58 protein-coding genes and 10 pseudogenes (2 of these 68 running past the window's edge) are annotated in these 55087 nt (G+C 68.8%); 32 read left to right on the top strand and 36 right to left on the bottom strand.

Translation table 11 applies throughout. The features are described 5' to 3' along the window. The 3 genes from OG490_RS35830 to OG490_RS35820 all read left to right on the top strand — a co-directional run. Positions 1-2, top strand: a 2-nt sliver of a protein-coding gene (locus OG490_RS35830; protein WP_330300444.1) for a hypothetical protein. It extends 472 nt beyond the left edge of the window; a 2-nt sliver of its 474-nt coding sequence is all that appears in the window; its start codon lies off the left edge, out of view; the stop codon is cut by the window's left edge — 2 of its three bases fall inside, at positions 1-2. 95 nt (positions 3-97) lie between these two features. After that, positions 98-964, top strand: a complete 867-nt coding sequence (locus OG490_RS35825) for an SDR family oxidoreductase (protein WP_330300443.1) — start codon at positions 98-100, stop codon at positions 962-964. A gap of 225 nt (positions 965-1189) precedes the next feature. Further along, complete coding sequence (locus OG490_RS35820; protein ID WP_330300442.1) at positions 1190-1543, top strand: hypothetical protein; 354 nt, start codon at positions 1190-1192, stop codon at positions 1541-1543. Between the two features lie 314 nt (positions 1544-1857). Here OG490_RS35820 and OG490_RS35815 read toward each other — a convergent pair whose 3' ends face one another. Then, a complete protein-coding gene (locus OG490_RS35815) occupies positions 1858-2316 on the bottom strand; it encodes a MarR family winged helix-turn-helix transcriptional regulator (RefSeq protein WP_330300441.1) in 459 nt (152 codons plus the stop codon). Positions 2317-2656: 340 nt separating this feature from the next. Here OG490_RS35815 and OG490_RS35810 point away from each other — a divergent pair, with 340 nt between their 5' ends. The 4 genes from OG490_RS35810 (at position 2657) to OG490_RS35795 (ending at position 7075) form a co-directional block, all read left to right on the top strand. Beyond that, a complete protein-coding gene (locus OG490_RS35810; RefSeq protein ID WP_330300440.1) occupies positions 2657-3160 on the top strand; it encodes a hypothetical protein in 504 nt (167 codons plus the stop codon). Between the two features lie 287 nt (positions 3161-3447). Next, positions 3448-4317 (top strand): hypothetical protein, encoded by an 870-nt coding sequence (locus tag OG490_RS35805; RefSeq protein ID WP_330300439.1) that lies wholly within the window; start codon positions 3448-3450, stop codon positions 4315-4317. 58 nt (positions 4318-4375) lie between these two features. Then, positions 4376-4600 carry a hypothetical protein gene (locus OG490_RS35800; protein ID WP_330300438.1) on the top strand — a complete coding sequence of 75 codons (225 nt, stop codon included), beginning with the start codon at positions 4376-4378 and terminating at the stop codon, positions 4598-4600. A 369-nt stretch (positions 4601-4969) separates the two neighbouring features. Continuing rightward, complete coding sequence (locus tag OG490_RS35795) at positions 4970-7075, top strand: SpoIIE family protein phosphatase (RefSeq protein WP_330300437.1); 2106 nt, start codon at positions 4970-4972, stop codon at positions 7073-7075. Here the strand turns inward: OG490_RS35795 and OG490_RS35790 are convergent, their stop codons facing one another. Continuing rightward, positions 7076-8581, bottom strand: a complete 1506-nt coding sequence (locus OG490_RS35790; protein WP_330300436.1) for a sialidase family protein — start codon at positions 8579-8581, stop codon at positions 7076-7078. 1084 nt (positions 8582-9665) lie between these two features. Continuing rightward, positions 9666-9941: a hypothetical protein gene (locus OG490_RS35785; RefSeq protein ID WP_330300435.1), complete on the bottom strand. Its 276-nt coding sequence runs from the start codon at positions 9939-9941 to the stop codon at positions 9666-9668. A gap of 409 nt (positions 9942-10350) precedes the next feature. On the opposite strand from OG490_RS35785, the gene OG490_RS35780 reads away from it, so the two are divergent. Next, positions 10351-10575, top strand: coding sequence for a hypothetical protein (locus OG490_RS35780; protein ID WP_330300434.1), 225 nt, complete (start codon positions 10351-10353; stop codon positions 10573-10575). 72 nt (positions 10576-10647) lie between these two features. Here the strand turns inward: OG490_RS35780 and OG490_RS35775 are convergent, their stop codons facing one another. Continuing rightward, on the bottom strand, positions 10648-11178 hold the full coding sequence (locus OG490_RS35775) for a hypothetical protein (RefSeq protein WP_330300433.1): 531 nt from the start codon (positions 11176-11178) through the stop codon (positions 10648-10650). A 287-nt stretch (positions 11179-11465) separates the two neighbouring features. Between OG490_RS35775 and OG490_RS35770 the strand changes: the two genes are divergently transcribed. Continuing rightward, on the top strand, positions 11466-11936 hold the full coding sequence (locus OG490_RS35770; protein WP_330300432.1) for a hypothetical protein: 471 nt from the start codon (positions 11466-11468) through the stop codon (positions 11934-11936). 103 nt (positions 11937-12039) lie between these two features. Here the strand turns inward: OG490_RS35770 and OG490_RS35765 are convergent, their stop codons facing one another. Next, the gene (locus OG490_RS35765; protein ID WP_330300431.1) at positions 12040-13512 is read right to left on the bottom strand and encodes a hypothetical protein; all 1473 of its coding nucleotides are present in this window, start codon (positions 13510-13512) and stop codon (positions 12040-12042) included. 566 nt (positions 13513-14078) lie between these two features. Here OG490_RS35765 and OG490_RS35760 point away from each other — a divergent pair. Both OG490_RS35760 and OG490_RS35755 read left to right on the top strand, forming a co-directional pair. After that, complete coding sequence (locus OG490_RS35760; protein WP_330300430.1) at positions 14079-15197, top strand: NADAR family protein; 1119 nt, start codon at positions 14079-14081, stop codon at positions 15195-15197. Positions 15198-15320: 123 nt separating this feature from the next. Further along, positions 15321-16316 carry a hypothetical protein gene (locus OG490_RS35755; RefSeq protein WP_330300429.1) on the top strand — a complete coding sequence of 332 codons (996 nt, stop codon included), beginning with the start codon at positions 15321-15323 and terminating at the stop codon, positions 16314-16316. A 15-nt stretch (positions 16317-16331) separates the two neighbouring features. On the opposite strand, the pseudogene OG490_RS35750 reads toward OG490_RS35755, so the two are convergent. After that, positions 16332-17263 (bottom strand): annotated as a pseudogene (locus tag OG490_RS35750) (IS5 family transposase). Between the two features lie 126 nt (positions 17264-17389). Continuing rightward, positions 17390-18187, bottom strand: a complete 798-nt coding sequence (locus OG490_RS35745; RefSeq protein ID WP_330300428.1) for a hypothetical protein — start codon at positions 18185-18187, stop codon at positions 17390-17392. 255 nt (positions 18188-18442) lie between these two features. On the opposite strand from OG490_RS35745, the gene OG490_RS35740 reads away from it, so the two are divergent. Further along, positions 18443-19516 (top strand): IS110 family transposase, encoded by a 1074-nt coding sequence (locus OG490_RS35740; RefSeq protein ID WP_330300427.1) that lies wholly within the window; start codon positions 18443-18445, stop codon positions 19514-19516. Between the two features lie 10 nt (positions 19517-19526). Here the strand turns inward: OG490_RS35740 and OG490_RS35735 are convergent, their stop codons facing one another. The 3 genes from OG490_RS35735 to OG490_RS35725 all read right to left on the bottom strand — a co-directional run bounded on the left by OG490_RS35735 (position 19527) and on the right by OG490_RS35725 (position 20782). Further along, positions 19527-20036 (bottom strand): SMI1/KNR4 family protein, encoded by a 510-nt coding sequence (locus tag OG490_RS35735; protein ID WP_330300426.1) that lies wholly within the window; start codon positions 20034-20036, stop codon positions 19527-19529. Between the two features lie 156 nt (positions 20037-20192). After that, positions 20193-20285 (bottom strand): type I-E CRISPR-associated protein Cas6/Cse3/CasE, encoded by a 93-nt coding sequence (locus OG490_RS35730; RefSeq protein WP_330301182.1) that lies wholly within the window; start codon positions 20283-20285, stop codon positions 20193-20195. A 317-nt stretch (positions 20286-20602) separates the two neighbouring features. Continuing rightward, positions 20603-20782 carry a hypothetical protein gene (locus tag OG490_RS35725; protein ID WP_330300425.1) on the bottom strand — a complete coding sequence of 60 codons (180 nt, stop codon included), beginning with the start codon at positions 20780-20782 and terminating at the stop codon, positions 20603-20605. A 233-nt stretch (positions 20783-21015) separates the two neighbouring features. On the opposite strand from OG490_RS35725, the gene OG490_RS35720 reads away from it, so the two are divergent. Continuing rightward, the gene (locus OG490_RS35720; protein WP_330300424.1) at positions 21016-21351 is read left to right on the top strand and encodes a hypothetical protein; all 336 of its coding nucleotides are present in this window, start codon (positions 21016-21018) and stop codon (positions 21349-21351) included. On the opposite strand, the pseudogene OG490_RS35715 reads toward OG490_RS35720, so the two are convergent. Both OG490_RS35715 and OG490_RS35710 read right to left on the bottom strand, forming a co-directional pair. Further along, positions 21329-22147, bottom strand: a pseudogene (locus OG490_RS35715) (sigma-70 family RNA polymerase sigma factor); the annotation flags it as partial. The gene OG490_RS35720 and the pseudogene OG490_RS35715 sit on opposite strands and share 23 nt — an antisense overlap. Then, the gene (locus OG490_RS35710) at positions 22144-22659 is read right to left on the bottom strand and encodes an RNA polymerase sigma factor (protein ID WP_330300423.1); all 516 of its coding nucleotides are present in this window, start codon (positions 22657-22659) and stop codon (positions 22144-22146) included. The gene OG490_RS35710 and the pseudogene OG490_RS35715, both read right to left, overlap by 4 nt. Before the next feature lie 402 nt (positions 22660-23061). Between OG490_RS35710 and OG490_RS35705 the strand changes: the two genes are divergently transcribed. From OG490_RS35705 to OG490_RS35695, 3 genes are all read left to right on the top strand, one after another. Continuing rightward, complete coding sequence (locus OG490_RS35705) at positions 23062-24453, top strand: Fic family protein (protein WP_330300422.1); 1392 nt, start codon at positions 23062-23064, stop codon at positions 24451-24453. A 94-nt stretch (positions 24454-24547) separates the two neighbouring features. Further along, a complete protein-coding gene (locus tag OG490_RS35700; protein ID WP_330300421.1) occupies positions 24548-24838 on the top strand; it encodes a hypothetical protein in 291 nt (96 codons plus the stop codon). Between the two features lie 305 nt (positions 24839-25143). Continuing rightward, the gene (locus OG490_RS35695) at positions 25144-25377 is read left to right on the top strand and encodes a hypothetical protein (protein ID WP_330300420.1); all 234 of its coding nucleotides are present in this window, start codon (positions 25144-25146) and stop codon (positions 25375-25377) included. A 90-nt stretch (positions 25378-25467) separates the two neighbouring features. Here the strand turns inward: OG490_RS35695 and OG490_RS35690 are convergent, their stop codons facing one another. Further along, positions 25468-25848, bottom strand: coding sequence for a DUF6355 family natural product biosynthesis protein (locus OG490_RS35690; RefSeq protein ID WP_330300419.1), 381 nt, complete (start codon positions 25846-25848; stop codon positions 25468-25470). 291 nt (positions 25849-26139) lie between these two features. Here OG490_RS35690 and OG490_RS35685 point away from each other — a divergent pair, with 291 nt between their 5' ends. Continuing rightward, on the top strand, positions 26140-26901 hold the full coding sequence (locus tag OG490_RS35685) for a TIGR04222 domain-containing membrane protein (RefSeq protein ID WP_330300418.1): 762 nt from the start codon (positions 26140-26142) through the stop codon (positions 26899-26901). 53 nt (positions 26902-26954) lie between these two features. On the opposite strand, the gene OG490_RS35680 is transcribed toward OG490_RS35685, so the two are convergent. After that, the gene (locus OG490_RS35680) at positions 26955-27293 is read right to left on the bottom strand and encodes a hypothetical protein (protein WP_330300417.1); all 339 of its coding nucleotides are present in this window, start codon (positions 27291-27293) and stop codon (positions 26955-26957) included. 82 nt (positions 27294-27375) lie between these two features. On the opposite strand from OG490_RS35680, the gene OG490_RS35675 reads away from it, so the two are divergent. Then, positions 27376-27723 carry an ABC transporter permease gene (locus OG490_RS35675; protein WP_330300416.1) on the top strand — a complete coding sequence of 116 codons (348 nt, stop codon included), beginning with the start codon at positions 27376-27378 and terminating at the stop codon, positions 27721-27723. A gap of 239 nt (positions 27724-27962) precedes the next feature. Continuing rightward, positions 27963-29477, top strand: coding sequence for a hypothetical protein (locus tag OG490_RS35670; protein ID WP_330300415.1), 1515 nt, complete (start codon positions 27963-27965; stop codon positions 29475-29477). A 196-nt stretch (positions 29478-29673) separates the two neighbouring features. On the opposite strand, the gene OG490_RS35665 is transcribed toward OG490_RS35670, so the two are convergent. From OG490_RS35665 to OG490_RS35650, 5 genes and pseudogenes are all read right to left on the bottom strand, one after another. Further along, positions 29674-29865, bottom strand: coding sequence for a hypothetical protein (locus OG490_RS35665; protein ID WP_330300414.1), 192 nt, complete (start codon positions 29863-29865; stop codon positions 29674-29676). A gap of 334 nt (positions 29866-30199) precedes the next feature. After that, positions 30200-30460: pseudogene (locus tag OG490_RS39295) on the bottom strand (transposase); the annotation flags it as partial. 32 nt (positions 30461-30492) lie between these two features. Then, complete coding sequence (locus OG490_RS35660; protein ID WP_330300413.1) at positions 30493-31080, bottom strand: SMI1/KNR4 family protein; 588 nt, start codon at positions 31078-31080, stop codon at positions 30493-30495. A gap of 43 nt (positions 31081-31123) precedes the next feature. Continuing rightward, complete coding sequence (locus OG490_RS35655; RefSeq protein WP_330300412.1) at positions 31124-31771, bottom strand: transposase; 648 nt, start codon at positions 31769-31771, stop codon at positions 31124-31126. 247 nt (positions 31772-32018) lie between these two features. Further along, positions 32019-32612: pseudogene (locus tag OG490_RS35650) on the bottom strand (ISL3 family transposase); the annotation flags it as partial. 347 nt (positions 32613-32959) lie between these two features. Here OG490_RS35650 and OG490_RS35645 point away from each other — a divergent pair. Further along, complete coding sequence (locus tag OG490_RS35645; RefSeq protein ID WP_330300411.1) at positions 32960-33328, top strand: hypothetical protein; 369 nt, start codon at positions 32960-32962, stop codon at positions 33326-33328. 111 nt (positions 33329-33439) lie between these two features. Here the strand turns inward: OG490_RS35645 and OG490_RS35640 are convergent, their stop codons facing one another. Beyond that, a complete protein-coding gene (locus tag OG490_RS35640; protein WP_330300410.1) occupies positions 33440-33799 on the bottom strand; it encodes a hypothetical protein in 360 nt (119 codons plus the stop codon). A gap of 757 nt (positions 33800-34556) precedes the next feature. Here OG490_RS35640 and OG490_RS35635 point away from each other — a divergent pair. The 3 genes from OG490_RS35635 (at position 34557) to OG490_RS35625 (ending at position 36430) form a co-directional block, all read left to right on the top strand. Continuing rightward, the gene (locus OG490_RS35635) at positions 34557-35045 is read left to right on the top strand and encodes a hypothetical protein (RefSeq protein ID WP_330300409.1); all 489 of its coding nucleotides are present in this window, start codon (positions 34557-34559) and stop codon (positions 35043-35045) included. 97 nt (positions 35046-35142) lie between these two features. Then, a protein-coding gene (locus OG490_RS35630; RefSeq protein ID WP_330300408.1) for an IS5 family transposase occupies positions 35143-35963 on the top strand; the annotation gives its coding sequence in 2 pieces (ribosomal slippage) (positions 35143-35482 and positions 35482-35963; 822 coding nt in all). 29 nt (positions 35964-35992) lie between these two features. Beyond that, positions 35993-36430: an NUDIX hydrolase gene (locus OG490_RS35625; RefSeq protein ID WP_330300407.1), complete on the top strand. Its 438-nt coding sequence runs from the start codon at positions 35993-35995 to the stop codon at positions 36428-36430. 357 nt (positions 36431-36787) lie between these two features. Here the strand turns inward: OG490_RS35625 and OG490_RS35620 are convergent. The 4 genes and pseudogenes from OG490_RS35620 to OG490_RS35605 all read right to left on the bottom strand — a co-directional run bounded on the left by OG490_RS35620 (position 36788) and on the right by OG490_RS35605 (position 40283). Continuing rightward, a pseudogene (locus OG490_RS35620) lies at positions 36788-37421 on the bottom strand (nucleotidyl transferase AbiEii/AbiGii toxin family protein). Between the two features lie 40 nt (positions 37422-37461). Beyond that, positions 37462-37830, bottom strand: coding sequence for a hypothetical protein (locus OG490_RS35615; RefSeq protein WP_330300406.1), 369 nt, complete (start codon positions 37828-37830; stop codon positions 37462-37464). 618 nt (positions 37831-38448) lie between these two features. Then, positions 38449-39960, bottom strand: a complete 1512-nt coding sequence (locus OG490_RS35610) for an aKG-HExxH-type peptide beta-hydroxylase (RefSeq protein WP_330300405.1) — start codon at positions 39958-39960, stop codon at positions 38449-38451. A 143-nt stretch (positions 39961-40103) separates the two neighbouring features. Continuing rightward, positions 40104-40283: a hypothetical protein gene (locus OG490_RS35605; RefSeq protein ID WP_330300404.1), complete on the bottom strand. Its 180-nt coding sequence runs from the start codon at positions 40281-40283 to the stop codon at positions 40104-40106. A 646-nt stretch (positions 40284-40929) separates the two neighbouring features. Between OG490_RS35605 and OG490_RS35600 the strand changes: the two genes are divergently transcribed. From OG490_RS35600 to OG490_RS35585, 4 genes and pseudogenes are all read left to right on the top strand, one after another. Continuing rightward, on the top strand, positions 40930-41505 hold the full coding sequence (locus tag OG490_RS35600) for a TetR/AcrR family transcriptional regulator (RefSeq protein WP_330300403.1): 576 nt from the start codon (positions 40930-40932) through the stop codon (positions 41503-41505). A gap of 279 nt (positions 41506-41784) precedes the next feature. Further along, positions 41785-42117 carry a hypothetical protein gene (locus OG490_RS35595; protein ID WP_330300402.1) on the top strand — a complete coding sequence of 111 codons (333 nt, stop codon included), beginning with the start codon at positions 41785-41787 and terminating at the stop codon, positions 42115-42117. An 88-nt stretch (positions 42118-42205) separates the two neighbouring features. Beyond that, positions 42206-43393: an NAD-dependent epimerase/dehydratase family protein gene (locus OG490_RS35590; protein WP_330300401.1), complete on the top strand. Its 1188-nt coding sequence runs from the start codon at positions 42206-42208 to the stop codon at positions 43391-43393. Between the two features lie 182 nt (positions 43394-43575). Beyond that, a pseudogene (locus tag OG490_RS35585) lies at positions 43576-43827 on the top strand (SLATT domain-containing protein); the annotation flags it as partial. A gap of 322 nt (positions 43828-44149) precedes the next feature. On the opposite strand, the pseudogene OG490_RS35580 reads toward OG490_RS35585, so the two are convergent. Further along, positions 44150-44479: pseudogene (locus OG490_RS35580) on the bottom strand (flavoprotein); the annotation flags it as partial. Then, positions 44476-44718: pseudogene (locus OG490_RS35575) on the bottom strand (helix-turn-helix domain-containing protein); the annotation flags it as partial. The pseudogenes OG490_RS35575 and OG490_RS35580, both read right to left, overlap by 4 nt. A 391-nt stretch (positions 44719-45109) precedes the next feature. Here OG490_RS35575 and OG490_RS35570 point away from each other — a divergent pair. After that, positions 45110-45883: a glycosyltransferase family 2 protein gene (locus OG490_RS35570; RefSeq protein ID WP_330300400.1), complete on the top strand. Its 774-nt coding sequence runs from the start codon at positions 45110-45112 to the stop codon at positions 45881-45883. Positions 45884-46013: 130 nt separating this feature from the next. Here the strand turns inward: OG490_RS35570 and OG490_RS35565 are convergent, their stop codons facing one another. Beyond that, entirely contained in the window at positions 46014-46436 is a 423-nt protein-coding gene (locus OG490_RS35565; protein ID WP_330300399.1) for a DUF2716 domain-containing protein, read from the bottom strand. Positions 46437-46530: 94 nt separating this feature from the next. On the opposite strand from OG490_RS35565, the gene OG490_RS35560 reads away from it, so the two are divergent. From OG490_RS35560 to OG490_RS35550, 4 genes and pseudogenes are all read left to right on the top strand, one after another. Further along, a complete protein-coding gene (locus OG490_RS35560) occupies positions 46531-47109 on the top strand; it encodes a suppressor of fused domain protein (RefSeq protein ID WP_330300398.1) in 579 nt (192 codons plus the stop codon). Positions 47110-47417: 308 nt separating this feature from the next. Next, a pseudogene (locus OG490_RS39290) lies at positions 47418-47648 on the top strand (recombinase family protein); the annotation flags it as partial. 46 nt (positions 47649-47694) lie between these two features. Beyond that, positions 47695-47835, top strand: coding sequence for a helix-turn-helix domain-containing protein (locus tag OG490_RS35555; protein WP_330300397.1), 141 nt, complete (start codon positions 47695-47697; stop codon positions 47833-47835). 377 nt (positions 47836-48212) lie between these two features. Next, positions 48213-48743, top strand: coding sequence for a hypothetical protein (locus tag OG490_RS35550; RefSeq protein WP_330300396.1), 531 nt, complete (start codon positions 48213-48215; stop codon positions 48741-48743). Between the two features lie 96 nt (positions 48744-48839). Here OG490_RS35550 and OG490_RS35545 read toward each other — a convergent pair whose 3' ends face one another. From OG490_RS35545 to OG490_RS35505, 9 genes and pseudogenes are all read right to left on the bottom strand, one after another. Further along, a complete protein-coding gene (locus OG490_RS35545; RefSeq protein ID WP_330300395.1) occupies positions 48840-49154 on the bottom strand; it encodes a hypothetical protein in 315 nt (104 codons plus the stop codon). A 103-nt stretch (positions 49155-49257) separates the two neighbouring features. Further along, positions 49258-49644, bottom strand: coding sequence for a hypothetical protein (locus tag OG490_RS35540; RefSeq protein ID WP_330300394.1), 387 nt, complete (start codon positions 49642-49644; stop codon positions 49258-49260). Positions 49645-50432: 788 nt separating this feature from the next. After that, positions 50433-50681 carry a hypothetical protein gene (locus OG490_RS35535; protein ID WP_330300393.1) on the bottom strand — a complete coding sequence of 83 codons (249 nt, stop codon included), beginning with the start codon at positions 50679-50681 and terminating at the stop codon, positions 50433-50435. A 16-nt stretch (positions 50682-50697) separates the two neighbouring features. Continuing rightward, positions 50698-51028: pseudogene (locus tag OG490_RS35530) on the bottom strand (helix-turn-helix domain-containing protein). After that, positions 51025-52020 (bottom strand): tyrosine-type recombinase/integrase, encoded by a 996-nt coding sequence (locus OG490_RS35525; protein ID WP_330300392.1) that lies wholly within the window; start codon positions 52018-52020, stop codon positions 51025-51027. Before OG490_RS35525 ends, OG490_RS35530 begins: the two are co-directional and overlap by 4 nt. A gap of 635 nt (positions 52021-52655) precedes the next feature. Further along, positions 52656-53120, bottom strand: coding sequence for a hypothetical protein (locus tag OG490_RS35520; protein ID WP_330300391.1), 465 nt, complete (start codon positions 53118-53120; stop codon positions 52656-52658). A 2-nt stretch (positions 53121-53122) separates the two neighbouring features. Next, the gene (locus OG490_RS35515) at positions 53123-53620 is read right to left on the bottom strand and encodes a hypothetical protein (protein WP_330300390.1); all 498 of its coding nucleotides are present in this window, start codon (positions 53618-53620) and stop codon (positions 53123-53125) included. Positions 53621-53649: 29 nt separating this feature from the next. Beyond that, positions 53650-54900, bottom strand: a complete 1251-nt coding sequence (locus OG490_RS35510) for a hypothetical protein (RefSeq protein WP_330300389.1) — start codon at positions 54898-54900, stop codon at positions 53650-53652. A 30-nt stretch (positions 54901-54930) separates the two neighbouring features. After that, positions 54931-55087 carry the final stretch of a hypothetical protein gene (locus OG490_RS35505; RefSeq protein ID WP_330300388.1) on the bottom strand. It continues 263 nt past the right edge of the window, so 157 of the gene's 420 nt are visible here — the last part of the coding sequence; the start codon falls outside the window, past its right edge; it ends in the stop codon at positions 54931-54933.

The following is a 55087-nucleotide window of genomic DNA, read 5'->3' as shown; positions in this document are numbered from 1 at the left end:
AACCCGCCCCGGCACCACACCGGACCCACCCGACCGAACCAGCCAACCAGCCCCGCCCGCACCCGCCGCCGGGCAGTCACCAAGGAATGAGCACACGATGATCGTTGTCATGGGAGCGACCGGAGCGACCGGGAACGCCCTGCTCCACAGCCTCCTCGCACTCGGCACACCCGTCCGCGCACTCACCCGCACCCCGCACAGGTCGATCCCCGGCATAGCCGGCGCACACCAACCGCCCGTCGAGGTTCAGTACGCCGACGCCGCCGATCCCGACTCCCTGCACACCGCCTTCAAGGGTGCCGACCAGCTCTTCCTCGCGATGGCCAACAGCCCCGTACAGGTCGAACTCGAAACCCGAGTCATCGACATCGCCGCCAGCAGCGGCATCGGACACATCGTCAAGATCTCCGCACCCGCCGCCGAACCCGACTCCCCGGTCGCCATCTCCCGCGGACACCACGCCGTTGAGGAACACCTGCGCGCCAGCGGCCTCAACCACACCATCCTGCGCCCCTACGCATTCATGCAGAACCTCCTGCGTCTGGCCCCCGCCGTCGCCCAGGGCGTCATCCTCGGCTCGATGGGCGACGCGGCCTGCAACTACATCGACTGCCGCGACATCGGCGATGTCGCCGCTGCCGCCCTCACCCGGCCCGACATGGCCGGCGCGACCTACTCCCTGACCGGACCCGAAGCCGTCTCCTACCCCGAACTCGCCTCACGACTGACCGCTCTGACCGACAATCAAATCCGCTACATCGACCTCACCCCGGGCGAGCTGCGCGACAACCTCGTCCACAAGGCCCACATGCCCACCTGGCTCGCCGACCACGTCACGGAGATCCAGCAACTCGCCATCGCCCGGCCCGAAACACCCACCACCACCGTCAGCGACATCCTCGGCCGCCCGCCCCGCACCCTCGACGCCTTCCTGCACGAACACCAGGCCCACTTCCAACGATAGGCAACACGCCAAAGGGCGCAGACCGAAGCCGTCGACGGTGCGTGGCGGGGCACTTCGGCCTTGCGTGCCCGCGATTCGACGAACTCCCCAGGTTCTCGTACCCGACGTTCGCCGTGTACGACGGAGTGCGGCCGACCTGCGAGGCGATGGATTTGGTAAATCTCCTGCAAAGCTAGGGAGTTGGGGCATCGGGGAAGAACTCCCTCCGGGCCTACGGTGACCCGCATGACGAAGAGCGACGGGAACGACGAGCAGAAGACCGATGTCCGCGTGAGCATCATGGGTGGTCACCGCCTGGAGGGAAAGACCCTTCACGAGCGGACGGTGACGGCGTCCCTCATCGGAGGCGCCCACATCGACCTCACGGACGTCGACCTCCCCGACGGGGCCGAGGTCAAGATCACCAAACTCAGCCTCATCGGGGGCGTCACCCTTAAGGTCCGTCCGGACGTCACCGTGAAGGTCGGCGGCATCAGCCTCGGCGGGGTCACCGACGCAGGTCCCGCCTCGCCGGGCGGGCCGACCGTACGGGTGGACGCCTGGGGGCTCCTGGGCGGCGTACGCGTGGAGCGCGGCTGAGGTCCGCCAGGGTCGGCGCCCGGGCCCGCAAGGCCACGGGTGCCGATGCCGACGGCGGCGGCAGGGAGAGGTCCGCGCCGCCAGCCTGTGCGCGAGCAGGCCCATGTACAGGGCGGCGTTCGCGCAGAGGGCCACAGTGCCAGGCGATGGAGCGGAGCGCGAAGAGGTAGCGGTCGGTGACGGCGAAGGGCCAGCCTGTCGTCCATGATCTCGGCCTGGATGCCGGTCAGGATCGGCACGGCTCCGGGGGTGGTGATCTCGGCGAGCACCGGTGGGGCCGGCAACCCGGCCAACCATTCCGGTCGCAGCACCAGCTAGTGGTGCCAGGCACGCCCGCCCGTGTTGTGGATGAGTCGCTGCAGCACCTTGAGCGTGGTGAGGTACTCCTCATCCGAGACGTCCGCGTGCCGTTCCGCCCAGAGTTCGGCCTGGAGGGCCGCAGCCTTGTCGTAGAACGCCCGTCCCTCTGCCGTCATGCGCAGCCGTCCCTCGGCGTCCTCGGTGATCCAGCCCTGGGTAACGGTCCGGTCCATCTCCGACTCCAGGGCTTCCCGGCCCTCGTCGAGGTAGTCACGCAGGATGCGAGACACCTCTTCGCGGGTCTTGACGGTGTCGGCGCGCGCGACTTGCGCGAGGATCCACCACTGCGGCTGGGTGGTACCGATCGCGTCGAGTGCGCCCCGGGTGCGGGTGACTACGGCCTTGTAGGCCGCCCAACTCCAGTAGCCGATGGGCTGCTTGATCAATTCGGCGTCCGTGTGCGAATACTCCATGGCCGGCTCCTTTGTCCCTTGTTCTGGCTGGCCCGACGAGACCGACCCTAGGAGCTCAACCAGACTTGAGGTCAAGGCCGTTCGGCGAGAGGTCCCCAGGAGAGGTCACCGACCGCAAGGCGGATCCGACCGGCCCGAGGGAGTCATCCGGCCAATCGCTTGGCATGGCCCTGACATTTCAAGGTCCTTGTGACACGTTCCGTGCGTGCCCCGGTCCGCCCGGGCGCGCAGCCCTCCCCCGGCCGTACCCCGCGGATTCCGCCCCCGCCGACCGGGTGCACGCCGGCGCGGCCCACCCAGGCCCCGCTGACCCCACAAGGACGTGGCAAAGAGGAGCGACATGATGAAGATCTCGGCATTGTTGGGCGTCACCGCCCTGGCAACCGCGCTGGTCGTCGGCGGGTCGACGGCGGCGTCGGCCCTGGGCCCCACGGCCGACCAGCGAGTGGACGGCGTGATCGTGGTCTCGGGCAACACCTGCACCTGGACCAACGCCCGTACGAGCGCCAACCCGCCCAGCGCCCTGACCGTCGACCGCACCAGCATCAACGCGCCCGGAGGCAACCTGGCCTGCAGCGGCGGCATCACCGCCGCCCTCAACAACAACCCGGCCTTCGCCTTCGACGACGCCAACGGCCTCGCAAAAACGGACGCCATCGACATCTCCGGCAAGCAGAGCTTCGTGTCCTGCCGCTTCAAGGCCACGAACATCGTGTGGAAGCGCGACGGATCAACCCGCAAGTACGTCAACCAGGCCTTCACGGCGACGAAGGTGTCGGGGAGCTTCCTGTGCCCCGGCTCCGTTACGACCGGCGCGGGCGAGGCCTCCATGCTGTTCCACTGACCCGCTGATCCGCTGACCCACGTGCGCCGCAGCCCCGTACCGGGTTGCGGCGCACCCGGCCCGGACCCGCCGGGGCGCGGTCCCGCCGTCCGGATCGAAGAATCGATTATGCATACGGCGGGCCGAAAGGCGGTACACAGCGACAGGTGGCGGATGCATGTCCACCCGTTCGACTGACATCCCCCCACGTCCGGACGCACATCCGCATGATCGAGCCGTCTCCCGGTGAAGCTCGTCGGCGTCTGGCAGCCGCCGCTGCCGCCCCGAGACGAAAGGCCGGCAACTCCATGTTGATCGTCCAGCTCGCCCTCGTATCAGAGACTCAAACCAATCAGATCAGCCCCTCGCAGCTCAACCGCGTGGCAGCCGCTCTCCAGAAGCAGGCCACCCGCGACTTCGGCCCGCTCTGGCAGGTCGACGCGACCGTGGACGCCTTCGACCGGCTCGAAGACGTCCCGGTCGGGTACTGGCCGCTCATCGTGGTCGACGACGTCCCCGACGCGGCGGGCTTTCACACGGACGAGAACGGACAGCCGTTCTCCCTGATCGAGTTCGGCGACAGCTGGTCGCTGACGGCGAGCCACGAAATGCTGGAGATGTGCGCCGACCCGTTCGGGAACCGTCTGATTGCCGGCAAGTCTCCTCACCCGGACCAAGGCGTGGTCGAGTTCCTCGTCGAGGTCTCGGATCCCTCGGAAGCGGCCGAATTCGGCTACACCGTCAACGGCCTGCTCGTCTCGGACTTCTTCACCCCCAGGTTCTACGATCCGGTCACCACCGAAGGTGTCCGCTACAGCTTCGGCGGTCACATCACGAAGCCCCGGCAGGTGCTGCGCGGCGGGTACATCAGCTGGCGCGAGCCGGTCTCCAACGAGTGGTGGCAGCAGACCTGGTTCAAGGGGTCGGAGCCGAAGTTCCGCAACCTGGGGCCCCTGACGGGCAGCGGCAGCCTCCGAGCGGCCATCGACGCCAAGACCAAGACCGTCAGTCGCCTCGCCGTCAGCGGTCCCGCCTCCAAGCCCTTCAGCGCCGCGCGGACCCTTACCGCCCTGGCCAAGGAGTCCACCAACGCGCGGGCCGAAGCATGGCGTGCCGAGATCGGGCGCCTGAAGGTCTCGAATCCTGCGGCGAAGGCCTGGAAGGGCAAGAAGAGTTGACGGTCACCGGCTCCCGACTCCCAGTACGGCCTTCAGCCCGGATGTCAGGGCGGCCGTCGTGAGCGATGACGCTCAGCAGCGCAAGGAACGCGCGGAGAAGATGCGCCAGAGGATCCGTCGGCCCGCGCCCGGTCCGCCCGGTCCGACGGGGCCGACCCCGGCCGAGGACGAGCCGCCGGACGGGCAGAGCCTGAAGGACCGCATCGAGCGACGCATGCGTGAACTCGACGAAGCCGACCGCAATGATCACCCTCCCTCCTCGAGTGATGACGGCGCGCCCTGACCGAACGGCGCTTCTCAGCGGATGGCTCCGGCCCGGCGTCTCCTGCCGGGCCGGAGCGGACGGGCCAGGCCGGGCCGGAGCGGACGGGCCAGGCCGGGCCAGGCGCCGGGCCGGACGCGGCCAGCGCGTCCCTTCCGAATCCTGACCGGCCCTCGACGCCTTGCCAGATCCAAAAGCGACGGCCGCGAGACCGGCCCGCCAGTTCCCTTCAGTGACTGCGAGTGCTTCGCCTCCACCGCCTCCGGATGGTGCGGTCGGCCCATCCGGGGGGACCATGGAAGCCGAGGCACCCACAGACACGGGAGGCAGGCAGGGGCCAGTGCCAACGGACGGCCCGCGCGATGCCGGCAGGTGGAAGGAGAGCCTGCGATGAGCGCAAGTGAGGGGGGTCTGGTTGATGCCGGCCAGCCGGAGGGAGGCGCGCCGCAGCCGAGCGGGCTGATGGACCTCCTCGGTGTCGCCGCGGTGCTGCTGAACGCGGAAGGGCGGATCGTCCTGTGGAGCCCGCAGGCCGAGGACCTGTACGGCTACACCGCCGAAGAGGCGCTGGGGCAGTACGCAGCGTCGCTGCTCGTCCGGGAAGAGCACTGGGCACTGCTGATCAAACTGTTCGCCCACGTCATGGGGACCGGTGAGAGCTGGGCCGGAGCGTTCCCCATTCGGCACAAGGACGGCAGCACCCGCCTGGTGGAGTTCCGCAACATGCGGCTGCTGGACGACCACGGCGACTTCTACGCCCTCGGGCTCGCCACGGACGAGCCGACGTTGCGCGAGCTGGAGCGGGATGTCGCGCTGTCCACCCGGCTGGTTTCCCAGTCCCCCATCGGGCTGGCGATCCTCGACACCGATCTGCGGTACGTGGCCGTCAACCCCGCCCTGGAGCGGATGCACGGCATGCCCGCGAAGGATCACCTCGGCCGCCACTACCGCGAGATCATGACCGCCGAGAAGTTCGGGGTGCCCGAGGCCGCGATGACGGAGGTCCTGGAGACCGGGATTCCGATGGTTGACCAGTCCACCATTGTCGGCCACACACCTGGCGACCCTGATCAGCACGCCTGGTCGATCTCTCTGTACCGGCTGGAGGACCCCCAGGGGCGGGTTCTCGGGGTGGCCGACCTGGTAGTGGACGTCACCGACCGATTCCAGGCCGCCATGGAGGCTACGGAGGCCCGGCGGCGCCTGGCCCTGATCGCCGACGGCTCCGCCCGGATCGGCACCACCTTGGAGGTGGATCAGACCGCCCGTGAGCTGGCCGAAGTCGTTGTTCCCGAGCTCGCCGACGTGGTCGCGGTCGATGTGCTCGACTCCGTCCTCGGTGAGCACCGCCCGGGTCCTGCACCCATCGACGGCCCGGCGTTCTTTCGCGCGCTGGCTCTGAAAGCCGCCTATCCCACCGAAGCGGTCCAGGCCGCCGATCCGCCCGGCACGATCGCCGCCTACGCCGCCGACCGCGTGGCCACCGAGACCGTACGCACCGGCCGGCCGCTGCTGATCCCCCACGCCGACGGCAACGATCTGGCGCGCATCGCCCGCGACAGCCACTCCGCCGGCCTGCTGGCCAGCGCCGGCGTGCATTCCTACATGTCGGTCCCGCTCATCGCGCGCGGTCAGGTCCTCGGCTTCCTGGGGCTCACACGGGCCCGCAATCCGGTGCCCTTCTGCGAGGACGACCTCGCCCTCGCGGTGGAGCTGGCTTCCCGCGCCGCCGTGTGCATCGACAACGCCCGCACGCACCAGAGCGTGCGGAACGCCGCCGAGACCCTGCAGCGCAGCCTGCTCCCCAGCCACCCGGCACGTCTTCCCGGTCTGCAGATCGCCTCCCGGTACCGGCCCGCGCAGGCCACGTACGAGATCGGCGGCGACTGGTACGACGTCCTCCCCCTTGATCACGACAAGACCGCACTCGTCGTGGGCGACGTCATGGGCAGCGGCATCGACGCCGCCGCCACCATGGGCCGCCTGCGCACCGCCACCAGCGCCTTTGCCGACCTCGATCTCAACCCCGACCAGGTCCTCCAGCACCTCGACAAGATCACCTCAGGGCTGGAGCACTACATCGCCACCTGCGTCTACGCCGTCTACGACCCCCACCGCGCCGAATGCCGCATCGCCAACGCCGGCCACCTGCCGCCCGCCCTCGTACGCAGCGGCAAGCACCCCGAACTCCTCGGCCTGCCCACCGGCACCCCGCTCGGAGTCGGCGGCGTCCCCTTCGAGACCACCACCTTCGGCCTCGACCCCGGCGACCAGCTGGTCCTGTACACCGACGGGCTGGTCGAAACCCGCCACAACCCCATCGATGAGCGACTCGAGACCCTCCTCGACCTGCTCGACGTGCCTGATCGTTCCCTGGAGGAGACCTGCGACCGGCTCCTGCGCGAACTCCGACGTCCCGACGACCCGGACGACGTCGCCCTGCTCATCTGCCGCACGCAACCCTTCGCCCTCGGCACCGAGCCGCCTCAGCGGTGATCACGGAGTCGGTCCGTGGGTGCGCAGGCTGCTGGTGTACACGTCCGTACGGTTCTGTGGTGCGTCGGAGTTGGTTTCGGTGAGCACCGCCCGCACTCCCTTGCCGTCTGCGACCAGGCCTTGGTAGTCGCCGAGGAAGTAACCGCCGGCGTACGGCGCCTGCAGCCAGTCGAAGACCCGTGAGATCCGTCGTTCGGTCCGGAGCTCCGGGTTTCCGTGCGGCAGTGTGGCCAGCTGATAGGCGGTGGGCAGGGTGGTGGTGTCGCCCGGCTCGAGGAAGCGCAGGTCGTAGTAGGTGAGCGCGACCGTGCCCCGCTCGTCGACCGCGATCGACGGGGAGAAGGCCGGCACGTCCTCAGGGCTGATCAGCTCGGGGGTTCCCCAGGTACGTCCGCCGTCAGTGGAACGCACGAGCTGGACGGAGTCGAACCTGCCGCCGGAGAAGTCCGAGCCCTCGTAGGCCATGTACAGCGCGCCCGACTTGGGGTCGACGGCAGGGCTGGGCAGGGTGGCGGCGGCGCGCAGCAGTTTGGTGGGGTCGTTCGGGTCGACCTCCGGTACGGAGGTGTCGCGGGCCACGGTGGCCGGGGCGCTCCAGGTCTCTCCGGCGTCGGTGGAGGTGACCACCTCGTAGCGGGCTTCGGTGACGGTGCTCAGGTCGTCGGTGTAGGTGATCCGGTCGTAGAAGTCGTACAGGGTGCCGGTGTGCCGGTCGACGACGATCGCATGGCCGATGGTCTGGGTGTTGGGGACGGCGCCGGTATCGACGAACCGCCGGGCCTCGGACCAGGTGCGGCCGCCGTCGCGGGTGAGGGAGATGTAGCCGGGACCGTCGAGGGAGCTGGGGCCGGGCGGGTCGTTGTGGAGGCGGTCCCAGACCTGGTAGGCGGTGCCTTGGCGGATCGGGTCGGCGGTGATCGAGGGCTTGTCGTTGAAGAACGGCTGTTCGTCGACGTGGGTGGTGGTGAGGTTCTGCCAGGTGCGGCCGCCGTCGTGGGACGTGGCGGCCAGGAGGGCGCTGCGCGTGCTCCTGGTGAAGTCGACGCCTTCCCCGCTCGCGTAGACGGTGCCGTCCGGGCCGGTGCTCACCCAGGGGTCGGAGGCCCGCTCGTAGTCCGCGCCGCCGGGGGCGCACAGGCTGAACGGCAGCGTGCTCCGGTGGAAGCTGTGGCCGTCGGTGGTCCAGGAGGCCACCAGGCCGCGGGCGGCGCCGTCGTTCCAGCGGTCCTGCTGGTACACGGTGACCACGCGTTTCGGGTCGCGCGGATCGACGGACAGGTACGGCTCGACCTCGGTGCCCGGGTAGACGGTGCTCTCGGGGGAGATCGCGCCGATGGTGCAGTGCGCGTACGGGTCGCCCTGGGACACCTTGACCAGCGGTGTGCTGTCGGGGTTCCGGTCTGCCGCGGCGGGGGTCGCGCCGGTGACCGTGACGAGCAGGAGCGCCGAGGTGGTGACGGCGGTGCTGACGGCGGTCAGGGGCGGGGGCAGGAAGACGCGGCGCATGCAGGGATCTCCTCCGGGCCTGTCGGCCGGGGTATGGGACCGCCGTCATCGGGGCGGCCTGGGGCGCGGAGGAGTACCGGAACGCGAGGGTGGGGCGACTCCTTCTGCTCCTCTTCGGCGTGGCAGCCGGTGCCCTTGATGGGCCGAACGACGGAGTCGTCCCGTGAGTCGCCCCTGGGGTCGTCCCCGGAGTCGTCGAGGAGCATGGCGAAGCCGACCGGCGGGTGCACCATGCCGGTCGGCTCCTTGGTCGTGCGTTCTTCTGCGGCTGTTCAGGACCTACCGAGTGTCAACAACCCTCGCGATCAACGCAGTTGGGAAACCCCGAAAACATCAGTACAGGCAGGAAATGCGAACGACCTCGTCGGGCCGAGGCCGTCCAGGGTGGCGGTGAGCACGGCGTTCAGGACAGCGCGGACCGTCTCGAAACGGTGACAGCCTTGGCTTCGAGACGGTCGATGTCCGCCATCGCGCGTGCCGCGGTGTCTGGACGGGCGCAAGCACTCCACCCAACGGTGGAGCGGGCGCCATCACTCCATGGGCACCGCGCAGGGTTCATGGGCTCATGCGCACCGCGCCGGGTGCACCGGCCGGACTGGTTGCCCGGCCGTGCGCCGGCCGGTCAATCGACAGCTGGCGTGGTCCCGTCAGGCAACGCGCAGTAGTAGCCGGCGTAGGGGCGTGAAAGCACCTGTCCGCCGGCGGCCGTGCAGTCGTCTCTGGAGATGTTCGGAGACGAGGCGGCCCCGGCGCTGACAGCGCCGACGACGCTCGCGCCGGCAAGGGTTGCCGAGGCCAGGGCGAGGCCCAGAATTCTTCGCATACGCATGACTTCCTCCTCTCAGGCGCCTTCGTTCGGCCTTCGGGAAGGACAAGTCTCAGGACGACGGCGCCCTCTTACCCAGCATGGGCGCTCCACATGAGGCCCGCGAGGCGAGGCGGGGCGCCGCGCCCGGGCGGTGACTGCCCGGCTCCGGAGAGGCATGACGTCACCGACCTCGACCGGACGAATAGGCACGCCGCATGCGCGTAGGTGCGTCGGTGAGGCAGCGCGGCGGCAGAAGGGAGGCGACGTCGACGACCTCTAACGCGGTTCGTAAGCAGCCGCCCGGCAGGCACCGGTCGCGGCGCCGCCCGCCACTCCGGCCCCGGCCAGCCCGTTCACACAACTCTGCAGATCTCCGACCACGCCACGGCCGCAGGCCGCCGCGACGGAGTCGAAATCGGTGGCACCGGCCAGTTCTGCCATCTGTGTGCAGGCGGGGATGTCCGCCCGGACAGCAGGAGCGGCGAGGACCGCGCCGCCGAGGGCAAGGGTCAGGCCGGTGAGCGCACCGGCGATACGGGTCGACGTGCGCATGGGACGTACCTGCCTTCCGGGTTGGTCGCGCGGTCCTGGTCCCGGCGGGCCGGACCCACGCGGTGGGGCCGCCTGGCGGCGCTCGGCGAGTGGTGCCGTCGCCAAGCACAAAGAGAGGGCGCGGACCGGAGGAGGCGCACTCGACCTCGAACCTCCAGTCGCGGACTCCTCACTCCAGCGTCGCACCCTCTCCCCCGCCCGTCCTGGGGACCCGAGGATGCGGCGGCGCTGAGTGACTGCGGTGGTGCGGAGCGCGCTGGCCAGCCCGTCCAGCGGACCAGACGGATCGGACGGCCCAGGTCCCGCCCGTTCACCCCGCCACCCGAACGGCCCAACAAGACGTGCCACCCGCATCGGTGAGAAACTGACTTAGTGCCCCAACCGAGGCAATCCGTGAAAGGGGAACCACATGCGCATTCGACGAATCCTCGCTGCCGTCATCGCCACGGTAGCCCTCGCCGGACTCGGCCTCACAGGAGCCGCCACCGCCACCGCCATTACCACTGCCACCACTCAGAGTGCCCCATCCGTAGTCACCCCTTCTGAGTGCAAGCAGGGCGGCGGAACGCCCGCGATCAACGACGCGGGCAACTACTGCAGGGGCGGTATGTACGACGGGGAGCAAGTCGACTAAACCCCACAAGGCGCCCCACAGCCACGCGCCGCGGGGCGCTTCTGCGCGAGCGTAGCCGGGAGTTTCGGCTCCTCAGAACGCCTTCAGGTAGACCCGTGCACGGCCGTCGCCGACGTCCTGGACGAAGATGGTGACGGACTGGACGGTGGACCGGCGCTCGTCCTTGATGCAGGGCGGGCACACCGAGGCGGTGCGGACCCTCTGCTCGGTTTCCGGTTCCGGCAGTCCGAGGTGGGACCACGGGGTGGCGGGTGTGTACGTCTTGGGGTCGCGCGGGGTGTTGGCCCGCAGAGGTTCTTCCGGCCGCATGTCAGCGACGAAGGCTTCGACGTCGGCCGCGGGTGCGGTGAAGGCGATCAGGTAGGTGGTGTCCTGAAAGCCGTGTTGCACGGCCCCCTTCACCTCGGTGGCGCCGGCCGGCGTCCGGACGCGCATGAACCCCGCTGCCTCGGTGGCACCTTGGCCCTCTACCCAGACCGGCCCCCCGCTACGGTCCTTCGGCGAGCCACTGCCGCTCTCCGTGCAGGCGGTGGCTGACAGGGCCAGCAGGGACGTCGCCGCCGCGGAGGCGACGTGGATGACGAGGGAGCTCGTTCGCTTCACCGGTTCTCCTTCTCACCCCGGGCGGGGTCCTTGCGTGTGCCGTCCCGGCCGGCGTAGCCCACCGGCACGTCCGGGGTGAATGGCGAGTCCACCCCCACCGTTGATCATCCTCCCCGACTCGTAGAGTTCCGGAAGCAGTACGGGTACTTGCTTCCGGCCGCCCCGTGGTCTGGTCGGCTCTGCACAGAGCAAGTGATCATGGCTCCGCGCGCCGCCGCGTACCTCGCTGTCCTTCGACCCCGCCACCGAAACCGACTCCCCGACTCCCCGAGAGGACCCAACACCTGATGTCCATATGGCCTTCGATCGTTGCCGTACTCGGTACCCTCGCCGGTGCCCTGACCGCGGGACTCCTCCAGCACCGTTCGGCACGTTCCGCACGCGCCGAGGAGCGCGACGACAGCCACCGCCAGGACCAGCTCGGCGCCGTCACCGACTTCGCGGCCGCCCTGGACGCGCACCGCTCGGCGATGTTCCACCGGGAGCGGCTGACCCTGACCGAGGCGGGTACCGAGCACCAGTTGGAGGCCCAGACGCGGTCCCACGACACCCGGGCGGCCATCACCGCGCCCCACATCCGCCTTCAGGTCCTGTTCCCCGAGCTGGCCGGCCCCGCCCAGCAGGCCGCGGATGCCACGTACGAACTACGCAAGGCCACCAACCGGACCGAGCTGGACGCCCGGAGGCACGAGGCCAAGGAAGCATCCGCCGCCTTCATCGCCGCGGCCGCCACACGGCTCAGCCCCAACCACCGCTGACCGAAGGCGATGAGTGCCAGCGTCTACTGAGCCTGCCCTCGGGGCGGAGCCCGGAGCCGTGGCCGTGGTGGCCCCTCCCCCGGTTGCGGCGCGCGGGCTGGTGTCAGAGTCCGGCCAGCGCGAGGAGCCGGTGCATGTGCGCGGGCGGCAGGCTGGGGTTGCGAGCCGCGGCGGACGCGACGGATTCCGATGGATCGGCCAGGAGATGCGTCAGGTCGTGGGCCGACAGTCCGGGATGGGCCGCAACGGCGCGGCGCACGGTGTGATCGGGATCGGCGGCAAGGCTGTGGGCGAGTTCCGCCGGAAGGTCGGGGTCGCGCGGGGCCAGCTGCCTCATCCTCGGGTCGGGGTCGGCGGCAAGGCGTCGAAGGACGTCCACGGGGAGGGGAACGTCGTCGGCGGGGCGCCACCCGGACTTCTTGTCCGGGCGGTAGCCGCGCTCGATGCGTTCGGCGGTGACGGGGTCGATCCGGTCGCGGGCGTTCAGGGCCATCGTCGTGCGAACGACGCTCTCCTCGTCGTCAAGCAGCCTGGCCACGACCGTTGCGGGAAGGCTGTCGGACATCGCTGCCGAGGCACGGAAGCAGGGGTAAGGCGAGTCTGCGTACGGCAAGGGGTCGGCAGTCACCCATGGCAGACGCAGTGCCCGTAGTTCCGGACGTGCCATCTCGCTCATGAGGATCCGGTCGAGCGCGTCGTCGTCCAGGTCCTGGTGGTTGGCAAGCCAGTCAGACGGGGGCTCATCGGAGAGGATTTGCCTGTGGATCGCGGCGCGGATCGACTCTGGGCTGTCCTGACGTGCGAAGACGCCGATCCTGACCCACAAGTTGGGATCCTCGGCGAGGATGTCGGGCAGCGGCGCCGGGAGGTCAGGATGCTCCGCGAGTTCTCTGCGCACCTCTTCGTCCGGATCATGGGCCAGCCGATACGCGGTGTCGGCATCCAGCCTGCAGTGCCGAACGGCACCGGCGCGTGTGACCGGGTCCGCCAGCAGCGCCGGAAGCAGGTCGGCAGGCGGGACGGGATGAGGAAGGCGTCGGTAGTAGGTCGAACAGGCTGCGGCGCGCACCGTCGCGTCGTCATCCGACAGCAGGAGGCGGCGCACCGGCTCGGGGGCCTGCGTCCACCACTGGGCGAGCGCGGCCCGGATCTTCGGCTCCGGGTCGGCAGCCAGTCGGGCACGTAGATCCGCCGGCACGCAGTCGCTCTCCGCCAGCTGTTCGCGCACCAGCGGGTCCGCGTCGCCGAGGAGCCGCTCGAACAGCTCGCGGGGTGCATCGTCGGCGCCCACTACGACGGCTGCGCGTATCAACGGATTCGGATGTTCGGCAAGTGCCATCCGGAAGGCGTACGGGAGACTGCGATTGAGGGCGAGTGAGTGCGTAAGCCAGAGATCGTCGATGGCGACGATCTCAGCGATCATGTCGTCGGTGAGGTCCGGACGCTTGGCGACCCTGCCGAGCCCCTTGCTTTGGGCGAAAAGACGGCGGACCAGCTCGGGAGGCAGCGAGGGGTTCTCCGCGAGCCCCTCCACCACCTTGCCCAGGTGGACCGGCGGCGGGGTGGCGTCCGACATGGCAGGTGCCCCTTCAACCTCGGAGAGCTGACCGCCGAGTGTCTCACGCACAGTCAGCCGAGAAGCCGGGTCCGGGCACACCGTTCTTTGAGGTCCTCGGGTGCTCCCTGGCCGATGTCCTGGCGAACCTGGACAACTCCCAGATCTCCGGCTGAGAGTCGAGCTGCACCAGGCAGCCTCGGAGTCAGGCTGGTTCGTGCCAGGTCTCATGCAAAGCACACAGAGCGGCCGCCTTGGCTGAAAGGTAAGCCACCGCCCCCAGGGCCGCGCGTCCCACAGACCTGGTGCGCAGCGTCGTCCCCGTAGACCCGGCCTGTGTCCGAACGCCGCCCGGACACTCCGCACACCCACCGCTACGACTCCTGAACCGACCCGAACGGCTTCACGCAGCTACTTCGACGCAGTCCACCAGCGAGGCGGCCACTTCGTTCGACTTCGCGAGGCCGACAGATGCAGTGCCTGTGGCCCCCGACCTTTTGTCCGCGGACAAGAGGTCGGCGGGAACAGTGTTCTCAGCCCGGGGAAAATCAAGGTCTTCCTGGCAGCCGCTGCGACACAATCAGAGGATGATCGGCAGACGGATCACTCATCGCACCGTGGACGGCGTCCGCATACCCGGAACCTGGCGGCCCGCCTTCATCCGCAACGGCCCCTACCACCTCACCGAACTCTTCATCTACGCCGACGGGATGATCGACTGCTGGGGTCTGGTCACCTTTGAGGAGTTCGAGGAGAAGCTCCAGACCGGCTGGGTGGCCACCAGCCTCCCGGACGGCGCTCCGGCATCGGTGCACGGTCTGGCGCGCTGGAGGTTCGGCGAGCCCCGGAGTCTGCTCACGCCCGACCTGCTGGCCGCCGAGGTCCGCGACACCATTGACCAGCTGAACGGACGGCCCGACTCCACCGGCCGTTGCCTGGCCGCCGTCGAAGTCTTCCTCGCTGACCGGACGGAGGAGAACCGGGCTGCGGCGCGCACCGCGTTCATGGCCGTCCCGGTCTCGCGGCGCCGCTACGCGCTGAGCGACATGGACAGGAAGGACTGGCCGCTGCGGGTGCTGGTGGCAGGGCCCGGCGGTCAGACCTATCTGCCGATGGATTCGCCGGTCACACAGGAGCAGTACGACAGGGCCCTCGTGTACTTCGAGGAGCGGGCCCAGTTGCTGGCCGAGGCCCGCGCGCGAGTTCCAGCAGACGGACCGGAGGCTCCGTACGCTCCGGTGATCCATCTCCATTACTCGAATTCCAACAAGCCGGTGGCCGACCCCGGCCTGCTCGGTCTGCGTAACGGCTACCCCGCCCCGATCACCGTGGGGAAGACCACCTACCCCTCCGTCACCCATGCCTACTGGGCCTCGTCGGCTGCTCAGCCGGAGGCGCGCGCTGCGATCGCCGCAGCGGACACCGCCGCCGAAGCAGGCAAGCTCGCAGCCGGGGCACCGCGCCGCGAGGGCTGGGCGCACGCCCGCACCGCCGTCATGACCAGCCTGCTGCGCGCCAAGTACGACCAGCATCCCGAGCTGGCCGAGATCCTGCTGGCCACAGACGACGCCACCCTGGTCTACGAGGATCTGGACTCGGCCTTCTGGGGTGACAAGTCCGGCCGCGGCCGCAACTGGGCGGGACGCCTCCTCGAACTCGTCCGATCCGAACTCCATGTGCGGCGAGCCGGGATCTCCGGGCTGTGACCGGGCCCGGCGAGTGATCCCGTAGGGCCGCTCAAACGGTGGGACGGGACGTGAAGTCCTCACGGACGGAGGCTCGAGGCAATCCGTTCGCTCGGCCCCTTCCCGGGCGCGTACGGTCTGCGCATGACCAGGACCACGCCCGCCAGACCGGTATCCGTCGAGGCCGTCTTCCCGGAGCTGGCCGACCACCGGGGCCGGACGACCCGGCTGCACCCCAGGCCGGGGCGGCCCGGCATGCGCGACAGCCATGTCGGCGGGCCGATGCTGTGGCCGGAGGCCGAACCGTGGCCGGTCTGCAAGGAAACGCACCAGCGTGAGACCGAGGGGTACACGCCGGACGAGATCCGCCGCGCCCGGGCCGCGGACGTGTGGCCGAGGAGGCAGCCGTGGCCCGGCACCGGAACGCCCGGGGAAGACGGGCCGGTGCCGCTCATGGGGATCGCCCAGTTCTTCCAACGGGATGTCCCGGGCCTGGCGGCCGGGCCCGACGGTGCGGACCTGGTGCAGCTCTTCCGCTGCCCGTTCACCCACGGTCCGTACCTGGAGCGCCGCTACCGGCTGCGGTGGCGAGGGGCCGAGGAGACCGAGCAGGCGGAACGCTTCCTCGCCGTCCCGCCCGAAGTGCCCCTGCTGGCATGGGAACACGAACTGCCCGAGCCGTGTGTCCTGCATCCCGAGGAGGTGGACACCTGTCCCTGGGCGGAGGACGACACGTTGCCCGCCCCGCTGATCGCACGCATCGAGGCATGGGACGACGCCCAGGCCGCCGAACACGGCCCCGACGCACCCAACTACCAGTCCGACTTGTCGATCCCGCCCGGCTGGCGGGTCGGTGGTTTTCCCAGCTGGGCGTCGACGGGCCCGATGGCCATCGGCTGCGCATCCTGCGCGACCCCGATGCGGCTGCTGCTGACAGCCGGCTGCAATGAGATGGACGCCGGATCGCACAGCTGGGCGCCACTGGAGGACCGTGACCCCTCCCTACGGGGGAAGGACTCGATCCAAGGCGGCCGGTCCGTCGCCCAACCCACTCGGCTCCGCTTCGGCAGGAACCATGACCTGCACGTCTTCACATGCCCGGCCGATCCCGCACACCCGCCCCAATGGGTGCTCTCCTAGGCACTGTTTCTTGGATCATGTGCGGAGCCAGATGATGAGGGCTGCGAGGGTGACGGTGCCGAGGTAGATGTAGGCACGTTTCTCGTAGCGGGTGGCGACGGCGCGGAAGCCCTTGAGCCGGTTGATGGCTCGTTCGACGGTGTTGCGTTTCTTGTATCGCTCGCTGTCGAAGCCGGTGGGACGGCCGCCTCGGGAACCTCGGTTCTTGCGGTGTCTTTGCTGGTCGAGGCGTTCGGGGATTGTGTGCCGGATTCCGCGTCGTCGCAGGTAGCAGCGGTTCCTTCGGGATGTGTAGGCCTTGTCGGCCAGGACATGGTCGGGGCGAGTGCGGGGCCTTCCGACGCCGATGCGGGGTACGGAAACCTGCTCCAGCACCCGCTCGAACTGGGGCCCGTCGCCGTAGTGTCCGGGTGTCAGGAGGAGGGCGAGAGGCCGGCATCGGCCGTCCGCGACGAGGTGGATCTTGGTGGTGAATCCGCCGCGGGAGCGTCCCAGGCACTCGCCGATCTGACCACTTCTTCGAGCCGGACCTCCAGTTTCCGCAACACCGGATCGGCCTGGTTCGTCCCCCGAACGTCCCCCTTTTGAGGACCGGATGCCGCCGGTGTCTTCCTCGCGCCGGCAGCGTGCTGGTGGGCCCGCACTGCTGTCGAGTCCACCGACACCTCCCAGTCGATCCGGCCCGCGGCATCCTCGGCTGCCTGAATCCGAGAGAGCAGCATCGCCCACGTCCCGTCCGCTGACCAGCGGCGATGGCGTTTATAGACGGTTTCCCACGGCCCGAACCGCTCCGGAAGATCCCGCCACTGCACACCGGTCCGGACCCGGTAGAGCACCCCGTTGATGACCCGGCGGTGATCACTCCACCGGCCTCCACGAGCACCACCAGGAGGCAGGAACGACTCCAGCCGGTCCCACTCAGCGTTCGTCAGATCCCCACGGCCCATACGGCAAGCCTGACCCCAACACCCCACTCACGTCAGGAGATCCGAGAAACAGTGCCTAGGACCCACCGGTACGCCGGGCGGACGACGAAAGGGGCCCGACTTTTGTCCGCGGACAAAAGTCGGGGGTCACAGCGGAAGCACGGGCCGGGTGGAGAAGTCCTCACAGAGGTCTTCACCGTCCGGGCCGTAGACGAACTCGGCCATGGCGGGGTTGCGGTTGGCGGTGGCCAGAGGGAGCCAGGCCAGCAGGTTGCCGTACCCGCCGCACACCGACTCTCCACCATCCCCGCCGTGGACCGCTGTGACGTCGCTGGTCAGCTCCGCGCTGTAGGTGTCGTAGGCGATGCGCAGGCCGAACGCACCGAGCCTGCTGTGCGGACCAGTCGGATCGCCGTAGGGGATGCGGTCGAGCGGGCAGTCGTCACCCCACCGGAAAAGAGTGGCAGCGCCCGCTCCGCACGCGTGCTCCCACTCGTCGGAGGTGGGCCTCCGCAGGCCGCGTGCCACGAGCACGGCCGGCATGTCGGCGGGCAGCTCGGTCAGGGCTTCGGACTCCACGGCCATCAGCACCGTGGCCAGGGTGGCGCTCCGGTACGGGCTGAGCACTTCCGCCAAGTAGGCCCGGAGATCGAGGCCGTACCCGAAACCCTCCTCCAAGCTCGCCGCGTAGTCGAGGATCTGCTCGGGCGTCGGCCGCCAGCTGTCCAGATCGAACCCGAGGTTCACCGTGCCACCGGGTATCAGGGCGAACTCCGTACCGGCGCGCTCGATCCGGACCCGGTGCAGCGGGGCACCGAGGTGCTCGACAGTCTCGACGGAGACGACACGGCCCTCCACCAGGTCCGCGGCCTGCTGGGCGATGCGGCGCGCAGCGGGAAGGTCGGCGGACCGCCACTGATCGAGCGTGAGTTCGGCGAGAGACATGGCCGCAGTGTGGCAGGCGGGTCTGACAGTGAGGATGTAGGCGGCATCGCTCGGGGGCCTGACTCTGGGTCTGACTGGCGCTTCGGCTGCCTGTGCGTTGAATCGTCGGCCCCCGAGGGATGCCACCGCGTGTGCTCGCGGGTGTCCGTGACCTCATAGGAGCTTGGCCACCAGCCTCTTCACTGTCTTGTCCGTCTGCCCGGGCAGCACGCGCTGTGTCTGCACGCTTCAGACGGAAGGACGGCAGAGCCGAGCATGACAGTGCCCGAGATAGCAGTGATCGGCGGAATCGACACCCATAGAGACGTCCACCAGGCCGCAGTGATCGACTCGGTCGGCCGTCACTTGGACACGCAGTCCTTCGCAACGAACGCGGCCGGATACGAGCAACTGCTGGCCTGGCTCCACTCCCAAGGCGAGGTCATCGCGGTCGGGATGGAGGGCACCGGGGCCTACGGCGCCGAACTCGCCCGGTTCCTGACCACGAACGGCATCACGGTCGTGGAGGTCGACCGCCCAGACCGCAGGGCCAGGCGGGCTCACGGCAAGTCCGATCCGATCGACGCCTACGCCGCGGCCACCGCGGTCCTGTCCGGCCGGGCGAGCGGAACCCCGAAGAGCCGGGACGGCATCGTGGAAGCGATCCGTGCCCTGCGCTTGGTCCGCAAGAGCGCAGTCAAGGCCAGGACGCAGACGATCAACCAGATCCGCGCTCTGGTGGTCACCGCTCCCTCCGCCCTGCGAGACAAGCTGCGTGGCCTGCCCACCAGCCCGCTGATCGACACCCTCGCCCGGACCCGGCCAACCGGTGATCTCGCGGATCCGTCCTGCGCGGCCAAGACGGCACTTCGTCGCCTGGCCAGGCGCTACCAGACCCTTCAACAGGAGATCAAAGAGGCCGACGCGGACCTCGCTCCGCTGGTATCCCGGGCGGCACCCAGTCTCGTCGCCTTGTCCGGAGTGGGGACCGAGACGGCCGGCCAACTGCTGATCACCGCGGGAGACAACCCCGACCGGCTCAGATCCGAAGCGTCCTTCGCCCACCTGTGCGCCGCGGCCCCGGTCCCGGCCTCATCGGGCCGCACCAACCGCCACCGCATCAACCGCGGCGGAGACCGACATGCCAACAGCGCCCTCTACACCATCGTCCTGGTTCGCATGCGGCACGACGAACGGACACGGAACTACATGGCCAGACGCACTGCCGAGGGCATGTCCACCAAGGACATCATGCGGTGTCTCAAGAGGTTCGTCGCCCGTGAGATTTACAGGCACCTCGTGAGCACCAACACCCTGAACACGACAGGCTCGGCCAGAGCCGGATCATGAAGCCGACCGATTACGGTCCGCCGGAATCGAGCGACGTGGCCGCAACCAGACGCTCAACGAACGCTTGGAAGTCCGCGGCCAGCGGGAGCTCCATGCCGTCGTCCACGTCGAACCACGTCACGGACGGCTCCCCGCGCTTCCCGCACCCCCGATAGTCGAGAGCGATCCAGCAGTGGCCATCACCGGACAACAGAACCAGAGGGGACGGAAGACCCCACTCCTCGACCAGATAGGCCGTGTCCAGCAAGGACAACTGACCGTCGTGAGGGCCGATGCCCATCACGTCGTCGAGCGGAACGTGATTCTCGCTCCACGACGTCGGCACATCGGTCGGGAACGCGTTCCACAGCTCCGCCACCGCACCGCCGTTCTGGACCCGCAGGATCTCCACCAACGAAGCCGGCAGACGGACACCGAGCCGACGCTCGGCTTCCTGAACGACCGCGTCGGTCAGCGGTGGCTGAACCCCATACCGGCCCTCGCCCCAGAACGTCGCCTTGACCTCATCAAATCGCGCCACGAACGCATCCTATGGACCCCGCCACGGGCTTGACGATCTATAGGAGCTTCAACGAGGGGCGAGCCGCTGAGGGGAGTGCCAGGGCCGAGTCCTGGTGCAGCCGGAGGGGCCGACTTTTGTCCGCGGACAAAAGTCGGCCCCTCCGAGGCGGGTCCCTCAACGGGTCAGGATCAGCCCGCAGCTGTAGGCGCGGGCGTGGCCCAGGCCGTCGGAGAGGCCTGCGACCAGGGCTTGCGGGTCGGTGGTCAGCGCGGCCCGGGGGATGCGGCTTCAGTCGCCCGGTAACCGTGACTGCACGACCAGCACGACCAGCACGAGCGCCGCGGCCTAGAGGTCCACCGACCACGTCGAGCGGATCCCGATCTGGGAGCGGGCGCTCGAATCGCCGTCCTCGACCCAGCCGCGGGGGCCGGCTGTGGGTGTCGCGGCGGCTGCTGACGAAGACGTGGTGGGCCAGCAGTCGCTTGACCGCGGCCGGGCCAGCCAGTCAAGGATGGCAACATTTCAGAGTTCTGCCTCCAGGAGAGAGACGGGGCTGGCAGGCCCCGAAGCGACCTTTCCGATGCTCACCTGGGGCCGCGCCGCCGCAGCAGGATCGTCAGCGTCGCCCGGGCGTCGCGCCGACGCTCCGAGCTGCGGGAGAGCACGGACGACGCGGCGACCGTGACCACGGCTCCGGTGTAGGCCAGGCCGGTGACGGCGGTCAGCACGGCCGCGTCGTCGAGTACGGACGGCAAGACGGACATGGGATCCCCCTCGGGCAGTTCGCCCCAGCGGTCTTGCCCGCGGGGCTTCGGTGCCACAGGTATCCCTCGACGGGAGGTTCTCCGGCGATGTCCGGACGGCGGAAGGCGGCGTAAGTACGCTGGTCAGACGGGGCGTGACGAGTTTTCCGGCGAAGTCCTCGCCGGACAGGGGGTGGGCAGGGCCCGCATATCCATGCCGACTCGCCAGGCCGCTCCCGGCGCACCGCGCGGTCGTGTTCGCGGCCGTCGCGGGGTACTTGGCCCGGGTGCTGGTCCGCGTGACCGCCTTCGGGAACCCGGCGGATGCGGAACCACTGATCCACACGATCCGCGCCCTCGCGCTCGCCGCCTCCCCACAGACACCCGGCGACGAGCGGGCCGCGGCCCGGTTCGTACGGCAGGCCCTGGAGGGCGACGGCTGGCACCACGCCCTGCCGGTCCTGGCCCGCATCGCGCCGGAGGCGGTCGTACGGGTGCGCGACATCTCCCTGGCCCACCTACGGAGCGGAGCACGGCCTTCTACTCCTCCACCAGGAGCTTCTGGTTCAGCTCCGCCAGGAGTGGTTTGAGGGACTCGCGGAACTCGGCACTCTCCAACACCTCGTCCTACGCCCCGAGCGTGTCCGCCACCGCCGAGGAGGCGTCATCGGTGTCCGGCGGCTCCAGACGCAGCGCGGGGTAGCCATTCGCCGAGTCCAGGCCCTCAAGGACCTCTGCCTCCGAGATGCCGAGCCGCTCCGCCAGCTCGTGCACGGTGGGTGGGCGCCCGTGTTGCTGTGAGAGTTCGACCGTCGCCCTGGTCAGGGTCAGCCGTAGCTCCTGGAGCCGCCTCGGGACGCGTACCGCCCAGCCCTTGTCGCGGAAGTGGCGCTTTATCTCGCCTACGACGGTCGGGACGGCGTACGTCGAGAACTCGATGCCCCGCTCCGGGTCGAAGCGGTCCACCGACTTGATCAGGCCCATCGTGGCGATCTCGGTGAGGTCGTCGAGCGGCTCGCCGCGGTTGCGGAAGCGCCGCGCCAGGTGCTCGACCAGGGGCAGGTGCATCCGGACCAGCTGATTGCGCAGCTCGGCCTTCTTCGGCGAACCCTCGGGCAGCCTGCGCAGCTCACCGAACATCGCCTGGGACATGCTGCTGCGGTCCAGCAGGAGCGGTGGGGTCAGCTGCTCGGGGATCCGGGAGCGAAGTCGGTCGAGTCCCACCTCAACGTCGAAGAAGGGCCCGATGGCCTGGTCGGCCTGGTCCACGGCTTCTTCGAGCAAGAGACCGAGCTCAGGGTCGGATTTGGGGTCGTGGGACGGAACAACCGGATCGGCATCGGACGCCGTCCGTGCCGGGTCGGTGGGGCCGGTGGGGCCGGTCATGGCCGCCCCTCTCCGTCGGTCTGGTGGAGCGAACGGCGGGCCTGGCTGATCAGATTGCGTACCGTGCTCACTGTCACCTCCATGATCTCTGCTGTCTCCTGAGTGGTGAATCCGGCCAGGAAACACAGTCCCAAGGCCTGACGCTGCCGATCGGGCAGAGCGGCGATCTGCTGCAGCGTGCCCTTGAACGACTGCCTGATCACCGCCCAGTCCTCGGACAGCAGTCCTGTCGCAGGCGGATCCACCCCTTCCAATGAGCTGCCCCTCTCGGCCTGACGGCACTCCTCGACCACGCGGCGGATGGCCGTCCGGCGCAGCCACCCGGCCCAGTTGTCCACCGGTGGCCCGCCGGGGCGCGACATACGTTTCCATGCCTCCTCGATGGCATGCTGGGTCGCGTCGCCGGCGAACTCGAGCGAGACCGTCGCGGCGGAAGCCAGGACCTTGCGTGCGTGGGCGCGGTACAGATCCTCGAACCGCTCGACCGACGGCTGCTGCTCAGGTGGGCTCACCACGCTCCCCGCAGGAATCGGACGAAGGGATCGCAGGAGCCTGGGACGGCGGGATCAGCAGCTCCCACTCGGTAGCCGCCTGCCCTTGTCCATCCGCGGACCGGTACCGCACGTGACCCCCAGTACCCAACTCGCGCACAACGGACACCACAGCTCTCACACGTACCCGCTCCCGGTGCCCGTAGGCGAACGCGCCCACGCACAGCGCACCGAGCCCGGTCGGCCCGACAACTACGGCCCACCACAGCCAGATTGACACGATGACACCCCTCGTTCACCTACGTCCGCAGTTCCTTCCTTCTTGAGTGCAGAGGCGCCGGAAACGTCTAGGCAGTGCTGCGCGACGGGGTCGGCCCGCCGCCCCGACGGCGTGGTAATCCGCTTGAACCCAGGCAGGCGGACATGCAGGCTTGCGCGGTGATTGTCGAGCTAGCACCCCGCTTTCTGACCTGGGCCGATGTGGATCCCGCCCGTCATCCCTTCGACGGCGCTTCGGCGTCGCAGGTGGTGAGATCCCTCGGGCCCGCCCAGCGGGTGCCCAGCCGCCCCGAGGTCCCCGAAGGCGACCCGGCGATGAACGACTGGAGCTGGAGCGAGGGCAAACCCTGGGCGGACGCCATGTCGCAGGCCCTCGCCGAGCACTACGGACGCTGGACCGTGGGCTGGCGCTGGGCCCACGACGAAGGCGACTTCGACGGAGGACCCGTAGGGAACTGGTGCTGCCCGCAGGACTCGATCACCACCCCTGAGGAGACGCTCGGCCGTGTCACTGCGGCGCTGTGCGAGTGGCGTGAGTGGCTGGAGAGTCTCGCCGGCTGGTTCGAGGCGTACCCGCTGGCACTGGCCGACGTAGCGGACCAGCGGCCCCTGTGGGAGCACGCCGCCCGCAACCTGATCCTCCAGGTGACCGACCGCACCGGCTGCGGCAGCGGCTGGTACGGGCACTGCCGTCAGGTGCTCACCTGGTTCCTCAGCCGCTGGGACGTCGCACCCGACCTCGCGGAGGATCTGGTCGAACGGGCGATCGGCGGCCGCTTCCACAGCTGGATCGCCCCCGAGCCGGAAACGGTCGACGACGTCGCGGAACAGCTCGCGCTGTCGCTCCGGCCGACCGACGGCGGCGGCGCACCTTCCACTGGGCCTACGCCGGACCACCTCGAGCGCTGGCTCGAGGTCCGCGAGACCGTATCGTGGCAGGAGGCCCCGGACGGCGGCGGCGACGGACCGGTGACTCCGGCGTGCGACGGCGCTGCGGAGGACATCCGCACCTTCGACGGCGCCTTGGACCCGGACCGCGCCAACGGCCTGCTCGCCGCCCTGGAACTGCTACGGGCCGACGCGGCACGCGGCGCATCCCTCGACTTCGAACTGCTCCAGCGCTGGCAGCACCACGTCCTCGGCACACCGCAGCCTCCGCCGTTCCGCGACCAGCCGGCCTTCGCCAAGGCGGGCCGGGAACGCTACGGCATCGGCCCGGACACCCGAGCCCGCCTCGACGCCTGCCTGGCCGAGAGCGCGAAGGACGCACACAGGCCCCTGCCCCTCACAGCACGCGCCGCCCGCGCCTATCTCGACGTCTGCTTCTTCCACCCCTTCGACGACGGCAACGCCAGGTCCGCCTTCCTCACCCTCGTCTTCGTCCTCGCCCGCGAGGGCGTGGCGCTCGACGGGGTCAGCCTGCTGCGCCGCGTCACCTTCCAGGCCGACGAGCCCGCAGACGCGCTGATCCTCACCCGGTACATCGACAGCCACCTCGCGGAAACCCGATGCGGCGCAGCGACCTCGGGCGCGTAGGCGCGTAGGCGCGTAGGCGACATGCGTGGCGAGTCACCACCCGCCCCGGCAAATCCGATGGCACCGACAGCCTTCGGGCGACAAGACTGCGCCGGTGAACCCCCTGCCGCCGCGGCTGCCCGGCCCGCTCCCTGTGCCCGTACTGGACCCACGTGCCCGCCACGTCGTTCCCGACTACGAGGGCGTGCACGCCCTGGTCGCCGACCTGGTCCTGCCGGCCGGCGCGTCGATGTACGTCATGAGCACGATGGAAACCTCCCGCGAGCTCATCCGGCACTCCTACTACCGGTACGAGTTCGCCACGGTCGCCGTCACCCACTCCCTGTTCGCCCTGGAACACGTCTTCACCGAGCGCCTGCCATCAGCAAGCCGCTCCAGGACCTGATCGAGCGGGCCACCGACACAGGACTGATACCGGCCGCACTCGCCACCCGACTCGACCGCGCCCGACGGCTGCGCGACGAGCTCGCACAGGGCGCCATAACCAGTGCTGCCTACAGCCCGACCGGGGCCATCGAGATGGTGCGTGCCGTCTTCGACGCCGTTTCCCTGCTCCTTCGCCCACCGCCTGCGACAGAAGCGAAAGCCGGGACAGCCATCGACACGGGCGCTGCAGCCCAGCCCGAAGACCGACTCACCCGGCTGTGGGCGGAACACCGGGGCGCACCGTATCCCGACAGTTTCCGTGGCGTGGACATCGAGGGCGTGGAACTGATCCTCCTGGACGCCGATGTCGCCGGCCTCGTCCGAACCGAACTGAACCGCGGACTCGACGACAACGGCATCGCCATCCTCTGGGCTTGCATCGCCGACCTCGACAAGATCGTGCCCCTGATCAACTCGGAGTACTGCGCCTCCTACTTCGCGAAACTCCGGAAGATGGCCAAGGTCGCAGCAGGGCGCCACATCCCCACTGCGACCTGACCCTCGAGCTTGTCGCAGCGCCGCGGACCACTGCCGTGACCGGCCGGCGTTCGGGAAGCGGAGGCAAAGGCGGCGAGATCAATTCGACCGTCAGCGCCCGGTGTCTCCTGGGTGGGAGCAGAGGCCGCCCTGGTAGTTGCTGTCGTACCAGGCGCCGGTGGCGTCGGAGTCCAGGTTGGTTCGGCCGGGTCCGACGCAGCGGTGGTAGTTGGACCGGGGCCACCGCTTGACCTGGATCCATACGTTCGTATCGGTGGCGCAGTGCTCGTAGTAGGCCCGTTCGCCGCCCCTGCCCTCGTTCCAGCCACAGCCCGCGAGGGAGGTCGTCCTACCGGCCTCGGCGACCGTCCGGGTGGCCGGGGCCGGGGCCGTTCCCGCGCTGGCGGAGGCCGGCACCCATGCCAGGCCGCCGATGGCCAGCGCGGCTGCGACGGCGGCTGTTGTGCGGAGTCTTGCCCTCGGGAAGGTCATATCGCCATGGATATCGGGCACCACGTGCTCTGGAAAAGGGATGTCAGACAAAGCCCCTCAAATAGACGAGCGTCTTTCGGTCGTGCCGTTCGGTACGGCCGAAAGGCCGAAGGTCAGCAGGCCACCTCAGGGGTGCTCGACAACCCGCCCGAAGGCTTGCTGCTGCCCGCTCCCATCACTGGTTGAACGGACTGGGGGGCCTGATTTCTGAGTGGTGGTCAGCCGACCGTGTCATTGTTCTGGAGGTGGGCCGGGGGGTCTGTCGTCCGTTTGGCGGGGGGGGTGTGTGCGGTGGGATCGATCGGTGTCGTGTGCGTGGTGATCGGGCTTGTCGGCGCGGGGCTGTTGCGGTGGTTGCCCGCCAGAGGGCGGGCGGTCGGCCTGACGGCGGTCGGTGTCGCGGGTGTGCGGGGTGGTTCGAAGGCCGCGCTGACAGTGGCGGTCGTAGAGCTCCACCTTGCGGGAGCGATCGAAGTCGGCCGGCCCGGCCGGCTGCGGCGGGTGGTGCACACCAGCCCCGGACGTGACGTGACTGCGCTGAACCGGGCCGCTTGGACAGTGTTCGGCCGGGAGATATCGCTGGCTGATGCAGCCATTGCTCCGGCGGTATGGCGGGCTCGGGAGGAGCTGCGTGCCGAACTGGCCGAACGTGGCCTGCGATGCGGCCGAGCCCGGCTGGCGGTGGCCGGGCTGCTGATCCTTGCGACGGGCAGTACGGCTGTAGCCGTCGCGGTGCAGGGATCCCCCTGGGCGGGTCTGCCCCCGGCTGTGCTGTCGCTCGCCGTCCTGTGCGCCCCGGTGCGGACACTGGCCGGGCACCGACTGCTGCGAGAGATGCGCCGCCTGCATCCCCTTCCCGGTGACACCCCGGCCGGGCCGGAGGAGATCGGGCTCCTTGTCGCGCTTCACGGGCGCCGGGCACTGCGTCTGCTGGGGCCTGAGTTCGCCGTTCGCGCCGGTCTGCTCGGCGACCGTGCCGCCCGGGAAACCGTCGCACGAACCGAGGGCGACTCGTACGGCCACAGCGCCCTTTCCGGTGACGGCAGCCTCTGAGAGGGCGCTGCTGAAGCCTTCAGGGCGAAGGTGCTCAGCAAGGTGGCAGTGCCTCAGCGACCCAGGTAAGGCACAAAGTTGTCCGGTTCCAACAAGGGGTCGGCCCAGGCTGCGTGTGTAAATACGGGACGCTGTGACATCCGGCCGCCCGCGTCATCGACCAGCGTCGTCCTCACCCGAGGGGTGAGACGGATCCGATAACGCAGACCCTCCACCTCGACGACTCCGCAGTCACCTGCATCGGCGTCCAGTACTGCGTCCGGGACGACACTCACCGTCCATCCCGCCTTGGTGGCGAGATATGTCCACACCTCGAGAGCGCGCTCGCGAGGTGCGAAGTTGCCCACTCGGGCGATGATCTGGGCTGGGTCGGCTCTGTCGTCAATGGTCATGTCGCCCCTTCACGGCTTGGGGCGATCATGCTAGATCAGCCACAGAATCACCTGGTTCCCAGGCCAGTTCGTCTCCGGCCTCGTGCCTCTCGGCGGCGTCGGGATCGCCAACACCATGGTCGTCGGTGTCATGGAACGTCGCGGCGAGATCGGAATGCGCCGAGCACTGGGCGCCAGGGGCGGACAGATCGCCGTCCAGTTCCTGCTGGAAGCCGTCCTGATGGGCTTCATCGGAGGCATCGGCGGGCTGATCGTCGGCAGCCTCACCGACTACGGCTACGCCCTGGCCCAGGGATGGCCGGCCTCCATCCCGCTCTGCACGATCGTCGCCGGCCCCGTCGTCTCCATCATGGTCGCCGCCCTCGCCGGCATCTACCCGGCCCTGCGCGCGGCCAAGGCCTCCCCGACGGACGCCCTGCGCTCAGCCTGAGGAGAGACCTGGCCGCACCGGTTTCTTCCCCGGCCATCTGGGCGGGGGGATTCCCGGAGGCGGTGAAGTCGGCGTGGGCTGATCGACGGCCTCCGCGTATGGTCAGGCGACATGGGAATGTCAGTGCTCGGCGACATGTGGCATGTGGCATGTGGCGTGTGCCATGTCAGCGTGAGCCGAGGCTTTGGGTACCGGCCCGGGTTCCCGATGGTCTCCTGGATATTGCGAAGATCGACGCTATGACTATCCCGCTCTCCGTCGACCGGATCCTCGGCGACCGTGCCTTCGCCGAGATCGGTGACCCTGTACTGGCCACCGCCGACGAGCGGCGTGGCCTGCTGGCCGTGGCGGGCAGGTACGAGTTCGGCGGCACTGCACCCGTCGGTGTCTACGGCATGGGTGACCTGGCCTGCCGTGCCCTCGTCCGCTCGCATTACCCGGTGCACGCGATGGCTTTCCATCCCACGCTTCCGCTGCTCGCGGTCGGCACCGGCAGCTACGACGGCGGGTACTTCTTCGAAGGCCGGCTACTCCTGCTGAACCTGGAGACGGGCACGGCTGTCTCGCTCATTGAGCACTGGTTGGGCCGCCAGGTCCTGGAATTGGAATGGCTCGACGAACAGGCATTGCGGGTGGTGATGGCACCGCCTGACGACTGGCAGGACGCAACCGCACGCGTCGAGGGCCATGTCGCCGTGGTGCGCAGGCCGGACTGGACCGCTGTGCCTGCCAAGTCCCTCACCGAGCACGACCTGGCCGGCCCGCGGGTGCCGGCGCCACGTCCTGACGGCAGCGCAGTTGCCCACCGGATGGTCGCAGAGCTGAGCGCGGACTGGGAACCGCGCCGCAATGTCCGCGCGGTCGAGGCCCTTTCGGACGGCCGGATCCTGGCCACGCTCGACGGGGTACAGCTGGAATCCTGGCTGCCCTCGGGGGAGCGGTCGTGGATGGTTCCGGACGAGGAGGGCGGGCGCGCGATCGCCGTCGCTACGGATGAAGGATCCGCGTGGGTCGGGCTCATACGCCGCCCCGGTGCGCGCGACTCCGTTCCGCAGTCGGTCGTCCTGCTCTCCCTCGTAGACGGGAAACAACTCGACAGCATCGTCCCGTCGTCCTTCGTCTCACTGGTGCGCTGTGCTGACGGCCGGCCGGCCTTGTCACCGGACGGGCGCAACGGTGCCCGCAGCCGGCTCCCCATCCGGGGTGGACGCCGCATCTACTTCCAGTCGATCCTTCATCCCTCGGGCGAACGTAACTCCTACAAGGGTGAGTCCTGGGTCGCGGCCATGGACCTGCAAGGGCCCGCGACCGCGAGGCCGGTCGTACCCCTCGCTCAGTCGGCCCGGCGGATGTTCCGGTACTCCTGGGAGCCCGGCGAGACACACTTCGGCGGTCCGGGCATCGAGGCCGCAGACGGAACCCTGGTCCACGCCGGAACCGTGTACCACGGCCATGGACTCCAGCCAGGTGGGTCGTTCGTCGTCCGGCGCGAGATGACCGACGGCCGCCCGCAGTGGGTGTTCCGTACCGACAGGAAAGCCACGGCACTGGACGCTGACGCGGCTACCGTCTACGTCGGGTACGACGATGGAGAGGTGGTTGCGCTCGACCTGGGTGACGGCACGGTGCGCTGGCGCCAGCACCTCACCGTCGGCGCGGTCTTCGCCGTACCGACCGCTCTCACAGTCACCGCCACCGGCCGGTTCCTCATCGGCACCAGCGACGGCCGCATCCTCGAATGCTCGGCCCAGTAGCGCCCCACCTCTGCGACGTAGCTGCCGCCGAACCCGGGAAGTGATCACCAGGCCACCCCGAGCCACTTCAGCTGAAGCGGTGCGGGCACAGTCAGCAGCTGGTCGTGCCTCTCCCGGCCCGTGGTACCCACGCAGGTGGCCGCGACGTAGAGGAGGACCGCGAGCTGCTGGCGCCAGCCCCACGGGGTCCTGTGGGTCAGCCGTGTTCCGGGCTGGAGGGGGCCTCGACGATGCACCCCAGGCCACTGCCCTCGGGCCGGGCGAAGACGGCGTTCGCGTACGAGACCCGGGTGGTCGCGTCTTCGTACTCGCCGATGAACTGGACGATGCCCCGCCGGTTCTCCAGCGGATCGAAGATCGGCGTTCCTTCGCTGACCCAGCCGGGCACGGTCTGACGCTGTCGTGGACGCCTGGGCCGGTACGACGACTCCCGCTCCCGCGACAAGCCGCTCTCCCTGTCGTGGCTGGCGGCGGCGTACCTGGACGCGGGAGAGGTCGAGCACGCGACCGCGATCACGACCCGGGTCTTCGACCTCTCCGAGGGACTCGCATCGGTCAGACCGATGGATCGGGCCCGCCTGATGGTCAAGCGGCTGGAGCCCGACCGGTCCCTCGCCCCGGTCACCAGAGGTACGGAACGTCACCTGGTGTTCGGTTCCTTCGGAGACTGGCTTCGTCCACGTGAAGTGGCTCTGGCTCAGGTTTTGGATGCTGTTGGCGATCTAGGTCGGCAGGTTGCGGCAGAGTTGCTGGAAGCCGCTCCTCGGCCGTGCTTTGCGGGGCGGTGCGATGCCCGGTGAGAGGTACCCGCTGAGTCGGATGATGTTCGTTCCGGCTGCCGTCAGCACGTGTTGGACGCGGGTTCTGGCCATGCCGCGGTAGCGGCAGTTCCGCAGGCCGTGGGCACGAACGGTCTCGGAGACGGTGGCCTCGCAGCCTGCGCGGATCGCGTATATCCGGCGCCACTCAGTTGTCGTCTGGTTGGCCCTGTTCTGCGTCTAGCAGTCACGGAGAGTTAGATCTTCGGGGCCATGCGATGGCGGTCGGGATGCGCGCGAAGCCGGGGTGAGGTGAGTTCCAGGGCCCGGTTGTCGCGTCCGGCGCTCATGTGGTTGAGCCAGCGTTCGTACCAGTCGAGGAAGTCGGTAGCGGAGGAGACGTTGGGGCCCCAAAACCCGTCACCGTTGCCGATGAGGACGCGGCCGGTGAGAGCACCGGTCACCGCGATGACGCATACGTCGGTGCAGCCCATCTCGATGATGTGGAGGAAGAGGTCCCGTTCGTGCGCCCCGGGTTCTGCGCCGTCGAAGCCGCGGGGTATCCCTGGTTCTCCGCGCGGATTCATGACCAGCAGGGAGCACCACTCCAGCGGCATAAGGCCGTAGAAAGGCGCCGCGCCCGAGCCGCCGATGTGGGTGAGGAACTGCCGGTAGGCGCCGGGCACGGCGATGTCGTGCTCGGCCTCGAACACGGCGACGCGTGCTTCCGCGAGCTTCGGACCCAGGCGGAACTCGTGTTGCTCTTTCCCGAAGGAGTGGCTGCGCAGGGGTTGGAACGGGATCGCGGCCAGCTTGCGACGCAGGCGGGGTATGCGGGGATCCATGGTGCATCTTCTCTCGTCCCCGTCACCCTACGGGTGGCTGTGGTCAGCTGGCCAGAAGAACCCTCTTCCGCAGGAGAGCGAAGCCCGCACGTCCGAACATCTGGCGCTTGAGCATCTTGATCCGGCTGACGTGTCCTTCGACGACGCCGGAACTCCAGGGCAGGGTGAGCCCGGCAATGACGGCATCGCGGTCACGTTCGATGCCCGCGGCGAGGGTATGGAGGCTGGGGAGGTCGTCGCGCCGGACGGCATCGAGCCACTGCGGCAGCCGTTCGCCCTGGCGCTCGGTAAGCATCTCCGCGAACGAGCGGACGTGGGTGGTGAGGGCGTCAAGTTCGGGGCAGTGGACCAGGACGGCCTTGAGCCGAAGATGGTCGATCTCTGGGAGGGTCTCGGGGCGCCGGAGAATCCAGCCGGCGACGACGCGGGGTAACGGTGGCCGAGCTGTGATCGGGTTGGGAGAGGTCCGTTTCTCCCGGAAGTAGGCGCGAACGCGCTGGTAGCTGCCTTGATACCCGAGTGGCGCGATCTCCTCCCATACCGTCCAGGCGTTGGTGCAGCCCTGGTTCCAGCGGTCGTCCAGGTAGGGCTTGAACGCGTCCAGCTTGGACGGCCGGCCCTGCCACTGCCCTCGGAAGAGGTCCTCCGGGGTGGCTGCGTCGGCGAATAGTTTGACGGTGCGCGAGGTCATGCGGAGTTGGCGGCCGATCGCCCTCCGACTGAGTCCGGCGGTCAGCAGTTCGTGGACGGTCGCGTGGTTGGCTCGGGTTCGGTCGGCGAAGCGGTGTCCCCTTGGCCAGGGCGAGCCGGACGGGTCTTCGAACTTCTCCGGCTCGGGGGCAGGCTGGGCTGGCATCTGGCGCCAGCACCCGCAGGCATCCGCGGTGGTCTGCGACGCATCGCTCGGCGGCTTCGCTGAGGTTGTGCCAGAGATGCCACCTGTCTGCCACCTGCACCGCCTGGGGCGCCCCGGCGGTGGCGCCTTCTGCGAAGAACGGTGCCCGATCGCGGCAGACCACCTCTACCCCGGGCCGCTTCGCGAGCCAAGCGGCCAGGCTGTAGGCTTCCCGGTCGGGCAGCAGGTCCACCGGGCGTCGGCTTTCGACGTCGACCAGGACGGTCCCGTAGTGGCGGCCTTTGCGGGTCGCGTACTCATCGACGCCGACGACGCGCGGGGCCGGAACTTCCGGGTCGGGCAAGGCTTCGACCAGCCGCAGCACCGTGCTGCGGCTGACGGACAAGCCGAAGACTCTCGCCATGCGGGCCCCGGCCCGACCGGCGAGCGCGAGGCCGACCGCGGCCAGCGTCGACCGCAGGCGCTCGGTCCGCCGGCCGTATCGACGAGTCAGCCCCGGCATCTGCTCGGCGAAGGTCCGGCGCCCGCACGAGATGGCCGGGCAGAGGAACCTGCGGACACGCAGGCAGAGGACGACCCGCCTGCCCCCACTGGGTACATCAGCGGGAAAGCGCAGGTAGGAGCTGTGAATCCGCCGCGGCCAGATCCCGCAGCCAGGGCAATCGGACCCGGCCACCGTGCTCTGGGCCTCGATGCGTACCGCCTCGTCGTTCACGTCGACCGACAGCACAGCCACGTCCGCGATCGACGGGAACAGTAACTCCTCCAACCGGAGCACTACTTCTTCCACGAGTCGAACTGTCAGCCACACCGCACTGGGGACGAATCATTTTCAGGCAGCTTCCCGAGGTCCCGCCCGCCCGGCAAGCGTCACTCTGCGTAGCGATTCACGGAAAGTGAGTCAGAACCCGAGAAGTAGCGGCAGTGCCGTGTCGCTGAGGTGAACATCGTAAGGGGACGCTGGTTCGGTTCACGTTGAGTCCCGGGGGCTGGCGTCCCGGACGAAGGTGCCATGATCTGTTCGTGGTGACAGATGCCGAGTGGACTCGGATCCGGAGGGGCCTGCGCTTCGGGCAGGTATTTGAAGGCACCGTGGTGAAGGTTCCCCGGCCCGGTGTGATCGGGATCTTCGTGGACATCGGCCTGAGCGTCGGAGGATTTGTCGAGGCCCTGTGGCTGTCGGGCGAGATCGAGGACTGGCCAGCGGAAGGCACGGTTACCGATTTCAAGATCTTTTGGGCTGACAGCCGCCAACAGATACGGCTGGTGCCGTGCGATTCTCGGTATCTGCGGAACGACTTCACAGCCCTGGTCGAACACCTCCGCCCTAATTGGTCATCCGACGTCGGCCAGCCAGTGCCTGACCCAGAGCCTGCGACCCCCGACGCGTAGCGGACCGCCCTTCGCGCTGATGGCCGCGGGCCAACTTCCCCTGAGGTTGGAGAAGTGGCCGACGGCCCTGGCGGGAGCTAGCTGGCCGCGGCTTCGGCGCGGGGTGCGTGCTCAGCGACCGGCGGCCGGTGCGTGGCCGACCGGCCACGCCGGCTTCGGGAGCCTGGGCGCGCGGCGCCTGCGGGCTTCGAAGGCGAGCCAGGCAGCTCCTGAGACGACCGTCGTGAGGAACGGCAGCGCCCAAGCGGCCAGCTGCCAGACGGCCGCGACGTCCAGGGTGCTCACCAGCGCCGCCGCCGGAGCGGCGGCAAGGGTCAGCAGCAGCGTGATCCTGGCCCAGAGCGGCAGCCTGCGGCTCACCGCAGCGGTCGCGAGGCCCAGGCCCGCGCTCGCCGTGAGGATCACGGCCAGGGCCACAAGGGCGACGGCGAGGGCGACTATCAGGGCGAGGAGTAGCAGGATCAGGCCCATGTCGTGCCCACCTCCGGTCTCGTGGCGACCCGTCGCGAGGGCAGGCGGATCCGACTCCGCTGCTCCGGCAGGTTCACCGGAAGCCATACTGTCAGAGGTATTGAACACGTTCAACACTGCCTCTGGTGTCACCCGTAGGCCCTGGTGTCGGCGGCGGGGTCCGGCGGTGGGGGCGTGACACGATCGCGGGATGCAGTACCGGTACGCCACCGAGGCCTACGGCGTGGTCGGCTATGTCTGCATCTCGACCCCGGACTCCTACCTCGGACACCAGGGGGCGAGCAACTGGCGGGTAGCCGCCCGAATCCTCCGTTTGTCGACGTTTGCTCCTGGCACGGGTTGCCGACACTGCCGACCTGCGAAAACGCTCTGCCGAGCCGAGTGTCGGATGAACGTGCCCGCGGATGGCTCAACAGGCAGAAGGACAATCATCAACCTGGTTCCCTGCCGCAGCAGGGGAGGTGGGTTGCGTCCGAGGCTTGGCTTCGTTCACGTCTAACAGCAGCGTTTGTCCACGAGTTTCGGTTCTGGTCCAACTTCTGTGGAACCACAACCCGTGAACAAAGCCACTGGGCATTCCGTCCACGTCGACGGTGGCTGGCTGCTGCACCAACTGATCGTTTCAGAATGAATCCGGCCGAGAGCAGCACCCCCGTTGGCACTTGTGCGGCTGAGTTGGCACCTTGGCCCATGGCCTTGTGCATGCGGCCTGAGCAACAGAGGCAGATCCGGACCGGTCGGACGTGGGAGTGGGTGGATGGGCGCGGATGTGGAGCGGGAGTGCTGGGAGCTGCGGTCGGGAGCTGGTGTAGGTCCGTTGCAGTTCGGGATGTCGCCAGCCGAGGTCGCTCAGGCACTTTTGGTCCCTGGACCGCAGGAACGGGTTGGCGGTCCTTATGCGCAGGAGGACTTCCCGGATGGGGTGAAAGCGTTCTACGACGCGGGCAAGCTCGCCTGCGTTGCGCTGGATGCGGTCACCGGTCCGCAGGTCTTCCTATCTGGCTTCCCGCTGGCGGGAAGCGATCCGGAGCAGGGCCTGCAGTTCCTGCTGGACCACGCTGCGGAGCATGGGAACTGGGTGCTCTACACGCCTGATGACTCGCTTTCCCTGACTGATCTCGGGGTTCTTCTGCGCTCGCAGCAGGTCGGGGCAGCGCGCCTGACACGTCCGCTCTTCGTGAAGGAGGAGTGGTTGGATTCGCAGTACTTCCGAGACCGCCTTCCGTTGGAGGGCGCCTCAGGCTGAGCGCCCGGTCTGGCGAACGACGCCAGACCCTGCGCTCAAATCACGATGAGATGCCGCGGGTGTTGCACTCGACGATCTTGGTCGGCAAGGTGTCCGGGTGCGTGCTGATCTTGTTCCGGACGACCTGTGGGATCGGGTGGCCCCGTTGCTGCCACCCGCTCCCGAACGACGCCACCGGCATCCCGGGCGGTTGCGTGTTCCTGACCGAACAGCACTCTCCGGCGTCCTGTTCGTGCTGCGGACCAGTGTCGCCTGGCGGGACGTCCCGGCGGAGACTGTGGGCTGTTCCGGCGTGACGGCCTGGCGCCGACTGCGGGACTGGACCGAGTCCGGCGTCTGGCCACGCCTGCACGCCGCCCTGCTGACCGAGCTTCGCCGCGCCGACCTGCTGGATCTGGACGACTGCTCCGTGGACGGATCGCACGTCCGGGCCCTCAAAGGGGGGACCACGTTGGGCCCTCACCCGTCGACCGCGCCCGCCCCGGCTCCAAACACCACCTGATCGTCGACCGCCACGGAACCCCACTCGCCGTCACGCTCACCGGCGGCAACCGACACGACATCACCCAGCTCCTGCCCCTGCTCGACGCGGTCCCGCCGATTCGGGGAGCTCGGGGACGCCCCCGCCGCAAACCCCGGCGTCTGTACGCCGACCGGGGCTACGACTTCGACAAGTACCGCCGCTCACTGTGGAAACGTGGCATCAAACCCGTGATCGCCCGACGGGGAGTCACCCACGGTTCCGGACTGGGCAAGGTCCGCTGGGTGGTCAAGCGCGCATTCGCCTGGCTGCACCAGTTCAAACGGCTCCGCACCCGCTACGAACGCCGCGCCGATCTCCACCAGGGGTTGCTCGACCTGGCCTGCAGCCTCATATGCCTCCGCCGCCTTCGGACCTCATTCTTAAACGATCAGTAAGACGTCAACATGCGAGGAGACAAAGCCGAATGATCGAACGAGTCCGAGCCGTCCTCGTCACCGCGGACGACACGATGCTGGTCATCCGCCGCACCAAGCCGGATGTCCCCGAGTACTGGGTGCTCCCCGGCGGCGGGGTCGAAGAGAGCGACGAGTCCGGGGAGGCGGCCCTCCACCGGGAGATCCACGAGGAGATCGCGGGGAAGGCCGACATCGTCCGTCTCCTCCACACCATGGAATCCGACAAGGAGCGCCAGCTCTTCTACCTCGCCCGCATCGCGACCTGGTCCTTCGAAGACCGCACCGGCCCGGAGTTCAGCGCCGAGGGACGCGGCGAATACGCGCTTGAAGAGATCCCCCTGACCGTGGAAGGGCTCGACAGCATCGACCTCAAGCCCGAGGAGATCGCCCACGTCCTGCGGGGCGCCATCGGCGCCGGTGGACTTGGGGACGAGGCGACACTCTGAATCTTTCGAGCACGTCCGCAAGCCGCCGGGGCCGGCTCTGAGACGAGTCGGTCCCGGCGGTGTTCACATGGAATGCCAGCGCACCGTATCCGAAGGCTTCGACGGCAGGTGGCAGAGGCAACCCCCGGCTGCTCAGGTCGGTGGTAGCGGCTATGAGGCGGAGCACTGACCTCTGGTCCTGCCTGCCCAGCAGATCCTGAACCCGCGGTCGTCCAGTCCTTCGAGAGGGTGTACGAGTTCCATGCGGAGCATCGTGCCAGTCGCCTCCGAAATCAGCGGCTGTGCGGGCCGCCGGCCGGGAGTGGAAACCGTTCGACCACCAGGAGGGGCGTCCGGAGGCGGGGCGAGGAGGCTTTCTCAGGCGTCGTGGTCGCGTTCGTGGTCGTGCAGGCGCTGGTCGAGGTCGTCCGCCCAGCGGCGGGCCCAGATACGCAGCTCAGCCGTCTCGTCCTCGGTGAGGCCGTAGGCGGCGAACTCGTCGTCCGCCCAGTCCGCCCCGGTCAGGCGGTCGCGGAGGTCCTGGAGGCGGAACTCGTCACGCCCGTGCCGCTCGCCGAGGCGCTCGAGCTCGCCGGCGGCGCGGTGGCGGGAGGCGGCGTGGACGTCGATGAAGTCGCGGACCGCGCCGCGGTCTGCCAGCGCGCGGACCTTCGTACCGATGACGGAGTCGAAGGCGAGGACCGGGCCGTACTCGGTGAGGGCGGGCGGGCGGGGTCCAGAAGTGCTCCTTGAGGACGTCGGCCTCGCACTCCTCGCCGCTGTCCGGGTCCACGACCATCAGCCGGGCGGACAAGGGGTCCACGGAGATCACGCACACCTGCCAGCCCCGCGCCGCCAGACCCTGCTCGAGGCCGGTGACGATCTCGGCCATCGGGGCGGGGTTCTCGGTGGCCACGTCGAGGTCCTGGCTCAGGCGCTCGACGAGGCCGTGGGCCTGGACGGCGTACCCGCCGGTGATCACGAGGGGGTAGGGCGCGCCGATGTCGATCACGGCGGCGAGGAGCCGGCGTTGCGGTGCAGGTCAGTGAGGTTCACGCGGCGGCGGACCCCGTCGCCCGGAGGAGCTCGGGGAACGCGTCCTCCCAGACCTCCCGCAGGTGCCTGCTGACCAGGGTGCGCAGGACGGGCCACTGGGCGAGGAGGAGGTCGTGGTCGAGGAGGGTTACGAGGTCCTCGTGCTGCCCCTCGGCCAGGACGGTGCGGTAGAGACCCATGCGCAGGCGCGGGCGGTCCAGGTCGTAGGAACGCAGTCCGGACCAGGCCACGTGCAGCGGCAGCTCGACCACGCCGTGCCGGGGCCCCGCGAGCTCCTTCAGGGAGGCGGGCAGCCGGCCCGCGTACCGGGCGTGGAACACCTCGGCCGCCAAGGGCGCCGCGCTGCTGGAGGAGAGCATGACCATGAACCCGATTGTCCCGCGTCCCGCTCGGGTCCTACACGGGCTACGACTGCCGCCGACATCTGCGTACGGCCTCGGTCATCTGCGGACCGGGCGCTCTAGGCTGCACCCGGCGGCAGTGCGGTGGGCGGCTGCGATACGGCTGGGCGAGAGATGCCCGACGCCCCTACCGACAGTGCGTAGTCTTCAGGCCCTAATGGATTCCTTGTTCCATGTGCGAGAGTTGTCGAATATGCCGGTTTCGATGAAAGTGCCTCAGAACCTGCTGCTGCCGTCCTAAAGTTGCAGGTCAGTAAGTCTGCTCCCCACGCACGCGGGGATGACCTCCTCCTCGCTGCCTGGCTCGCGTTGCAAGCCTTCTGCTCCCCGCGCGTGTGGGGATGACCCGAAGGCCGACCAGACGTTCCGGTTCGGGTGGAGCTGCTCGCTGGGATCCGCCCAGGGAGCCCTGGTCGTGGACCGCCCGAGTCACCCTCCTCGGCCCGGACGTTGAGCCAGAACCCTGAGAAGTGAACGAATGCCGGCGCCGGCGGGTCATCTGTCAGGTACGAGCCCACCGTTGCTCCGAGAAGTCCCGAAGAGCAGTGGAACCTGGTCGAGGACGCTGCGGGCGCAGGCTCGTTACGGGGTGTCGCCGAGGGCACCGGGGCCGTCAGCCCACGACACCAGTCCGGCCGCGAGCAGCAGGTCCAGGCACCTGCTGGTGATCGTGCGGGCGGCGTCCTCACCCATCACTCCGTGCACCGTTCGGCGGTAGCGTTCGGCGAGCGAGGTCGGCGTCACCCCCTCGCACAGGGCGTAGACGGTCCAGGTGTGTGCGTCGAGCCAGTGGAAGCGCGCCTGGTCCGGCAGCAGTACGAGGAGCTGCCGCTGGTCGGGCAGCTCCCGAACCAGCACGGGTTCGTTGCGTACGAGGACACCGTCGGCGGACGCCGGCTCGGCGGACGGGTTCGCGGTGGCCGGGTTCGCGGTGGCCGGTAGGGGGACCTGGACCAGGGAGCGCACCCCGGGCTCGCAGTGCTCGATGCCGTCGAGCAGCCAGTGGACGAAACGTCGGCCTTCCGGGGTCACCTGGCCGTGGCCGGCGCTCAGAGCCTGCTCCGCGAGGTAGGTCAGGCGCTCCAGCACGGTGCGGTGCGTGCCCAGGGCGGCGGCCGGGCTCCCCGGGGTCGGCTCGTCGATGACCTCGTCGGCAGGCGGGGGGCCGTACCGCGCGATGAGCTCAGGAGCTGCCGCGCGGGCTGCGGATTGGAAGACCGTCATGTGCGCGTAGAAGTGCAGGGCCACCAGCACCCTGATGAAGCTCCAGGAGGACTGCCGCCAGGGGATCGGCACTTGGGCCGTACCGTCCTCCACCAGCGAGCAGGAGCGCAGCACGTCGAACAGTTTCAGGTGCGCGGCCTCGTGCAGCAACGTCTCGGCCGTCGTCCAGGGGTCGGCGAGCCGGCCGGGGGACATCAGAATCGCGGACGGCAGCGGGTCGCCGCCCGACAGCGACTGCAGCGGGCCGTCGGCGGACTCTCCGTCGCTGAACCCGATCAGCGAGACGTGCCGCAGGACGCTCGGACCGATCTGCGGGAGGAGGGATGTGAGCAGGTCGGCGCCCTGCCTCAGCGCCTCGACCATCTCTGGGGTCGCGTCGTAGGGCTCGGTCTGGCTGTCCGGCTCAAAGCTGTTGCGGCACAGCTCACGGAGCCGTTCGGCCATCGCCTGCTGGGAGACCGGCGCCCGGAGTCCGGTCCATACCCAGGCCGCCCCGTTCCCGGGCCAGGGACGGGCCGGGGTCCGCATGAGGCTCTCGCAGGGGCCCGTGCCGTCGGCGGGCAGCTGCCATGCGTCGTCCGCGAGGTAGCCGCCGAGGGCGCTCGCAGTGAACGCCCCGTTCTCCAGACAGGCCGTGTCGTCCTCGAAGGCGTTGCGCAGCACGGGGTCGGCCAGGACGGGGAGCAGCTGGTCGTCCCCCGCCAGCGCGAGCGCGTGCAGGACCGGGGCGTGCCGGGAGTCGCGGGCGCCCAGGAGCGACAGCCCCAGGCGGTACCTGGCGAGATTCCTGGCTTCGATGGCGGCGGAGTCTCCGAAGAGACCGTCCCGCGTGAGTATGTCCTCCGCCGTGCGGGGGGAGACCGTGGCCACGGTGATGCCTTTCTGTTTCGTTCCTGGGGCGCTGACGTGCGCCGTCGACCGAGGCGGGGCAGGGCGGTGGAGCGCGGTGTGCGCCTTTGTGGCAGGCACTCCACCGCCGTGCCCCGCTCAGGCGGGTGGGGTCAGACCCGCGGTCAGGCCGCCTTGATGAGCTGCATCGGCGCGGACGAGTCGGCGGGCGCGTACGCCAGCTGCGCCGCGTACGCCGGGACCCAGGCGCGCTCGGCCGCGGAATCGGTCATGACCCGCGGTGCCTCGTTCTCGTCGAGGACCGGGACGGGGAACTGCGGCAGCCGGATGGCCTGTGCTGACATGGGGTACTCCTTCTCCGCGGTGCTTTCTCCGCGGGCTTTCTCCGCATTGCTTCATGCGTTCCGGAGCGGTTCTCCGGAGTCAGTGGGGCGGGCGCTACCGGTCATCCGGTGGCCTGCAGATGGAAGAGTTCGGGCATGGGGGCGGGCTTGGCGAGGCCATCGGTTCCACGGGACACGGGGCGTCGGCACGTCCGGAGGGGTGCGGGACGAGCAGGTGCGCACCTCAACTCCGACCCTTCACCCTTCAGGCACCCCGTCCACAACGGTCGGGCCGGGGATCTCGGGGTGCCAGATCGGCCTGGGCGTCGTACCGGCGCCCGTGGGATACGGGCACCGGTGACGCTCCCCCGCGATGCAAGCGATACGAAACGGATCGTTGCGTCATCAGTGTGTGATCGGAAGTGAGGGTTGTCAATGCGATACGTAGCGTTGCGCTTGGATGCGGCCGACAGGGTGAGCCTTCATGGCCCCCGACCGGACGCTGGACGCCAGGTTGAAGGCCAGGCTGGAGGCCAGGCTGGAGGCCTGACAGGGGGCGTGGCAGGGGGGCGCGGCAGGGGGGCCTGACAGGGCGCGGAGGGTGCAACAGCAGAGGAGCGTCAGACGCAACGGAACGTAGCGTTCCGTAACGGTAGGATTGGTGTTCATGTCCGCACAACGCAACGAGCAAGCAAGACAGGCGATCATCGCTGCCGCCTTCCGGCTCTGCGCCTCCACCGGATTCGCCTCCACCACCATCGAGGCGATCGCCTCGGAGGCCGGGGTCGGCAAGACGACGATCTACCGCTGGTGGCCGTCGAAGGCCGCGATCCTGATCGAAGGCGTGGAAAGCGCCCGGGACTCGGCCGCCGACTTCCCGGACACCGGCGACATCGCGGCAGACCTGCTCACCCAGACCACCAACGTCTTGGCGCTCTTCGCGACCGACTTCGGCCCGGTCTGGCGGGGGTTGATCGCCTCCGCCCAATCCGACGACGTCGCCGCCGAAGGCGTCCCGCGCATTCTGCGGAGCTCCATCGACCAGTGCGTCGCACGCCTGGCGAAGGCCCAGGACTCCGGGCAGCTCCGCGCGGACCTGGACCTCGAACTGGCCGTCGAGCTCATCTACGGACCGATCTACCACACCTGGCTCCTGCGGACCCGCCCCGTCCCGCCGGACTTCATGCACACCGTACTGACCACCCTCATGCCCGCCTTCGCCCCGCCATCGAGCGGAGCCTGACCCGCAAACGTACGAAGGCGGCCGGAGAGGCCTTCCTCAGCGACGCGGCAGCCGCCACCGGCCTGAGGGGTGCTCGCCCTGCGCTACGCGAACCCGATCGGCGCCGACCCCCACCTGCCCACCGGACTCCGGCTCGACAGGCCCACCCACCAGCTGGGCCGGCTGATCTCCGCAGCCGAGGACGGGGTGCCGTTAACTCTCACGGGTACCGACTGACCGACCCGTGACGGCTCCGGCATCCGCGACTACGTCCACGTCTGGGACCTGGCCCGCACCCACGTGGCTGCCCTGCAGCGCTTCGACACCCTCAATGGGAACACCCCGTTCCAGGCCGTGAACATCTCCAGCAGCACCGCAACCACCGGCCGCAAACTCGCCCAGGCCTTCCAGCAAGCCGCTGGCCACACCATCGAGCTGCACGGGGCCACCGCACGGCCCGGCGACGTAGCGGGATTCAGCGCCGACAACTCCCGCGCCGCCGGCCTCCTGGACTGGACCCCGGAGCTCTCCCCCACCGACGAGATCCGCGACGCCATGCGCTGGCGGCCCGTACGCAACCGCGTCTTGGGCTGGACCGTCATGGAACCCAAGCCACCCTCGCAGGCGTTATAAGACACGTCGGGAGGGCCTGGCGAACTGGCCCAACGAACCGAACCGAGCACGACAGACAACAGCTCCACCGAACGGATGAGGAACCACCTTGAAGGCCTTGAAGGTACTGATCGCGGGCGGCGCCGGCTTCATCGGATCGACCATCGCCTCGGCATGCGTCGACAACGGCATCACCCCCGTGATCCTCGACAACCTCGCCACCGGCCGCCGCGAATTCACCGAGGGCCGGACCTTCTACGAGGGCGACATCTGCGACGGCGCTCTGATCGACCGCATCTTCGCCGAGCACCCCGACATCACCACCGCCGTCGACTGCGCCGCCCTGATCGTCGTCCCGGACTCGGTCGCCAACCCCCTCGGCTACTACCGCGAAAACGTCTCCAAGGGCATCCAGTTCCTCGAGCACCTCGTCCGCAACGACTGCCGCAACCTCCTCTTCAGCAGCTCCGCCTCCCTCTACCGGGCCGACCCGGAGGATTTCTCCGTAGACGAGAACTCCCCCGTCGACACCCTCAGCCCCTACGCCCGCACCAAAGCCGTCTTCGAGACGGTCCTGGCCGACGTAGCCGCCGCCGGAACCCTCAACGTCATCTCCTTGCGCTACTTCAACCCCATCGGGGCCGACCCCCAGCTGCGCACCGGCCTCCAGATCCGCACCCCCACCCACGCCCTGGGCAAGATGATCGACGTCCACCACGCCGGCGAGGCCTTCCCCCTGACGGGCACCGACTACCCGACCCGCGACGGCTCAGGCCTGCGCGACTACGTCCACGTCTGGGACCTGGCCGCCGCCCACATCAAGGCCGTGGAGCACTTCGCCACCATCACCCGCGAGGCCCCGTACCGCGTCATCAACCTCGGCACCGGCCGCGGCACCACAGTCCGCGAACTCGTCACCGCCTTCGAGACGGTCACCGGTACCCCCCTGCCCACCACCGAGACCCCCCACCACCGAGACCCCCCGCCGCCCGGGCGACTCCGCAGGCGCCTATGCCCGCGTCGACCTCGCCCAGGACCTCCTCGGCTGGAAGGCGGAACACTCCCTCGAGGACGGCATCCGCGACTCCCTGCGCTGGTACGCGAAGCGCGACACCGCCCTTGGCGTCGCGGACTGACCGGGGAGGCCCGCACCGCTGGCCCGTTTCCCTCGGAATGCCAAGGAGGACGGGCCGGCGGTGTTCCAGACCCGGCTCATCGATCCTTCAGCCATCGCCTGATCGAAACTCCCGAGGGGCGGGGCCTGGCGGGACGGCCTCTTCTAGGGCGCCGAACATGAGAGGGGCTCGCAAGCAGTGGCGGAGAGCGGGAGCTGCGGCCGGACTCGTTCCAGAGGGCCGCGAGCTGCCGGTTATGTCGGTTTCAGCGGAAGTGCTTCAAACGCCATTCCGCCCATCTAAAGTGGCAGGTCAGCAAGCCTGCTCCCCGCGCACGCGGGGATGACCCCTCAACCGTGCCGCGGCCAAAGAGCTCTGGTGTATACGGGAGCTGTACCTCCACCTACTTACCGACATCCAGGCTGCCCCGCAGGCTGTTGACATCCCGCGCCGCAGGGACGAGCTGTTCGAGAAGTTGAACCACATCTATCGTCTGGCGCCCGATACATCGAATGGCGCCTACCGGGCGACACAGCGTGCCTTGCAGATCGACGAGGACATGACCTTCAGTAGCGCGGAAATTGATCGCTTCTTGCCGGATGATGGCGATTCCTGAAAAGGACCACCCCTACTCCTCGCCCCACTTGCTACGCTTCTAAACCGAGTGGGGAGCGAGCGCGAGCGCGGTCCAGGTGGTGGAGTCAGGGCCGACCGACCGCGCAGTGTGCGGGCCGTGCCGAGCGGTCAAGGGCGCCTACGGCGGCGCTTCGCGCTGGGCTTCGCCCACCCTGGACAGCTCAGCCCGCCCCTGGACCTGGCTGGCTATCGGCCGGCCCCTCCGCTGTGCCGTAAACCGCAGGTCAGCTCCCGCGTTCCTGGGGAGCTTCGGTGAGCAGGTCTGGAGCCACCCTGAGTACCGGGTGGCCGATTTCAGAAAGCGCCATCAGCAGGATCCCGAGGGCGAGATTGTCCGCGAAACCAGCCGCCCACTTGTTGACCGTGTTGAAGGTGGCCGGTGCGACGGCGATGGCACCGGCCGGCGGGAACCGCCGTGCCTCGCCGGGTGAGCGCCATGCCGAGCGGATCGGGTACCCGGTCTGGTCTTCGACAGCCGCGGCGTCCAGGAAGCCGAGCCCCTGGGGTGTGGCGACCACTCCCACAAACCAGCCCAGGATCTGTGCAGCGGTGATGAGTCTGCCCACATCGCCTGCGACCCCGGCCGCGCACACGACGATGTACAGGAAAGGCTTGCGCTGCAGCTCGGTCACGCGGGTGCTCCCAGCCTGCGGCTGATGTGGTGGAGCTCCGGCAGCGTACGACGGCGGTCCCGGGCGGCCATATCGGTGACCAGCTCGCGGACGGCGGGACGGCGTACGTCCTGGGTGGCGCAGGTCTCGGCGATCCGCAGGGCCTGATAGCCGTCGGCGAGAAGGCCCTATTGGGCGTAAGCGCGAGCGGTCTCGATCCAGAGGGCGGGCGGCGTACTGCGCCACCTCTCTGGCTTCGGTGACGAACTCGCGGTATCTCCTGCGAGCGTGTCGCCATGACAATCCGATCACCTGATCGGCGTCCTGATGAGGCGGCCCTGGACTTCCTGCGCTCGGCCTTCGAGCCGGCCAGCGCGGCGGCGTCGGTGGTCGGAGAGTAGGCCCGGTGTCCAGCACCGCGCGTAGTCGCGAAGAGACGACGCCTTCCACGTAGGACTGCCTGGCGGCGAGCTGATGGATGCGGTGCAGGTCCACGTCGTGGCCGACGACACGGTACCCACCTCCGCGGCATGTACGGCCAGTGGAAGCCCCACGTTAGCCCTGACCAGCGACAACTGTCTGCATGGCAGCCCCTGCTCGATTGCGGTGCTTGAATGGACCGTCGTTACAGGTCTGGCAAGGAGAAGCGCTGTGCCCCTGGTGTCTGTCGTGATGCCCGTGTACAACTCGGCAGCCACCCTCGGCGCAGCCGTCCGATCGGTGCTCACGCAGACCCACAGCGACCTGGAGCTGCTGGTCACCGACGACCGGTCCTCCGACGGCTCGATGGACCTGCTCCGCGAGTTCGCCGCGCAGGACGAGCGTGTCCTGCCTGAGTCGGCGCCCGAACAGGGCGGTGCGGGTCGGGCCCGCAACCTCGCGATCGAGCGGGCCCGCGGGGACTACATCGCCTTTCTCGACAGCGACGACATGTGGCTTCCGGAGAAGACCGAGAAGCAGCTCGCCTTCGCTGCGGAGGCCAGCGCGCCTTTGACGTTCACCTCGTACTTCAAGATGGACGCCGGCTACGACGGCGAGAGCACCGACTGGGTCCCGAACGGTCGGGTGGTCCGTGCGCGGGAGCAGGTGGACTACCGCGCGATGCTGGTCCAGGACCGCATCGGGGCTCTCACCGCCATGTACGACCGCAAGGTCCTGGGCACGCGGCTGATGCCGGAGATGCGCAAGCGCCAGGACTACGCGCTGTGGCTGTCGATCATGAGGGACGGCGCTGACGCCCGGGGCCTGGCTGAGCCGCTTGCGGTGTACAGGGCCCACCAGGCGGGATCTCTGTCCTCCAACAAGCTGTCGCTCGTGCAGTACAACTGGGCCCTGTACCGCGAGCACGAACATCTCTCGGTCCCGCGGGCGACGCGGGCGCTGGTCGGTGCTGCGTGGCAGTCGCTGCGCAACTCGCGCATCTAGATCCGTGCACGGGCCCGGGGAGCCAGTGCGCGACCGTTTCCGGGGGCTTACGACCGGCCCGGCCCCCGCCCCGTGGCCGTGCCGCGTGCTTCGAACTGCGCGATGGCCTTGATGTGGGCGGCGGCCACCATCACACGCGGCGCCTGACCGGCCTTCCGAGGAGCTCGGTCAAGTCCGCCTCGACGGCGGCGAGCAGCTTGGGTCCCCATACGGTCAGTGTCTGTTCCCAAGGGTGGCCGATGCCCAGGCGCAGGTCGCTGGTGACGTGGAGGTAGTAGTCGCCGTCGGGATAGGCGCCTTGGCCGGGCCGGGGCGGCCGTCCGGGAACATCGGTGCGGCGGGGGTCATAGCGGTAGCCGTCGTGATTCCAGTCGAGCCAGTGGACGAACTCCCCGGGCTCGGTGGCGATGAGCAGTCCGCGCTGGACGATCGCGTCGAGTTCCGCGGGGAGGTCCGGGACGATCCGCTGGTGGGAATGCAGGTTCCAGACGGCGGAGGGCGCGGGATCGGTGATCGCGGGCCGGTTACGGCCTTGGGACTGGTAGGCGCGCATGTTGAGGTGTCGCGTATTCGCGGGTGAGGCCCACGGACCATGACGCTGGGTGAGAAGTCGGGCCGGTTGATTGGGGGTCTGGCATGATCGCGCGGTGAGTGATGCGAGGCTGCTGGCCGTGGAGGCCGTTGAGTCACATGTCCGGGCGTTCTTCGAGGGACATTCCGTTGAGGCTGTCGTCTGCGACCTGGGGCCGGAACGGCGCGAGGTCGTGCCCGACCTGCGGGTTCTCGTTGTCGGACCCGGTCCACGCAGCGATAGCTGGGCCTATGTGACCGCAGGGTGCTGGGCCGCGATGGAGAAGGACGGTCATGGACTTGAGTTCGTCATGACCGCCCACATCCGCGACCAGCGGTTTATCGACCTCATGGCCATGATCACGTACTACCACTGCGGTGGGCATCAGCTCGACTTGGAGCACATCATGCCGATCGGTGAACCATGGGTGCCGGGCTCGACCTGCGACCACCTGCTGATCAGCCTGCCCTATCTCCACGGACCTGACCTTGAACACTGTCCGCTGTCCGGGGGGCACGCCCGCATCCTGTGGACCTTGCCTGTGACGGCCGCCGAAATCGAGTTTCGCAGGCATCAGGGTCATGAGGCGTTGGAGCAGCTCTTCGACGAGGCGGAGATCATTCCCACTGATCCTTTCCGGGCATCGGTCGTGTGAGGCGACGCCGATGGCCCCGGGTCCGCTTCCAGGACGGGTGTCGCCTATTCGCATCCGATGCAATTGGCGTCGGTAGGCACAGCGGTACAACGGTTATCCGTGAGAACGATCACGGTGGGTGGAACAGCGTGCCCGACGGCGTGTCCGCAAGGGGATCCCTCACCGGGACGACCCGGGCCGCTCTTCCCGAACCGCTCGACCTGTGCACATGCCGTCTCACATAGGTGGTCCGCGAAATCGTCCGGTGAAGGGGGCCCAACCGGTACGCTCCCCGAGTGGGAGAATTCATCGGCTAGGCCAGGTGCTCGACCGTCGAACAAGACCTCACCGCCCAGCGCGAGACCCTTACCGTGCTTGGCGTCCCGGACGACGGATCTACCTCGACAAGGGACTCACCGATACCAGCCGCGCCCGCCCGGGCCTCGACCAGGGCCCTGGCCGCCGCCCGCGCCGGCGACACCCTGGTCGTGCCGAAGATCGACCGCCTCGCCCGCTCCGTCCCTGACGCCCGCGACATCGGCGACACCTTCGTCGCCCGCGGCGTCCGTCTCCCTGGTCCGCAGCGTCTACGACCCGGCCGACCCGATGCAGGCCGAACTGATCCGCATGCACGCCACCGGCGACTACACCATCGCCGAACTGATGGAGGTTTTCTCCGTGGGCCGCGCCACCGTCTACCGCGTCCTCGAACGCGCCAGTCACGGCCGCAAGGGAGAAACGGCATGAGGCGCCACGAGTCCGAGCTCGACCGGGACATAGCCGCACTCCTGGCGGTCAGGGCCTTCATCGAGATCCGCCATCTGGCCGGGAGTACGCGGCACGAGTCTGGGGACAGCCCCGAAGAGACACTGGAACACATCAGGTTCCTGGCCAACCTGGCCCACAACCTGCCTGGCGTCGCACATCCTCGCCCTTCCAGGCCATTCCGCCCGGGCACGAGCCCCGGAAGCTGGGAACAGGCGACCGCCGCACGGCCGATGACCGGGGCGTGGAGCACTGCCGGCGTGAAGGGGCAGGCGTGGATGCTTCGTCACATCGGCCAAGCAGGACGAACCTGGACGCCGCCCCCGCCACTGCCGGAGCGCCGTAAGGGTCCGTCACCTATGACACCGCGGCAGCGGGCCGGATTCCTGCTCGGACGCTGGCCCGTCAAGACCCCCGTCGGTCGCCAGCCGCTGCCCGGCGAGGCGAACTTCCTCAAGGCTCTCGACGCCGAAACGATCTGCTCTCTGTACGACGAGGCCCGACGGCTCCGACTCGGCCTGGGCGGAGGAGGACCGTGGCTCCGAGCCCACCTGGATCCCGACAGCGTGCACTACCTGCTGCCGAACCCGGCGTCGTACTACTGGCCCGGCACCCAGATCAGCGACGGCGAGATTGGCTGGTGGCAGTGCACCGCGCTGCTGCGGATGCGCGACGGAGAGCAGGTCAGCGACATGGTCGCCGTACTCCCGGACACCTTCACGGCGCTGCCCTCAACCGTGCCCCGGCGGCAACAGCTTCGCCTTGCTCACCACGCCCGGTCCACCGAGCGCGACACCTACCTCTGGGGCCAGGACCACAAGGCCGAGTGCAACCCGGAATTCTGCGGCTACATCCCCGAAGCAACGAACAACGCACCGACGGCAACATGACGACCGCCAGCGACGACGGCAGCGGGTTCGGTGGTCAACTGCGGCACGACAGTGCCTGATCACAGCCCTGGCGCCCCTGAACCCGCAGCTCGTCGTTCACGTCCCGCGGTCATCCTCAACGGTCACGTCATCAGGCCACACGGCATGCTCGATGAGATGCGCCACGGCCCGGCCGGCGACGCTGAAGACGACGGTGTCCCGGTCGGCGTACGTATCGACCTGTCCATTCGCCAGCTGAAACCCACCAGAGCGTCCCTCGCCACGGGCGTCGATCAGGTGCTCACCGGGATCCCCGTCTCCGTGCATCAACATCACCATCGCGCGTGTGCCGTTGGTGATCACCGCCAACAGCTGGCCATTCTCATCCTCGAACCAGGTCTCCTGGGTTGCCCAGTCAAGCCGATGACCCAACAGGGCTCTCGCCTCTGCGCCGGAGTACGCGTAATCGGCTGCACCACCGCGTAGGCCCCATCGCCGCGATGTGGGCCTCTGGCCCCGGGGGCTTCCCATGCGCCTATTCAACCGGACCACGGGTGTTTCGACAGCCATCTCCCGTCAGGCTGGCCTCGCCGTCAGCGGCCTCCCACTCCCGATAGGCCCTCTCGATCTCGCCGAGGTACTGCCTGAGATCGAACCGGACTTCGTCCACGAGTCCGCCCTGGAGGTCTGGGTACATCAGTTCGGTCCAGACGGCGGTCTCGCCCCGGAGGCGCACACGGACGATGAGCCCACCCGTGTTGGGCTCAGAGGGCACCAAAGAAGCCACGTTGACGTCTCGAATTGCATCGGTCGGATAGAGCGGTCCGCCGGGGCGGAGGAGTTGTCGGGGATGCAGGCCGACGGCCCCGCTGTGGCTTCGCGCGATCATGTCGAGTCCATCGACAAACAGGTACGTGTGCACACCCGGACAAGCCGGCGCCCCGGAGCAGCGACTGACGAACAACGTGCTGGTGGCACCATCGCTTGGAGGGCCGGGAGCTACAACCCGAACCTTGCGCGGCGGTCTACGCGGCATCTGCCCATCGTGACTTCATGAGCGGATCTTAGCGACAGCGCCTCCCGGCGTGGTCGATTAGCCGGGTCCCATCCGACGTGTGGGCCTCAGATACAGCTGCTGAGAGCTACTTGTCACTCCGCGGCAGCTTCGGAAGCACAGGGCCGAGATCCCCGAGAGTTCACGGAAACTGAAGGTTCTTCATCGGGAACCCGAGGGTCCGAGACTGTCATTGTCGGAGGTTGACCCCTGGGTTCGTGGCGAACACGCGGGGCGGCCACCAGCCTGCTCGCATCCCCTCTCGGGGACCGCTACGGACCGCTCAACGCCGAACTCATGTCTCGTGCCAACCCCGGCCCCAGTCTGGGCCTGAGCGGCTTTGAGCAGGGCGTCGAGTTCAGGGATGAGGTAGGGGGGGGAACCCCGTAGCGGCCCCGCATCGCGCGCAGAGCCGTGCGCTTCCCCAGGAAGCCGCTGCGGGTGGCGGAGACCTGCGCGACAAGGGCGTCGAGGCTCTCTTGGTGATGGCTCTCGAACCGCACTGCCGTATAGAGGTGAGCGAACTGCTCGGCCATATAGGCTTCCTGGCGCCTGAGCGAGGTCAATTCCTCTGGGGAGAACAGGAGCCGGGCGCGTGGAATGTACCGCGCACCGAGGCCGGAGTCGCCCGGCGCTTCTCCATGGCCTAGCGCCATTCAAGGCCCCGGCTCGATCACCGACGCCTTGCCGCTGGCCTTGATCGCCCAGGTCGCCTGAGCCCGGCATAGCCGGCAGTAGCCGTGCTTGATATCGACCGGGACCTGCCGCCGGCAGCCGACGCACTCGCCGACGGCATGCAGCTGGCCGTAGGTGTAGCAGCCGCGGCAGAACCGGCCGGGCAACTGTCCCCAGGCGAAACAGCCTGAGCAGGAGGCCGCCGGCTTGTTCTCACTGATCTTCCCCATGGCGATGGTGACCAGGTCACATCGGCGGCAGGGAACGGCCGTCACGGCGCTTGGGAACAACGGCCGGGGCCACCATCGAGCCGGTCGTGGCTTCCTGGACTCCAGCCTGCTGACCTGGGCGCCGGACCTTCCCGGGCTCGGGAATCAGCAGATCGCCGATCTCGCAGTCGAGCACGACGCAGATCACGTCCAGGTCCTCCAGCTTGAGGGAGACCGGCTGGCCGGACCACAGGCCGGACATCTTCCCGGCTGAGATCACCAAGCCGTGCTCGGCCAGGCTCCGCTGGATCTCCGACGCCTTCCAAATCCCTTTGTCCGCGGCTGGTCAGCCGCAGGTTCCACTTCATCCCATCAGTCCTTCCAGCCGCTTCGCGGCCCGCTGCTGCCCGGACACCCAGGCGTCCTCGACCCGGATCTGCTGGACGTGGATGTACCGCATCGTGGTGGCGATCCAAGAGTGTCCGAGGACCGCTTGGATCCCGAGCAGATCAAGACCTCCGAGGTAGAGTTCGGACGCGCAGAAGTGCCGCAGGACGTGCGGCGTCAGCGTGTCGGCCCAGCCAGGCAGATGGGCCTTCGCTGCCGCGGCCAGACCGTTGCGCAAGGCGTCGTCGCCGACGCGACGCGAGGAGCCGTCGGTGTTTTTGCGCTCGGAGGGGAACAGCGGGGCTCCGGGGCAGGTGTGGTCGTCGTCGAACTGGCCCCAGACGTCCTCGATGAACCACCGCAGCGTGCGGTCGGCGCCGTTGAGCAGCGGTAACATCCGCTCGCGCGGGCCTGAGCCACGGGCGCCCTTGCCGTGACGCACATGGAGCTTGCCGAAGCGGCCCAGGTCCCACTTGATGTCCGCCAGATCGAGCTTGCACGCCTCACTCACCCTGAGTCCGACCTGCGACATCAGTTTCGATGCGGTGTAGTTCCGCGCGGTCGGGGCGAACTTGCGGCAGGTTGCCAGCTCGCCGCCCCAGCCGGTGAACAGTGTCTTGATCTCCGGCTCGGTCGGCGGGATCCGCAGGGCGGCGTCCTTGGATCCCCTCGGGCGGTTCATCTCGTCGATCGGGCACTCCACGACCCGACCGGTCATCCGATGGATCTCGACCTTGTGCCGCAGCTCCAGGAACAGGAAGTACGTGGTCAGCGCCTGAGCGCGGGCCGGCCGGGTGCCGCTCGGCGAACCCCGCAGCACCTTCCCGAAGTACCCGTCGGCATGGGCCGGCTCCATACCCCACAGCGGCCGGCCGAACCAGGCCCGCATCTGGTCCAGGTGCCCGACGTCCCCGCGGATGGTGCCGTCCGCCAGCCCCGCCGAAGCCCGTGCGAGGACGAACCCGGCGAGCACGTCGGTCTCGAACTGCTCCAGTTCCTCCGCCGAGACCGGATCGCGGAACTCACGCAGGTCACGTACTCAGATCGATCGGACGAAGTGAGAAGGCTTCAAGAATCCTGAAGTTACGTCACCAGCTCGAAGAACACCCCAAGGAGACGGAACACCCGCGCCACGGCGACAAGGCTCAGGGGAACTCACGGGATGTCGCACAAAAGCATGACCCTGTGGAGAACTCTCCCGGCTCATCTGCAAGTCGTCGGACGCCCGGCACCGTGAGGGCCTCCGACACAAGGCGCCTCACCTATGCCGGGGCTCGGACCTCGTTGCGGATGGTCGACGTCTTCGCACTGAAGGCCTCGAGTTCGAACTCGGCTGGCGGCTTTGAGAAGTCCACGTTCTGGGACACACATGTACCACGGCCGATCCGTCCGCCCAGGATCAGTCCTGTTCCCAGGTCGTGCCGAACTGATCGACCTTTCGATGATCCGGCAGGAGACGGGCTCCGGGTGCTCTGCGGGACGATCGCGCGGGGGCCGATGATCACGGCGTGCGAGCCTTCAGGCCAGGCCACCCCTGCCAGCCGGGTCCCCCGTGGGTGGTGTGGGGCTGCTGCAGGGGCTGGCAGTCCGGTGGCCTGAAGGCTCGCGTCACAGCTTGAAGAGCACGCCGCGCCAGGTCCAGCCCACGCCGAGGACTGCTCGCTGCAGGGGGTTCCTCATGTCCTGTGTAGCGAAGCGGAAGGTCTCGGCCTTGTGCTGGCGCCCGTCCGCCCCCGGTCTGGTCTCCCACTGGCGGTAGACCTTGTCCGCCGGTCCGCGGCCGTACTGTCTGCGGGCCCCGTCTGCCGTCGGCTCCCAACATTCCTCGAGCACTCGTACCTCGTGCGCCGATGGGTTCAGGCGCATCCTGGTCTTGAGGGTCAAGTCCAGCGCCGGGAACTCGAACTCCGCCACCAAGTCCGCGCCCTCCTTCGGGGTCCCCTCGCGTACGACGAACCGTACGTCCGGGCCGTTGACCGCGAGCAGCGCGGCCCTGACCTCCGGGGCGGGCCGTGCCGCGACACCGCTGCGCGGGTACTTGGTACCGGTCCACCGGTCCGTGAAGCGGCCCATGGCTACGCCCCCGCCCCGGTGTCGGGCCGCACGGTGCGCACGAATTCCTGGAATTCCGACAGGACAGCGTCGTGCTGGGCCTCGGTGGCGGTCAGGGCCAGCCGGATCACCGCGCGCTTGTGCGGATCCACGATGTCCTGCAGGCACAGGTACACCTGGGACTGGACCAGGTCACGGCGTACGCCACCGACGACGGCTGAAAGGCTCACTCGCTGGGCCAGGGCCGGTGCGTCCGCAGAGCCGACTTCGCGGCGCTGGGCCTCCAGCTCCGGGTCGCCTACGCTGCGCAGCCGCTCCACCGACTCGTCCGCGACCCCGGCAAGGGTCTCGGCCTCGGCCAGGAGCCGCCCGTCGATGGTGATGTTGGCGGCGAATCCGGCGTCCGGTCGCGGGTGTACGGCGGCGAAGGCCACTGCCTCGTCGTCGAGTCCGTTCGGCTTCGCCGGGAGCCAGCCATCCGGCAGGCGGAATTCGATCGGCACGGGCAGTGTCGCGGGCATTCGGGGCTTTCCTTCCACGGAAACGTACATCAGCTGAACAGGTCGCCCAGTGCGTCGGCAGCGTCACCGATGGCGTCGGACACCTTGTGCGGATCAACGGTGATTTCGAGTCCGACCTTTCCACCGAGGATGGGGGAGAGTCCCGCGTCGCCGCCGATCTTCCACTTTCCGGTCTCCTTGTCCTTCTTGTAACCCCACCATGCCTCCGCACCGGGGCCCGCCCACCCTTCGGCGTTCACACCGACTCCGATGCCGAAGGCCTCCGCACCGCCGGCGAGTGTGCCTTTGGCCCCCGCGAACGCCTTCGCACCGACGGAGACCTCCTGCTTGGTCGCCTTGGCGCTGACGCCCGCCTCGGCGCCGGCAAAGCCCTCCGCCCGGCCGTAGCCTCCGACGTAGCCGTACTCAGCCCGCCCCTCGGTCAGTGCCCGTACGCCTATGGACGCCTCGGCCTTGGCTGAAGCGCCCTGGTCGGTGAATCCGTAGTTCGCGCTGGCTCTGCCTCCGCCATAGATGTCGGCGATCCCGGAGAGCTGCAGGTCACCCGCGGCCGTCGACCCCTTCGCGGTTTCGTGAAAGATGTCCGCGTACGCCTTGACCGATCCTTCCTTGCCGTACTTGGGACCGCTGACGGTGACGCCGGTCTTGCTGTCCGGCTTCGTGCCGACGCTGGATTGGTCGGGCTTCATCGCCTTCTTCAGGTCGCCTTCGGCGCCGGCGTTGAACCCGCCGAACGTTTCGTCGGCGCCCTTGCCGAAAGCGTCCTTGTTGCTGTCGGCACCGGCCCGCCCGAGGGCGACCTTGACACCCTCGTCGAGCGTGGAGACGGCCTTCACACAGTCGTCGATGTGCTGCTGCCACTTGGCGACGGCGGTCCGGATGGAGGCTTCGCCGTCGGGGTCGTGGTGGTAGGCGCTGCGCTCGGCGGGGGTGAGTTTGGTGTAGTCGAAGGCGACGTGTCCCTGCTCGGAGACGGTCATGTCGGCGGCTACCGCGTCGGCCCGGGCGCTGTCGAGCCTCTTCCTGAGGTCCGTGAACATCTCATGGGCATCGCGCAGGAGACCGGCTATCGCCTTGGCCTCGATCTGCGCGGCGGCGTACTCGTAGCGGGTCGCCGCAAAACTCGTGTGCGCAACCCCGGAGCTGACGCCCGACCAGCTTCCGCCCGTGGTGATCTTCTGAACGCTGTCCCCGTAGCGGGTCTCGACCTTCTTGAACTCGCCTGCCATCTCATCCCACTTAGAGGCGGCAGTCGTCAGCAGACCCAGGTCCGTGGTCATGACTTTGTAATAGGTCAGCATCGTCGGCCCCTACAGACCGTTCAGCTTTGACGGTGACACCAAGAACTGGTTGCCCAAGCCTGTGTCATTGCGTACGAAAAGACCCGAGGCCCCGTGCAGCGCGGCCCGCTCCCCCGCCAGGCGGCCCATCAAGGCATGCACCTGATGGTCCCACGTGTCCGCCAGC

The sequence above is a fragment of the Streptomyces sp. NBC_00503 genome (assembly GCF_036346895.1).
Lineage (GTDB): Bacteria > Actinomycetota > Actinomycetes > Streptomycetales > Streptomycetaceae > Streptomyces.
The sequence above is the reverse complement of the archived record's forward strand: the minus strand, read 5'-3'. Positions and strand labels throughout refer to the sequence as shown.

Coding starts and splice junctions, on each gene's coding strand:
- OG490_RS35825 (WP_330300443.1), top strand. CDS start 98: ATGATCGTTGTCATGGGAGCGACCGGAGCGACCGGGAACGCCCTGCTC.
- OG490_RS35820 (WP_330300442.1), top strand. CDS start 1,190: ATGACGAAGAGCGACGGGAACGACGAGCAGAAGACCGATGTCCGCGTG.
- OG490_RS35815 (WP_330300441.1), bottom strand. CDS start 2,316: ATGGAGTATTCGCACACGGACGCCGAATTGATCAAGCAGCCCATCGGC.
- OG490_RS35810 (WP_330300440.1), top strand. CDS start 2,657: ATGATGAAGATCTCGGCATTGTTGGGCGTCACCGCCCTGGCAACCGCG.
- OG490_RS35805 (WP_330300439.1), top strand. CDS start 3,448: ATGTTGATCGTCCAGCTCGCCCTCGTATCAGAGACTCAAACCAATCAG.
- OG490_RS35795 (WP_330300437.1), top strand. CDS start 4,970: ATGAGCGCAAGTGAGGGGGGTCTGGTTGATGCCGGCCAGCCGGAGGGA.
- OG490_RS35790 (WP_330300436.1), bottom strand. CDS start 8,581: ATGCGCCGCGTCTTCCTGCCCCCGCCCCTGACCGCCGTCAGCACCGCC.
- OG490_RS35785 (WP_330300435.1), bottom strand. CDS start 9,941: ATGCGCACGTCGACCCGTATCGCCGGTGCGCTCACCGGCCTGACCCTT.
- OG490_RS35780 (WP_330300434.1), top strand. CDS start 10,351: ATGCGCATTCGACGAATCCTCGCTGCCGTCATCGCCACGGTAGCCCTC.
- OG490_RS35770 (WP_330300432.1), top strand. CDS start 11,466: ATGTCCATATGGCCTTCGATCGTTGCCGTACTCGGTACCCTCGCCGGT.
- OG490_RS35765 (WP_330300431.1), bottom strand. CDS start 13,512: ATGTCGGACGCCACCCCGCCGCCGGTCCACCTGGGCAAGGTGGTGGAG.
- OG490_RS35760 (WP_330300430.1), top strand. CDS start 14,079: ATGATCGGCAGACGGATCACTCATCGCACCGTGGACGGCGTCCGCATA.
- OG490_RS35755 (WP_330300429.1), top strand. CDS start 15,321: ATGACCAGGACCACGCCCGCCAGACCGGTATCCGTCGAGGCCGTCTTC.
- OG490_RS35745 (WP_330300428.1), bottom strand. CDS start 18,187: ATGTCTCTCGCCGAACTCACGCTCGATCAGTGGCGGTCCGCCGACCTT.
- OG490_RS35740 (WP_330300427.1), top strand. CDS start 18,443: ATGACAGTGCCCGAGATAGCAGTGATCGGCGGAATCGACACCCATAGA.
- OG490_RS35725 (WP_330300425.1), bottom strand. CDS start 20,782: ATGTCCGTCTTGCCGTCCGTACTCGACGACGCGGCCGTGCTGACCGCC.
- OG490_RS35705 (WP_330300422.1), top strand. CDS start 23,062: ATGCAGGCTTGCGCGGTGATTGTCGAGCTAGCACCCCGCTTTCTGACC.
- OG490_RS35690 (WP_330300419.1), bottom strand. CDS start 25,848: ATGACCTTCCCGAGGGCAAGACTCCGCACAACAGCCGCCGTCGCAGCC.
- OG490_RS35680 (WP_330300417.1), bottom strand. CDS start 27,293: ATGACCATTGACGACAGAGCCGACCCAGCCCAGATCATCGCCCGAGTG.
- OG490_RS35670 (WP_330300415.1), top strand. CDS start 27,963: ATGACTATCCCGCTCTCCGTCGACCGGATCCTCGGCGACCGTGCCTTC.
- OG490_RS35660 (WP_330300413.1), bottom strand. CDS start 31,080: ATGGATCCCCGCATACCCCGCCTGCGTCGCAAGCTGGCCGCGATCCCG.
- OG490_RS35655 (WP_330300412.1), bottom strand. CDS start 31,771: ATGACCTCGCGCACCGTCAAACTATTCGCCGACGCAGCCACCCCGGAG.
- OG490_RS35640 (WP_330300410.1), bottom strand. CDS start 33,799: ATGGGCCTGATCCTGCTACTCCTCGCCCTGATAGTCGCCCTCGCCGTC.
- OG490_RS35635 (WP_330300409.1), top strand. CDS start 34,557: ATGGGCGCGGATGTGGAGCGGGAGTGCTGGGAGCTGCGGTCGGGAGCT.
- OG490_RS35625 (WP_330300407.1), top strand. CDS start 35,993: ATGATCGAACGAGTCCGAGCCGTCCTCGTCACCGCGGACGACACGATG.
- OG490_RS35615 (WP_330300406.1), bottom strand. CDS start 37,830: ATGGTCATGCTCTCCTCCAGCAGCGCGGCGCCCTTGGCGGCCGAGGTG.
- OG490_RS35605 (WP_330300404.1), bottom strand. CDS start 40,283: ATGTCAGCACAGGCCATCCGGCTGCCGCAGTTCCCCGTCCCGGTCCTC.
- OG490_RS35600 (WP_330300403.1), top strand. CDS start 40,930: ATGTCCGCACAACGCAACGAGCAAGCAAGACAGGCGATCATCGCTGCC.
- OG490_RS35565 (WP_330300399.1), bottom strand. CDS start 46,436: ATGCGCGCCTACCAGTCCCAAGGCCGTAACCGGCCCGCGATCACCGAT.
- OG490_RS35555 (WP_330300397.1), top strand. CDS start 47,695: ATGCAGGCCGAACTGATCCGCATGCACGCCACCGGCGACTACACCATC.
- OG490_RS35550 (WP_330300396.1), top strand. CDS start 48,213: ATGACACCGCGGCAGCGGGCCGGATTCCTGCTCGGACGCTGGCCCGTC.
- OG490_RS35535 (WP_330300393.1), bottom strand. CDS start 50,681: ATGGGGAAGATCAGTGAGAACAAGCCGGCGGCCTCCTGCTCAGGCTGT.
- OG490_RS35520 (WP_330300391.1), bottom strand. CDS start 53,120: ATGGGCCGCTTCACGGACCGGTGGACCGGTACCAAGTACCCGCGCAGC.
- OG490_RS35515 (WP_330300390.1), bottom strand. CDS start 53,620: ATGCCCGCGACACTGCCCGTGCCGATCGAATTCCGCCTGCCGGATGGC.
- OG490_RS35510 (WP_330300389.1), bottom strand. CDS start 54,900: ATGACCACGGACCTGGGTCTGCTGACGACTGCCGCCTCTAAGTGGGAT.